Here is a 57671-nt window from a genome sequence, read left to right as displayed (position 1 = left end):
GAGGGACGGCGCTCTCCTTCCCGAGGACGTAGCACTTCTCCCATCCCAGGCCGGGCCGGCCCACTGGCCCCGGCCGGAGATGTACGTCCGAGAAGGAGGAAACTCATGGAGTCCCAGGCTCGTGGCGGGACCAGGTGGAAGCGGTTCGCCGTTGTCATGGTGCCGAGTGTCGCCGCCACCGCGGTGGTCGGTGTGGCCCTGTCCCAGGGTGCTCTCGCGGCGTCGTTCAGCGTGTCCGGCCAGCAGTTCAAGGTCGCCGCTGAGCGGCTCGAGGGCAACGGCTTCGTCCAGTACGGGGCCTATGACACGCAGGTCGGCAACAAGAACGTCCCGGTGGCGGTCTCCGCGTTCAAGACCGCGAAGATCAACAAGATGTGCCAGTCCGTGGTCACGCCGGACATCCCGCTCGTCGGGACGGTCACGCTCCAGCTGAACGCCGGTGGCAAGGATCCGGTCACGGCCGAGAACCTGTACATCGACGTGGCCCAGCTGAACGCCAACGCCACGTTCAAGGACATCAACATCGGTGTCGCCGCCGGTGCCAGCACCAAGGGCCCCGGCATCAAGAAGGGCGACCACGCCAGCCCTGGCGGCTTCGCCCAGGAGGCCGACAGTGCCGTCCTCACCGATGTGAAGCAGACCGCGTGGGCGACCAGCGCCGGAACCTTCAAGCTGAGCGGGCTCAGCATGAAGCTTCACAAGGGTGTCAAGGAGTGCTACTAGGCACTCGCCGGGCGGGCGGGGAGCGTTCCGTTCCCCGCCCGCCCCCCACCACTTCTCGAACAACGCCGGTCCCAGGGAGCTGTTTTCCATGAGCGCCGAGTCACCAGGGCTGCGTGACCGAAACAACAACTGGCGGCTTCGCTTTCGTGGTTGGCGCGGCAGCCGGCCCTTCTGGGCGGGCCTGCTGACGATGCTGGGCGGAGTGCCGATCGCCTATCTTCCGTACGCACATCTCAAGGTCGGCCAGCTGACCGTGCGGATGGCCACCACTGCCGGGGCGGGCTCGCTGATCATCGGCGTCCTGCTGATCACCCTCGGTCTGACGATGTGGTTCCACCAGATCGTCCGGGTTTTCGCGGGTGTGGCCACGATCCTGCTGGCCCTTGTCTCGATCCCGGTGTCCAACCTCGGCGGCTTCATGGTGGGCTTCCTGCTGTCGCTGCTCGGCGGCGCGCTGTCCATCGCCTGGGCTCCTGGAGCCCCCGCGGAGGAACCCGCAGAACGGACGGAGGCCAAGCCCGGCACCGGGCCTGCCGGCAGCCCGTTCACGGGTGACAGCGGGAACACGGTCGACGTCGGCGGCGGGAGGCATCGTGCGTAGCGACGAGGTCTCCTTCGGCGCGGCCGGAGGGGACCGTACTACCCGTGCGAGAACGGGGCCGCGTCATGCGGCTCCCCGGAAGTCGCTGATCACCAAGTTGCAGATCCCGGCGAGCAAGGCGATTGCTCTGGCCGCCATGCCCACCGCCGTGTTCGTGGGCATGGGGCTCACCCCGAAGCTCGCCCAGGCGGACGAACTGCCCGGCAACCCCTTCGCGCCCGGCCCCTGTGTGACGCGGTCCGACGAGCCGTCGGACAAGGAGTCACCGTCGGAGTCGGCGTCGAAGAAGCCCGGGGCCGAGCCGTCCGCCGAGCCCAGCGGTGAGCCCTCGGCGAAGCCCAGCCCGTCCGGGGACGGTGGCGCGGAAGCGTCCGAGTCCCCGGAGGCGCCTTCCACGGGTGCCACCGGCTCCGGCGAGTCGGCCGACGAGGAGAAGGAGCCTTCGGCCGAGCCGTCACCGAGCGAGACCAGGAACCCGCTGGACCCGCTGGGCGTCGGGGACAAGATCAGGGACATCTTCGACGGGCCGGACGACGAGCCCTCGCCGACGGCGAGCAGCACGACGCCGGAACCGGAGCCGAGCACCAGCACGGCCGCTCCGGAGCCGGAGCCGAGCACCAGCACCAGCACGGCCGCTCCGGAGCCGGAGGCCTCCGAGAAGTCGGTCACGGACGGCGTCGAGGACACGGCGGGCAAGACCGAGGACGCCATCAGGGACGCGGCCGGCAAGGCCGGAGCCAAGGTCGAGGACGTCTCCCAGGACGTCAAGGACCGCGCCGAGGACGTCAAGGAGGCGGCCGGCGGCGTCAGGGACTCCGCGAAGGCCGACGGCTCCGGCAAGGAGCCGTTCCCCTGCCCGACCCACGACGAGAAGGCCCTGGCCGCCGCCGACCTGGAGGAGGGTATTCCGCTGCTGCCGGACGAGCCGTGGCGGCTGCAGAGTTCGAAGCTCACCCTGCGGGGCCTGGACTTCAAGGGCATCGTCGAGGTCAAGACGTACAGCGGCAAGGTCAAGAAGGTCCTCAAGTTCACCGCGAAGGAAACGGACATCAAGGACCTGCACCAGCTCGTGGTCGGGCCGAACGGCACCACCAGCCATGTCCAGGCCGGTGAGGGCACCACCTCGACGATCCGGAACGGCACGGTGACCATGTACACCGAGGAGCTGAAGGGCAAGCTGTTCGGGCTGATCCCCATCACCTTCAGCCCCGACACCCCGCCCCCGCTGAACGTGCCCACGGCCGTCTTCACCGACGTACAGGTGAAGCAGGCCGGCCAGTTCGGCGGCACCCTCACCGTCCCGGGTATGCATCTCTTCAACTCACCAGGCTGAACTTTTCCGGGAGCCGCAAGAACGCCGAGGGCGCCCGTCCCCAACTGGGACGGGCGCCCTCGGCGCATGTTCACGCGGTGCGGGTCCGTGGCCGGGGGCCGGGGACCGCGGCCCGCATCAGTGGGACGCGCCTCCGAGGTGGTGCACACGGACCATGTTGGTGGTGCCCGGGACACCGGGCGGGGAGCCCGCCGTGATGATCATGGTGTCGCCCTCGTTGTAACGGCCCAGCTTCAGCAGCTCGGCGTCGACCAGGTCGACCATGGCGTCGGTGTTCTCCACATACGGCACCACGAAGGACTCCACGCCCCAGCTGAGCGTGAGCTGGTTGCGGGTGGCGACGTCGGTGGTGAAGGCCAGGATCGGCTGCTGGGCCCGGTAGCGGCTGAGCCGGCGCGCGGTGTCACCGGACTTGGTGAAGGCGACCAGCGACTTGGCGCCCAGGAAGTCGGCGATCTCGGCGGCCGCACGGGCGACCGAACCACCCTGCGTACGCGGCTTCTTGCCCGGCACCAGCGGCTGGAGCCCGCGGGAGAGGAGCTCCTCCTCGGCGGCCGAGACGATCCGCGACATCGTCTTGACCGTTTCGATCGGGTACTTGCCCACCGAGGACTCCGCGGAAAGCATCACCGCGTCGGCACCGTCCAGGATCGCGTTCGCCACGTCGGAGGCCTCGGCGCGGGTCGGCCGCGAGGAGTTGATCATCGACTCCATCATCTGGGTCGCGACGATCACCGGCTTGGCGTTACGGCGGCACAGCTCGATCAGTTGCTTCTGGACCATGGGGACCCGCTCGAGCGGGTACTCGACGGCCAGGTCGCCGCGGGCGACCATGACGCTGTCGAAGGCCATCACGACCTCCTGCATGTTCTCCACGGCCTGCGGCTTCTCGACCTTGGCGATGACGGGCACCCGGCGGCCCACCTCGTCCATGATCCGGTGCACATCGCGTACGTCCCCCGCGTCCCGGACGAAGGACAGCGCCACCATGTCGCAGCCCAACGCCAGCGCGAACCGCAGATCCTCGATGTCCTTCTCGGACAGGGCGGGGACGTTCACGGCCACACCGGGCAGGTTGATGCCCTTGTGGTCGGAGACCACACCGCCCTCGATGACGATGGTGCGCACCCGCGGGCCCTCGACCTCGACGACCTGGAGCGCGACCGCGCCGTCGTTGATGAGGATCGTCTCGCCCTTCGAGACGTCCCCGGGCAGACCCTTGTAGGTGGTGCCGCAGATGTTCCTGTCGCCCGGCACATCGTCGGTGGTGATGGTGAACTCGTCACCGCGCACCAGCTCGACCGGGCCTTCGGCGAAGGTCTCCAGGCGGATCTTCGGGCCCTGGAGGTCGACGAGCACGCCGACCGCGCGGCCCGTCTCCTCGGAGGCCTTGCGGACGCGGTGATACCGCTCCTCGTGCTCGGCGTGGCTCCCGTGGCTCATGTTGAAACGGGCCACGTTCATACCGGCCTCGATCAGCGACTTCAGCTGGTCGTAGGAGTCGACGGCGGGGCCCAGGGTGCAGACGATTTTGGAACGGCGCATGAGGACGATCCTATCGGTTTGTTTCGGAGCGGAATATTGGCGCTGTGCGAAGGCCCGAGGTCTACCCCTGGACCAGGGCATATGCCTGTGTGGCGATCTCCAGTTCCTCGTCGGTCGGCACCACGGCGACCGCGACCCGGCTGCTCGGGCCGGAGATCAGCCGCGCCGAGGAGCCGCCTGGGGGCACCTCCCAGCGGTAGCCGGGGGAGTTGCGCACCGCGTCCACCTCGATGCCCAGGGCGCCCAGCCCGCTGAGCGCCGCACCGCGTACGGCCGGGGAGTTCTCGCCCACGCCCGCAGTGAACGCGATGGCATCCACCCGGCCGAGTACCGCGGTGTACGCGCCCACATACTTGCGGAGCCGGTGCACATAGATGTCGAAGGCCAGCTGGGCCGACTCGTCCCCCTCGCCCATCCGGCGGGCGATCTCGCGCATGTCGTTGTCGCCGCACAGCCCGAGAAGTCCGCTGCGCTTGTTCAGCAGCGCATCGATGTCGTCCGTGGACATCCCGCCGACCCGCGCCAGATGGAAGATCACCGCCGGGTCGATATCGCCCGAGCGCGTGCCCATGACCAGGCCCTCCAGCGGGGTCAGCCCCATCGAGGTGTCCACGCACACCCCGCCGCGGACGGCTGAGGCGCTGGCGCCGTTGCCCAGGTGCAGCACGATGACATTGACCTCGGAGGGGTCCTTGCCCAGCAGCTCGGCCGTGGCCCGCGAGACGTACGCGTGCGAGGTGCCGTGGAAGCCGTAGCGGCGTACGCCGTGCTCGTCCGCGGTGGCGGTGTCGATCGCGTAGCGGGCCGCCTCCTCCGGGATGGTGGAGTGGAAGGCGGTGTCGAAGACGGCGACCTGCGGGAGGTCGGGCCGCAGCTCGCGGGCGACCTTGATACCGGTGACATTCGCCGGATTGTGCAGCGGGGCGAGCGGGATCAGTTTCTCGATGGCCTCGACCACCTCGTCGTAGATCAGGGTCGGCTCGGTGAAGCGGGTGCCGCCATGGACCACCCGGTGGCCGACCGCCGCCAGCTCCGGGGAGTCCAGCCCGAGCCCCTGTGCGGCCAGCTCGTCCGCGACCTGCTTGAGCGCCGCGGAGTGGTCGGTGACCGGGCCCTCACCGATCCGCTCCACGATCCCGGAGGAGAGCCGCGAGCCGTCGGCCATGTCGAGCAGCTGGTACTTCACCGACGAGGAGCCGGAGTTGAGTACGAGGACGCGGGTGCCTCGGGTGTCGTTCACGCGGTCCGGTCCTTCTGTGTGCGGGGCTTGTGTGCCTGGGCCTGGATGGAGGTGATGGCCACGGTGTTGACGATGTCGGAGACCAGGGCGCCGCGCGAGAGATCGTTGACCGGCTTGCGCAGACCCTGCAGGACCGGGCCGACCGCGACCGCGCCCGCGGAGCGCTGGACCGCCTTGTAGGTGTTGTTGCCCGTATTGAGGTCGGGGAAGACCAGCACGGTCGCCTGACCCGCGACATCGGAGCCCGGCAGCTTGGTCGCGGCGACGGCGGCGTCCACCGCGGCGTCGTACTGGATCGGGCCCTCGGCCGGCAGGTCGGGGCGGCGCTCACGGACGATCTCCGTGGCCTTGCGCACCTTGTCGACCTCGGCGCCGGCGCCGGAGCTGCCGGTGGAGTACGACAGCATCGCAATCCGGGGCTCGACGCCGAACTGGGCGGCGGTGGCCGCCGACTGGATGGCGATGTCGGCGAGCTGCTCGGCGTCCGGGTCGGGGTTGACCGCGCAGTCGCCGTAGACGAGCACCCGGTCCGCCAGGCACATGAAGAAGACGGAGGAGACGATCTCCGCGTCGGGCGCGGTCTTGATGATCTCGAAGGCCGGGCGGATGGTCGCGGCGGTGGAGTGCACCGCACCGGAGACCATGCCGTCGGCCAGGCCCTCCTGGACCATCAGGGTGCCGAAGTACGAGACGTCGGCGACGACATCGTGGGCCAGCTCGAAGCCGACGCCCTTGTGGGCGCGGGCCTGGGCGTACAGCTCGGCGAAGCGCTCCCGCAGCGGGGAGGTCTGCGGGTCGATGAGCTGGGCGTCCGCGAGGTCGATCCCCAGCTCGGCCGCCCGCTTGCGGATCATCTCCTCGTCACCGAGCAGCGTCAGATCGCACACGTCGCGGCGCAGCAGGACGTCGGCGGCCCGCAGCACCCGCTCCTCGGTGCCCTCGGGGAGGACGACACGCCGCCGGTCCGAGCGGGACCGCTCGATCAGCTCGTGCTCGAACATCATCGGCGTCACGCGGGCGGAGCGCGCGAGGGAGATACGGGACGTCAGCGCCGCCGTGTCGATGTGGCGTTCGAAGAGCCCGAGCGCGGTCTCCGCCTTGCGCGGTGTGGCGGCGTTGAGCTTGCCCTCCAGCCCGAACAGCTCGGCCGCGGTGGGGAAGCTGCCGCCCGGCACCGAGACCACCGGTGTGCCGGGCGCGAGACGGGAGGCGAGCGCCAGGATGTCCGGGCCGGGCCGCTCGTCGAGGGTGAGCAGCACACCGGCGATCGGCGGGGCGCCGGCGGTGTGGGCGGCGAGCGCGCCGATGATCAGGTCCGCCCGGTCCCCGGTGGTGACCACCAGGGAGCCTTCCGTCAGCGCGCCCAGGAAGGTCGGGAGCATCGCTCCGCCGAAGACGAAGTCCCGTGCGTCGCGGGCGAGTCCGGCGGCGTCGCCGAGCAGCACCTCCGCGCCGAGGGCGTGCACGATCTGCTGGACGGTGGGCGCGGACAGCGACGCGTCCTCGGGGAGGGCGTAGCAGGGGACCGGCAGCCGCGCGGCGAGCCGCTCGGCTATGGACTCGCGGTCGCCGGGCGCCACCCGGTTGACGACCATGGCCGTGATGTCGCAGCCGAGCGCGTGGTAGGCGGCGTACGCGTTGCGCACCTCGGCGCGTACGGACTCGGCGGGCTGGTTCTGGCCGCCGACGACCGGGATCACCGAGGCGCCGAACTCGTTCGCCAGGCGGGCGTTGAGGTTGATCTCGGCGGGAAGGCTGGTGGCCGCGAAGTCGGTGCCCAGGACGAGGACGGCATCGTAGGTGCGCGCCACGCCGTGGAACCGTTCCACCAGTTGTGAGACCAGTTCGTCGGTGCCCCGCTCGGCCTGGAGGGCGCCGGCGTCCGTGTAGCCCATGCCGTAGACGGTGTCGGCGGGCTGGCTCAGCCGGTAGCGGGAGCGCAGGAGATCGTAGAGCCGGTCGGGACCGTCGTCGTGCACCAGCGGTCGGAACACCCCCACCCGGTCCACATGGCGGGTCAGGAGCTCCATCACCCCCAGCTCGATGACCTGACGTCCGTCGCCCCGGTCGATTCCGGTCACGTACACACTCCGCGTCACGCGTGCTCTCCGATCCGATGCTCGGTGCCTGATCTGCGAAAACTGCGAAAATCAGCCGACAGGACGGGCCTGTCCCCTTGACAATACTCGTCCGGATGGGTAAGCCGCCCGCCCAGGAGCCGCGGGCGCGAGCAGGGTGCGTGACGTGGAACAATCGAACTGGCTCACATGTATCACCCCCTCGGCACCGGCATGGGGAACCCCACGAGCAGGAGACACAGCACGATGCGTATCGGAGTTCTCACCGCAGGCGGCGACTGCCCCGGCCTGAACGCCGTGATCCGCTCGGTCGTGCACCGGGCCGTCGTCGGTCACGGTGACGAGGTCATCGGCTTCGAGGACGGTTTCAAGGGGCTGCTCGACCGCCGGTACCGCAAGCTCGACCTCGACGCGGTCAGCGGCATCCTCGCCCGCGGCGGCACCATCCTGGGCTCGTCCCGGCTGGAGCGCGCCCGGCTCAGCGAGGCCACCGACAACGCCGAGGAGCTGTGCCGTGAGCTGAGCCTCGATGTGCTCATACCGATCGGGGGCGAGGGCACCCTGACCGCCGCCCGGATGCTCTCCGACGCCGGTATGCCGGTGGTCGGTGTGCCCAAGACGATCGACAACGACATCTCCTCCACGGACCGCACCTTCGGCTTCGACACCGCTGTCGGGGTCGCCACCGAGGCCATCGACCGGCTGAAGACCACCGCGGAATCCCATCAGCGCGTCATGGTCGTCGAGGTCATGGGGCGGCACGCGGGCTGGATCGCGCTGGAGTCCGGAATGGCCGGCGGTGCGCACGGAATCTGCCTGCCGGAGCGGAAGTTCAACGTCGACGACCTCTGCACGATGGTGGAGGAGCGCTTCGCCCGCGGCAAGAAGTTCGCGGTCATCTGTGTTGCCGAGGGGGCCCACCCGGTCGAGGGCTCGATGCCGTACGAGAAGGGCGCGATCGACCAGTACGGCCATGAGCGTTTCGCGGGGATCGGCAACCGCCTCGCCGCCGAGCTGGAGCGCAGGCTGGGTACGGAGGCCCGGCCGGTCATCCTCGGCCATGTCCAGCGCGGCGGCACCCCCACCGCCTACGACCGCGTCCTCGCCACCCGCTTCGGTTGGCACGCGGTCGAGGCCGCCCACCGGGCCGAGTTCGGCATGATGACGGCCCTCCGGGGCACGGACATCCGCATGGTCCCGCTGGCCCGTGCCGTCACCGAGCTCAAGACGGTCCCCGACCACCGGATGCGGGAGGCCGAGTCGGTCTTCTGACCCTCGGCGGTCCGGCCTGCGACGTCACTGCTCCTTGACGCGCGCACCACGGCGCGGCGCTGCCGGGCGCGTACCACCCGTGCGGCGGTGCCTTGCGCGTACGGCGGTCCGGTACGGGTGCGGCCGAGCGGCCCTGTGCGGGTACCGCCGCTCGTCGGCGCGGCCCGTCCTGCCGGCCCGGTTACGCGTACAGCCGCTCCCAGAACAACTCCAGCACCTCGTCGAGGAAGGCCCGCCCCTCGTCGCCCGGCTGGACGGAGCTTCCGCCCACGCCCCAGTTGACGGTGGAGAGCATACGTGTCTGGTACTCGGCGTGGAGAAACTGCAGCACCTCCCCGACCCGCTGCCGGGGAAGCGGAACCAGCTGGGTGACCGGTTTGACGTAGGCCTGCCAGCGTGTGGTGACCGCGTTGCGGAGCAGCTCGGCCAGCGCTCCGGCCCGGTCCGTCACCTCGATGAAGGCAGGCAGGGGCAGCGCGAGTGCCTCGCCGAGGGCGGTGGCCTGGCGGTCGTTGCCGGTCCAGTGGCCCGTCTGCTCGATCAGCTCGTACGCCGTCGGCTCCATGCCGATCCGCAGCGCCAGATCGGTGACAGTCATCCCGCGGGCCAGGCGGTGCTCCCGAAGAGTGCTCGGTGCCCCCAGCAGATCGCCGGGGGAGCACCACAGGGCCCCGGCCAGTGCCGTCAGCTCCGTCTCGGTCGGTGATTCCTCGCCGAGCTCCCAGGCGGCGACGGTTCCCGGGCTGACATCCAGGCCGTACGCCGCCCAGATGCCGTAGGAGACGTGGGTGTGTGCCATACCCAGGGCCTGGCGCAGCCGGCGCGCGGACGTGGCGTCGAAGGGCGGTTTGTGGGAAGGGCGGTGTGAGGAGGTGTACACCCGCACACCCTAGGGGGGTACTCATCGGTACAACACGATGTGTTCGCCCAAGGCCATGGCTCTGTCGACATATACGGCGCGGATATACGGCGCGGGCAGCCGCGGGGTCCGGCGAAAGGGCGTGCTCGAAGGGCTCGCCGGACCGAGCGCTCGCGGGCACGGCGGGCGGGGTGCTCCGTCGGACCGAGGCTTCGGCGGACCGAGCGCTTCCTGCGTACGCCGGACGGACGGAGGGCTCGGAGGGCAGAGTGGCCTCTCAGCCCTTCACGCCGCCGCCGAGCGCGAAGCCGTCGCCGAGGCGGCCTGCTATCAGCACGTACAGCAGCACCACCGGGGTCGAGTACAGGATCGAGAAGGCCGCCAACTGCCCGTAGACCACCGCGCCATGATTGCCGAAGAAGGTGAAGATACTGACGGAGGCGGGCAGTTGCTCCGGTGTGAGCAGCAGCATGAAGGGGACGAAGAAATTGCCCCACATCATGAGGAAGCTGTAGATAATCACCACAGTCACGCCCGGGCTCATCAGGGGCAGGACGACCCGTATGAGGGTCTGGAGCGCGGAGGCGCCATCGGTCCAGGCGGCCTCCTCCAGAACAGTGGGGACGCCGTCCATGAAGTTCTTCATCAGCCATATGGCAAAGGGCAGTTGGGAGGCAGCGAGGAACAGGGCCGTGCCGTGCAGCGTGTCGATCAGGTCCACCTGCACGAACAGCCCGTAGACCGGAACCATGATCGCGGTGATGGGCAGAGAGGTGGCGAAGAGGACCGTCAGCAGATACGGGCGGTTGAGGCGTGAGGGGAACCGGGAGAGCGGGTACGCCGCCAGGGCCGCGCAGACGATCGTGAGCGCGGTCGCGCCCCCGCACAGCAGCAGGCTGTTGAGCATCGGACGGTAGGTGATCTCCGGGTCCAGCACCGCGGAGAAGTTGTCCAGTGTCACCGGGGAGGGGGAAGCGACCCGTAAGCCGGCGTCCGCGTCGAGAGAGGCCAGGACCAGCCAGGCCAGCGGCAGGACGAAGGCGGCGGCCACGGCGAGCAGCGCAGCGTCCACCGCCAGCCGGTGCCTGGTGGCTCGCGTCATGGTCACACCTCCGTACGCATCAGTCGTAGATGGACCACCGAGAACAGCGCCCCGACCAGGAGGAGCAGCAGCGCCACCGCCGTGCCGTAGCCGATCAGGGACTTCAGGAACGCCTGGTCGTACATGAACACCGGGAGTGTCTGGCTGCGATGGCCGGGGCCGCCCCGGGTCATGGCCCAGATCAACCCGAAGACCGAGAGGGTCTGGAGGGTGTTGAGCATCAGATTGGTGCCGATGGAGCGGCGGATCATCGGCAGCGTGATGCGCCAGAGCCGCTGCCATCCCCGCGCGCCGTCGACCTGGGCCGCCTCGCTGATCTCCTGCGGTATCCCGGAGAGCGCGGCGGAGTAGACCAGCATCGAGAACGCCGTGCCGCGCCAGACATTCGCGAAGGACACGGCGAGGATGGGCAGGGTGAACAGCCAGTTCTGGACGGGCAGATGCAGCCAGTCCAGGACCGCGTTGAGCGTGCCCTCGCGGCGGAAGAAGGCGTACAGCAGAAAGCCCGCGACGATTTCGGGCAGGACCCATGCGGCGATGACGACCGAGCCGGTGACGGCGCGGACCGGTGCGGAGGCCCGCCGCATCAGGCCGGCGAGCACCAGCCCCAGGGTGTTCTGTCCGAGGAACGACGAGAGCAGGGTGAAGACGAGCGTCAGCACGACGGCGTTGCGGAAAGCCTCGTCGGCGAAGGCGCGCCGGAAGTTCTCCAGGCCGACGAACTCGGTGGTGGACGCTCCGGTCAGCCGCATGTCGGTGAAGGCGATCCAGACGCAGTACCCGATCGGGCCGCCGAGGAAGAGCAGCAGGAGGAGCGTGGCGGGGGTGAGCGGGAGCAGGCGCGGCGCCCGGTGGCGGCGGCGCGGGCCCGGGGCCGCCACCGCACCAGGGCCGGCCGCCGCCTTCGCGGTCGCGGTGCTCATCCGGTCCTGCTGACCACAGCGCCGTCGGTGATCGACCGCAATTGCTCGTCGTAGGCCTCCGCTGCCTCCGCCGGAGAGGCGTCACCGGTCGTCACGGACTCCATCGCCTCGCCGATCGCCGTGGAGACCTGCGGATAGACGGGGAGGGCCGGGCGGTAGTGAGTGACGTCGACCAGTCGGGTGAAGAAGTCGATGCCGGGCATGGACTTCAGATACCGCGGGTCCTCCGCGACGTCCTCCCGGACGGCGATCTGTGCGCCGACCACCGCGTACTCGACCGCGTTCTCCTTTGTCTGAAGCGTTCTGACGAACTCCCAGGCGAGGTCGGGGTTCCGGGACTTGGCCGGGATCGCCCAGGTCCAGCCCCCCGACATACTGACGCTGCCGGGTGCCTGGCCGTGCTGGGTGGGCATCGGCGCCTGGCCGAGCACCGTGGACCACTCCGGCCACGGCTTGCCGCCGGACTTCAGCCAGTGCTGGCCCATCCAGGAGCCGTCGAGGCCGATCGCGAGCTTGCCCCCGGGCAGCAGGTCCGTGGCGACATGCGTGGTGACATTGGGGTCGAGGGCGTCGGACGGATCCGGGCCGAGCTTCTCGGCGTACACGGTCCGTAAGAAACCGAGGGCATCCCGGAAGCCCTTGCCGCCGGCCACCCATTTCTTGGCACCGGGGTCGTAGAGCGGGTCCTTGCCCGTGCCGTACACCAGCATCTCGAAGCCCTGCATGACGGCCGCCTCGCCGGGCGCCTTGCCCGTGTAGACGTTCAGCGGGATGACGCCGGGGACCTTCTTCCTGACCGTGCGGGCGGCGTCGAGGATGTCCTCCCAGGTCCTCGGCCGCCAGTCGGAGGGCAGCCCGGCCTTGGCGAAGAGCTCCTTGTTGAACCACAGCCCGCGGGTGTCGGTACCGTCCGGGACGCCGTACGTCTTCCCGTCCTCGGCTCTGGCCGCCGTCTTCGCCGTGTCGATGTACCTGTCCCAGGAGTCCCAGGTTTTGAGGTAGTCGTCGAGCGGGCGCAGATAGCCCGCCGTGATGTCGGAGTTGATGAGAAAGGTGTCCTCGTAGACCAGATCGGGCGCCGTCCTGGGGGAGCGCATCATCTGCTGCGTCTTGGCCGCGTATTCGTTGTCGGGCGCCTGGATCGGGATCAGCCGGACCTTCTTGCCGGGGTGCGCCTTCTCGAACTGCTTCTTCACGGCCGCCAGATAGGCGTCCTTGAACCGGATCGTGTTGTCGGTGTTGCGGTTGTAGGCGACCTTGACGGTGTCCGGGTCGCTGCCCGGGCCGCCACCGCAGGCGGTGAGCGCGGTCGCGGCCAGGACCGCTGTGAGGATCAGTGGGACGGTGGGGCGCACGGATACGACCTCCTCCTAGCCCCGGCGGGCTGCTCGCTGAACGTACGAGTCCGGGAAAGGGCGGTCAATGCCTGTGGATAACCCCTCGTCAGGTCCGTGACAACGTTGTTATCCGGGCCCCAATCGTCGTATTTCTCCGCATGTTTGGCAGACGCCGGTGTCCCGGCGGACCCGCTCCGCGTACGGCTGGAGGGTTGCCGTGGGATCGTCCGTGCGGATCGCCTCCCGGACCGACGGGGAGTCGGCGACGGCCCGCGCCGCGGCGGTCGTCCGGTGCCGCGCCGCGTCCTCGGCCTGGCGCCGGGCCGTGAGGTACGAGAAGATCGCGCATCCGGTCACCACGAGCGCCACCAGGACGACCTGCATCGCGAAGAGCCGGCCTGCCAGGCTGCGGGGGCGGGGTATGCGTATGCAGCCAGTCTGCCCCGGCGGCCGGCGGCCGGCGTTCGTCGGGAGCCGCTCCTCGGGGTGAGCGTTCTGTGAACGATATGAACGCAAGGGCGACCGCTGTCACACCGCCGTTGGATATTCAGCGCGACCGTCCAGAACGTGAGCCGCACGTACTGCGCCAGGACAAGGAGACCACCGTGGCTGCGCAGACCTTGCCGCAGGAACCGACACCGGCACAGCCGGGCCAGGCCCGGAAGCGGGACCGGACCCACTACCTCTACGTCGCCGTGATCGGCGCGGTGCTCCTCGGCATCGCGGTCGGGTTCGCCGCACCCGGGGTGGCTGTCGAGCTCAAGCCGCTGGGCACCGGCTTTGTGAACCTGATCAAGATGATGATCTCGCCGGTCATCTTCTGCACGATCGTGCTGGGCGTCGGCTCGGTGCGGAAGGCCGCCAAGGTCGGCGCCGTGGGCGGGCTCGCACTGGGCTATTTCATGGTGATGTCCACCGTCGCGCTGGCGATCGGCCTGGTGGTGGGCAACATCCTCGAGCCGGGCTCCGGGCTCCATCTCACCGAGGCCGCGCGGAGCGCGGGCGAGGCCCAGGCCGAGGGCGCCAGTGACTCCACCGCCGACTTCCTCCTCGGCATCATCCCGACCACCCTGGTCTCCGCCTTCACCGGTGGTGAGGTGCTCCAGACGCTGCTGGTCGCCCTGCTCACCGGCTTCGCGCTCCAGGCCATGGGGCCGGCCGGCGAGCCGGTCCTCAGAGGAATCGGACACCTCCAGCGGCTGGTCTTCCGGGTCCTGGCCATGATCATGTGGGCGGCTCCGGTCGGTGCCTTCGGGGCGATCGCCGCGGTGGTCGGGGAGACGGGTCTCGACGCGCTGAAGTCCCTTGCCATCATCATGATCGGCTTCTATGTCACCTGCCTGCTGTTCGTGGTGGTCGTGCTGGGCACGCTGCTGCGGCTGGTCGCCGGGATCGGCCTTTTCACGCTGCTCAAGTACCTGGCGCGGGAGTTCCTGCTGATCCTGTCCACCTCCTCGTCGGAGTCGGCGCTGCCGCGGCTCATCGCGAAGATGGAGCACCTGGGGGTCAGCAAGCCGGTCGTCGGCATCACCGTGCCGACCGGCTACTCCTTCAACCTCGACGGCACCGCCATCTACCTGACCATGGCCTCGCTGTTCGTCGCCGAGGCGATGGGCGACCCGCTCTCGCTCGGCCAGCAGATCTCGCTGCTCATCTTCATGATCATCGCTTCCAAGGGTGCCGCGGGCGTCACGGGCGCGGGGCTGGCCACTCTGGCGGGCGGACTGCAGTCGCACCGGCCGGAGCTGCTGGACGGTGTCGGGCTGATCGTCGGTATCGACCGCTTCATGAGCGAGGCGCGGGCGCTGACCAACTTCGCGGGCAACGCGGTGGCGACCGTACTGGTGGGGACCTGGACCAAGGAGATCGACAAGGAGCGGATGGCCGAGGTGCTGTCCGGGAAGCGGCCGTTCGACGAGCGGACGCTCCAGGACGACGCCTCCGCCGCGGCCGCCGGGGTGCCGGACCAGCGTGACGGCGGCACGAAGGAATCGGTGAAGGTGTAGCCGCCCGGTGCGGGGGCTGTTTCCTCGTGGCCGAGGACTCCGGCGGCTTCTTCGCCTGCGGTCGCTGACCTCCCGGGCGGAGCAGGACACGTGTCCGCCCCCGCAGGGCCCCACCTCCGCCCCCGCGGGGCCCCGCCTCCGCTCCCGCAAGGCTCCCGCCTCGGCACGGAGCCCCGTCCGCCCAAAAGAAATCCCCCGGCGAATTGACAGCCGGGGGATTTCTTTGCGTATATTGAATCTTTCGCGACTTTTGATGAATGTGTCGCGGAGAAGTAACTGGACACAGCATATCCGGGTGGGAGTGGAATTGTCAAATACGGAATCTCCTGACGAGGAATTGCGTCATGAGCAGGAATTCATCGACCGTCTCCACCGGCGCGTCGATGTCCTGCGCGGTGGTGTCGAGGCCTCCGTCGCCGGCGCGCTGGAGCCCGTGGGCAACGGGCGCCAGGCGCGGGTCGAACGCGAGGTCCTGGTCGCCGAGCGGTCCGGGCTGCTGGCCGCATTGAACGCCGTGGAGGGCTCCCTGTGCTTCGGGCGCATCGATCTCGCGGCGGATTCCGTGGCGGGCGGTGGCGTCGGCACCACGTACCACATCGGCCGTATCGGAATCCGTGAGGACGACGCCGATCACACCCCGGTCCTCATCGACTGGCGCGCCCCGGTCGCCCGCCCCTTCTATCTCGCCACCGGCCACACCCCCATGGGACTGCGCCGCCGTCGGCACATCACCACCGAGGGCCGCACCGTGACCGCCCTGCACGACGAGATCCTGGATCTCGGCGACCCCACCCGCACCGGCCACGAGGACCCGTCCGGCGACGCCGTCCTGCTCGCCGCGCTGAACTCGGCGCGCACCGGCCGGATGAGCGACATCGTGCGGACCATCCAGGCGGAGCAGGACCGCATCATCCGCGCACCGCACCGCGGAGTCCTCGTCGTCGAGGGCGGCCCCGGCACCGGCAAGACCGCGGTGGCGCTGCACCGGGCGGCGTATCTGTTGTACGAGCACCGGGAGCTGCTGGCCAGGCGGGCCGTGCTCATCGTCGGGCCCAACCCGTCGTTCCTCCGCTACATCGGCGACGTGCTGCCCTCGCTCGGTGAGACGGGGGTGCTGTTGGCGACCCCCGGCGAGCTGTACCCGGGCGTACGCGTCACCGCCACCGACACCCCACACGCCGCGGCCGTCAAGGGCCGGGCGGACATGGCGGACGTCCTCGCCGCCGTCGTACGCGACCGGCAGGCGCTGCCCGACCCGGTGCTCGCGGTCATCCACGACCGGGAGGCGCTGCTGCTCGACGCCGACCTGGTGCGGGTCTGCCGCGACCGCGCCCGGGAGACCCGGCTCCCGCACAACGCGGCCCGCGAGTACTTCGAGGGCTACGTCCTCAACGAGCTGACCGACATGCTCGCCGAGCGCATCGGCACGGACCCCTACGACGGCACGAGCCTTCTCGACGCGAGCGACATCGCCCTGCTACGGGAGGAGCTCGACGCCAACCCGGACGTGCACGCCGCCGTCGAGCAGCTGTGGCCGCGTCTCACGCCCCAGCGTCTGGTCGCCGACTTCCTCGCGGACCCCACCCATCTGCCCGCCGAGGACGCGGCCGTCATCTGCCGTACGACACGGGGGGCGTGGACCGAGGCCGACATCCCGCTGCTGGACGAGGCCGCGGAACTCCTCGGCGACGACGACCGGGCCGCCCGCGCCGCCGCAGAGCGGGAGCGCCGCGAGCAGATCGCCTACGCCCAGGGCGTCCTGGAGGTCTCGTACGCCTCCCGGACCTACGAGTTCGAGGACCGGGACGACGAGGACTCCGAGGTGCTGGGCGCCCACGACATCATCGACGCCCAGCGGATGGCCGAACGCCACGAGGAGGCCGACCACCGCAGCGCCGCCGAGCGGGCCGCGGCCGACCGCACATGGGCGTTCGGCCACATCATCGTGGACGAGGCACAGGAGCTGTCGCCGATGGCGTGGCGGCTGCTGATGCGGCGCTGTCCCACCCGCTCGCTGACCCTCGTCGGCGACCCGGCGCAGACCGCGGAGGAGTCCGGTGCCGGGTCGTGGGACAGGATCCTCCGGCCGTACGTCGACGACCGCTGGGAGCACATCCGGCTGGCGGTCAACTACCGCACGCCCTCGGAGATCATGGACGTCGCGGCCGCCGTGCTCAGGACCGAGCACCCGGACTTCGAACCGCCCAGCTCGGTGCGGTCGACCGGTACGGGGCCCTGGGTACGCGAGACCGCCCGGGACGGCCTCGCGCCCACGGTGGCCGAGAAGGTCGCGGACGCCGTTCCGGCCGAGGGCCGCCTCGCGGTGATCGCCCCGGGTGAGCTGCACACCGAACTGGCGGCGTGGCTCCCCGGCGTCACGGCGGGGGCCGAGCCGGACCTCACCCGGCCGGTGGTCCTCATCGAACCCCGTCAGGCGAAGGGGCTGGAGTTCGACACGGTCCTCGTCGTCGAGCCGTCGCGGTTCGGCACCAGCGACCTGTACGTGGCCCTGACGCGGGCGACCCAGACGCTGGGGATCGTGCACACCGGGCAGCTGCCGAAGGGGCTGGAGAGGGCTGTGACCGGCTGACGGCGTACCGCTGACCGAGCCCACGGACGCCGGAACGACCGGCCCCGGACAGCACGTCACCGCGGTAGCGGTCACCACCGCACAGGTCACAACGGCAGTTGGTGGCAACAGCACGGAGCCCGCGGTCCTCTTCACCCGAGGACCGCGGGCTCACCCCGGGAAGCGCGGGGTTCACCTCGACAACCGTGGGCGCCCCCGCCCCGTCACGCCGGGCGGAACCAGACGGTCGCCAGGGGCGGAAGCACCGCGACGACGCTCCTCGCGCGACCCTGCCACGGCGTCGCCTCCGCCTTCAGCACATCGGGGTGGGTGACCCCGCTGCCCCCGTACCGCGCCGCGTCCGTGTTGAGGATCTCCTGCCATCCCGCGTCGTGGTCCGGCACGCCGATGCGGTAGTCGTGGCGGACCACCGGGGAGAAATTGCTGACGCACAGCAGCGGGTTGCCGAAGGCGTCGTGGCGGAGGAAGGCGAAGACGTTGTCCTCCGCCGCGTCCCCCTCGACCCAGGCGAAGCCGGAGGGGTCGGTGTCGCGCTCCCACAGGGCCGGCTGGCCCGCGTAGACCCGGTTGAGGTCGCGGACGAGGTCGCGTACGCCGCGGTGGTCGCCCGCGGAGTGGTACGTGTCGTCCATCAGCCACCACTCGGGACCGTGCTCCTCCGACCACTCCGCGCCCTGGGCGAACTCCTGTCCCATGAACAGCAGTTGCTTGCCCGGGTGTGCCCACATGAAGCCCAGGTAGGCACGGTGGTTGGCGCGCCGCTGCCACCAGTCGCCCGGCATCTTCGTCACCAGTGACCGCTTGCCGTGCACGACCTCGTCGTGGGAGATGGGCAGCACATAGTTCTCGCTGTAGGCGTACACCATCGAGAAGGTCATCTCATGGTGGTGGTACTTGCGGTGGACCGGATCGTGCTGCATATAACCGAGCGAGTCATGCATCCAGCCCATGTTCCACTTCAGGCCGAAGCCCAGCCCGCCGAAGCCGCCCGGTCCCGTGTGGTGGGTCGCTCGGGTGACGCCGTCCCAGGCCGTGGACTCCTCGGCGATCGTGACCACACCGGGGCAGCGCCGGTAGACGGTGGCGTTCATCTCCTGGAGGAAGGCGACGGCGTCGAGGTTCTCGCGGCCGCCGTACTCGTTCGGCGACCACTGGCCGTCCTCGCGCGAGTAGTCGAGGTAGAGCATCGAGGCGACGGCGTCGACCCGCAGCCCGTCGATATGGAACTCCTCGCACCAGTAGACGGCGTTCGCGACGAGGAAGTTACGGACCTCCCGGCGGCCGTAGTCGAACTCGAGCGTGCCCCAGTCCGGGTGCTCGGCGCGAGCCGGGTCAGCGGGCTCGTACAGCGGAGTCCCGTCGAACCGGGCCAGCGCCCATTCGTCCTTCGGGAAGTGCGCCGGGACCCAGTCGACGAGCACCCCGATACCGGCCCGGTGCAGAGCGTCGACGAGGTACTTGAAGTCGTCGGGGGTGCCCAGACGGGAGGTCGGCGCGTAGTAGGAGGTGACCTGGTACCCCCACGAGCCGCCGAAGGGGTGCTCGGCCACCGGCATCAGCTCCACATGCGTGAAGCCGAGCTCCTTGACATAGGCGGGGAGCTGCTCAGCCAGTTGACGATACGTCAGGCCAAGCCGCCACGACGGCAGATGGACCTCGTAGACGGAGAAGGGCGACTGGTCGACGCGACGGTCGGCACGGTGCTCCATCCAGTCCTGGTCGTCCCAACTGTGGTGGGAGGCGGTGACGACCGAGGCCGTGCACGGCGGGCACTCGGTGCGGCGGGCCATCGGATCCGCGCGGAGGGTCCGGGAGCCGTCGGGCCGGGTGATCTCGAACTTGTAGAGCGTGCCCTCGCCGATTCCGGGCAGGAACAGCTCCCACACGCCGGAGGAGCCGAGGGACCGCATCGGGAACCCGGTGCCGTCCCAGCAGTTGAAGTCACCGACCACGCGTACGCCCCGGGCGTTCGGCGCCCAGACGGTGAAGCGGGTCCCGGCGACGCCCTGATGGGTCATCGGATGCGCGCCCAGCGCGTGCCAGAGCTGCTCATGGCGCCCCTCGCCGATCAGGTACAGATCGAGGTCGCCGAGGGCGGGCAGGAAGCGGTACGGGTCGTGGAGCGTCGTCGTGTCACCGTCGCCCTCCCCGTACGTCACCGCGAGCCGGTAGTCGGGCATCTCGCTCAGCGGCAGAAAGCCCGCGAAGAGACCGTCGGCCTCGGAGATCAGCTCGGCCCGCAGGCCGTCCGCGACGACGGCGACGGAGCGGGCGAAGGGACGCAGTGTGCGGAAGAGGACCCCACCGGGGGCGGGGTGGGCGCCGAGCAGACCGTGCGGATCGTGGTGGGAGCCGCTGAGCAGACGGTGGCGCTCACCGGGGTCCGGCGGCGCCGCGTCCCGCACGCCCGCGTGGGCCGTCGCCTCGCTCCTGCCGTCCTCCGCCCCTCCTGCCGCACCCGGTCCGCCCGCTGCGACCGTCGGGGTCCGCGCGTCCGTCGGGGTCCGGGCAACCGTGCCGGTCTCCGCGGCTGTCCGGGCGCCCGGGGCCGGGGCCTCCCGTGGTCCGGCGCTCCGCGCCGCGGGGGTCGCCTCGGGGCGTGCCGTCCCCCCCTTGGCTCGTCCCGGGCCGGCCGCGGCCGGCCCGGCGCCCCGCTGTTCCTGCCGGTCCCCGGTGGCCTCCCGTCCCCCGGCGGGGGGCGTGGCGTCCGGGGCACTCTTGCGCTGACGGCGTCCGGCACGCCGCGTTGACGGAGCGTCAGGTGCGTCGCGCCGGATCTCCTCGTCTCCCGACGGGCGGGCGGCGGGCGGACGCGGAGCAGCGGACGGACGCGGAGCGGCGGACGGACGGGGGTCGGACGAGGGGCGACGGGGGGTCACGAGTGGGTCCTCCTCGGAGGGGCGAGCCGGGCGGGTACGCCTCGCGGCGGCGGGGCCGTGCTCCCCGGCACGGGAGCTGGGCATCGGACGGAGGTCCGGGCCGCCACCCCGCTGGGCGACGAGTAACCCGGAGTCGTGCGGGTCATGCGGGCGGCGCGGGGGGAACTCCCGGACCCGGCCGCTTTCCTCGTGCGCGCTGCGCCGTCTGAGGGGTACGGGCCTCCTGCGACGTACGGGCTTCCGGGGCGCGCCGGACCACCGGGGCCGGCCGGTCCTCCGGCGCGGGCCGTACGACCGGCCCGCGGCGCGCGCCCGGCGCCGGGTCCACGTCCCTCACGCCCGCGAGACGGTGGATCGCCGCCATCGGCACCGGGAGCCAGTCCGGCCGGTGCCGAGCCTCGTACAGCACCTCGTACACGGCCTTGTCCGTCTCGTACGCCCGCATCAGCTCGGGCTCGTCGCGTGGATCGACCCCTGCCGCCTCGGCGTAGCCGTCGCAGTAGGCGGCACGATTCTGCTTCGCCCATGCGTGTGACCAGGCGGATGTGTCCGGCGCGGGATGGTGTGTACGGGCGGCGTAGTCGAAGGACCGGAGCATGCCGGCGATGTCGCGGGCCACCGGCTGGAGACGGCGGCGCTCGGCGATGGGCCGGGCCGGTTCTCCCTCGAAGTCGATCAGGGCCCAGCGGCCGTCGTGGGCGGTGCGCAGCGTCTGGCCGAGGTGCAGATCACCGTGTATGCGCTGGGCGGGCCAGGTGCGGCCGCGCCGCCCCAGCTCGGCGAACTCCTCGAAGGCGGCGCGCAGCGGATCGCGGTAGGGGCGCAGGGCGGGGACGGCCGCGGCGGCCGCATCCAGACGCTCCGTCATCCCCGATGCGAGCAGCTCGATCTGCTGCCGCCTCAGGACGGAGGTGGGGAGCGCCGAGGCCAGAGCGGTGTGCACCTCGGCCGTGGCCCGGCCGAGCGCTCGCGCCGCACCGGTGAAGTCGGCCCGTACGGCCAGGGAGTTCAGGGCGAGCTGCCAGCCGTCGGCCGAACCGGGAAGGAAGGGCTGCAGGATGCCCAGCGTCATCGGTTCCGGGCCCGGCCGGCCGCCCACTGCGTACGCGTCGGCGGGGGACGTACCGGGGGGCGGCTCGGGCGGGAGGTCGGGCGAGGTCTCGAACCAGGCCGTCGGGTGCGGCACCCGGCCGCACCCGGCCCGTGCGAGCGCGAGCGGCAGCTCCAGATCGGGGTTGGTGCCCGCGCCCACGCGCCGGAACACCTTGAGGATGTACGCGTCGCCGTACACCACCGAGGAGTTGGACTGCTCGGCGGTGATCGTGCGAGGGGTGAGCCCCGAGGGGATGGAGGTGGACGGGGCGCGGGTGAAGCAGAGCGCGCCGAGTCGTCCCGGCACCCGGAGCCGTTCCAGCAGCAGCCCGGCCAGCTTCGGGTCCTGCAGGGCCTCGTAGACCGTACGGCCGTGCAGCGGTCCGCCGGTGGGCCGGCCGATCAGCGCATGGGCCAGCTGCGGCGGCAGGGCGGAGCGGATGCCGAGGAGCAGCTGATAGCAGTCCGCCGGTCCGGGCTGCGTCCGCTGCGGGCCGGACTGCTGGGCCCGTACGAGCAGATGGAGCAGCCCCGGCGCGGCGCCGCCCGCCCCGCAGGGCAGCAGCTCGGTGGCGGAGACGAGGGAGAAGCCCGTGATCGGCCGGCCCTTTCCCGCGAACCATCGCTGCCGTGGGAGCCATTCGCGCAACAGCGGTACGAGCGAGGGGAGCAGCGCCCGGGGAGGCCCGACGGACGGGCCCGCGGGGGCGGGGGAGGCCGCACGGGCGGGGTTGGCGCGGGTCGAGCCTTCCGACATGGCGTCGCGTCCTTTCCCCGGGTACACCACAGAGGCGCTAAGTGCCCCGGATTGCGTGGGGGCACCCCCATGCTGAGAGCAATGGGGGAGGCTGTCCGGCGGTGCGGGACGTGTCGGGTGAGGATCGTCCATACAGGTAAGGCGATTGGCCTATTCGCTGCGCGGTACTCAGAGAGAGTGCCCCTGGCGGGACGGCGGAAACCGGATTCGGGCCGATACGGACCGGATCGCGGAGATCGATCGCCGACCGGGTGAGCTGCCCCGCCACGGGCGGTCCGTCACTCGCCGGTGTTTCCGCCGGATGTCGTGGAGCCGCTTCCCGGCCGGCGCAGCCGGAACCAGTAGAAGCCGTGTCCCGCAAGGGTGAGCAGATAGGGCAGTTCGCCGATGGCGGGGAATCGCACCCCACCGATCAGCTCGACGGGGTGCCGCCCGTTGAACGCCTGGAGGTCCAGCTCGGTCGGCTGGGCGAAGCGGGAGAAGTTGTTGACGCAGAGCACCAGGTCGTCTCCGCCCTCGCCGGGCAGGCGGACTTCGCGCAGGAACGCGAGGACGGCCGGGTTGCTGGACGGCAGTTCGGTGAACGATCCGAGGCCGAACGCCGGGTTCTGCTTACGGATCTCGATCATTCTGCGCGTCCAGTGCAGCAGCGACGACGGGCTGCTCATGGACGCTTCCACATTGGTGACCTGGTAGCCGTAGACCGGGTCCATGATGGTCGGCAGGAACAGCCGTCCGGGGTCGCAGGAGGAGAACCCCGCGTTGCGGTCGGGCGTCCACTGCATCGGGGTGCGGACCGCGTCCCGGTCGCCGAGCCAGATGTTGTCGCCCATGCCGATCTCGTCGCCGTAGTAGAGGATCGGCGAGCCGGGCAGGGACAGCAGCAGGGCGGTGAAGAGCTCGATCTGGTTGCGGTCGTTGTCGAGCAGGGGCGCGAGACGGCGCCGGATGCCGATGTTGGCGCGCATCCGTGGGTCCTTGGCGTACTCCGCGTACATGTAGTCGCGCTCTTCGTCCGTGACCATTTCGAGGGTCAGCTCGTCATGGTTGCGGAGGAAGACGCCCCACTGGCAGCCCGACGGAATGGCCGGGGTCTTGGAGAGGATTTCGGAGACGGGATAGCGGGACTCCCGCCGTACGGCCATGAAGATCCGTGGCATGACCGGGAAGTGGAAGGCCATATGGCACTCGTCGCCGCCCTTGCCGAAGTCGCCGAAGTAGTCGACGACGTCCTCCGGCCACTGGTTGGCCTCGGCGAGCAGCACGGTGTCCGGATAGTGGGCGTCGATCTCGGCCCGGACCCGCTTCAGCAGCTCATGGGTGCGGGGAAGGTTCTCGCAGTTGGTGCCCTCCTCGGCGTAGAGGTAGGGCACGGCGTCCAGCCGGAAGCCGTCGATGCCGAGGTCCAGCCAGAAGCGCAGCGCCGAGATGATCTCCTCCTGCACCGCCGGGTTCTCGAAGTTGAGGTCCGGCTGGTGGGAGAAGAAGCGGTGCCAGTAGTACTGCTTGCGCACCGGGTCGAAGGTCCAGTTGGACGCCTCGGTGTCGACGAAGATGATCCGGGCGTCCTGGTACTGCTTGTCGTCGTCGGCCCAGACGTAGTAGTCGCCGTACGGCCCCTCGGGGTCGGCCCTCGACTGCTGGAACCACTCGTGCTGGTCGCTGGTGTGGTTCATGACGAAGTCGATGATGACCCGCATACCGCGCTGGTGCGCGGCGTCGACGAATTCCACGAAGTCGGCGAGGTCACCGAAGTCGGGGAGGACGGCGGTGTAGTCGGACACGTCGTAGCCGCCGTCGCGCAGCGGCGATTCGAAGAACGGCGGCAGCCAGAGGCAGTCCACCCCCAGCCATTGCAGATAGTCCAGCTTGGCGGTGATGCCCTTGAGGTCGCCGATGCCGTCGCCGTTGCTGTCCTGGAAGGAGCGCACCAGGACTTCGTAGAAGACGGCGCGTTTGAACCAGTCGGGATCGCGGTCCTTGGCCGGAGTGTCCTCGAAGGTGTCCTGGACGGGCTCGTTGACGATCATGTTGTGGGTGACCCTCCGATCGGTGAGGACGGTCGCAGGGTCAGTACGTGCGCGGGCGTGGTGCCCGGCTCGAGGCGCACGTAGTCGGCCCTGCCCCAGTGGTAGGTCTCACCGGTGAGCTCGTCGCGCACCGGGACGGACTCGTGCCAGTCGAGGCCGAGTTCCGGCATGTCCAACGAGACCGTCGCCTCCTGGGTGTGGTGGGGGTCGAGGTTGACGACGGTGAGCACGCAGTCGTTCCCCGCGCGCTTGGAGTAGGCGATCACCGCGTCGTTGTCGACCGCGTGGAAGTGCAGAGAGCGCAGCTGCTGGAGCGCCGGATGGCGGCGCCGGATCCGGTTGAGCGCGGTGATGAGCGGGGCGATCGTACGGTTCTCGCGCTCGGCTCCCTCCCAGTCGCGCGGGCGCAGCTGGTACTTCTCGGAGTCGAGGTACTCCTCGCTGCCCGCGCGCACCGGCCTGTTCTCGCACAGCTCGTACCCGGCGTAGACCCCCCAGGTGGGGGAGAGGGTGGCGGCGAGGACGGCGCGGACCTCGAACGCGGGCCGCCCGCCGTCCTGGAGATAGGCATGCAGGATATCGGGGGTGTTCACGAAGAAATTCGGTCGCATGTACGAGGCCGCTTCGCCGGACAGCTCGGTGAGGTACTCGGTCAGCTCCTGTTTGCCGTTGCGCCAGGTGAAGTACGTGTACGACTGCTGGAAGCCGATGGCGGCGAGCGTGTGCATCATCGCGGGGCGGGTGAAGGCCTCGGCGAGGAAGATGACGTCCGGGTCGGTGCGGTTGATCTCGCCGATGACCTTCTCCCAGAAGACCACCGGTTTGGTGTGCGGATTGTCGACCCGGAAGATCCGTACGCCGTGGCCCATCCAGAACCGCAGGACCCGCAGGGTCTCGGCGACGATCCCGCCCATATCGGTGTCGAAGGCGACGGGGTAGATGTCCTGGTACTTCTTCGGGGGGTTCTCGGCGTACGCGATGGTGCCGTCGGCCCGGTGGTGGAACCATTCGGGGTGTTTCCGCACCCACGGGTGGTCCGGCGAGCACTGGAGCGCGAAGTCGAGGGCCACCTCCATCCGCAGGTCGGCCGCCTTCTTCACAAAGAGGTCGAAGTCCTCCAGGGTGCCGAGGTCGGGGTGGAGGGCGTCATGGCCGCCGTCGGGGGAGCCGATGGCCCAGGGGGAGCCGACGTCGTACCGCCCCGCCGAGAGGCTGTTGTTGGGGCCCTTGCGGTAGGCGGTGCCGATCGGGTGGACCGGGGGGAGATAGACGACGTCGAAGCCCATGGCGGCGACGGCGGGCAGCCGTTCGGCGGCCGTACGGAACGTGCCGCTGACGGGCGGGCGCCCCTCCTTCACCACAGCGCCCTCGGAGCGCGGGAAGAGTTCGTACCACGACCCGTACAGTGCGCGCCGGCGCTCGACCTGGAGGGGGAGCGGACGGGAGGCCGTGACCAGCTCGCGCACCGGATGCCGGTCCAGGGTGGCGACGACATCGGGGGCGAGGGCGGCGGCGAGGCGCGCCGCGGCCGGTCTGCTCTCGTCCCGCAGCGCGTCCACGGCGAGCAGCACGGACTCGCGGCCCTCGCTCTTGGGCACCCCGGCGGCCGCCTCCTCGTGCAGCGCGGCCCCTTCGGCGAGGACGAGGCCGGTGTCGATCCCGGCGGGGATCTTGATCTGTGCGTGGTGCCGCCAGGTCGCGACGGGATCGCTCCAGGCCTCGACGGTGTAGGTCCAGCGGCCCTCGGCATCGGGAGTGACCTCGGCGCCCCAGCGGTCGGTGCCGGGGGTGAGTTCACGCAGGGGTGTCCAGGGACCCGCGCGGCCGGCCGGATCCCTGAGGACCACGTTCGCGGCGACCGCGTCGTGGCCTTCACGGAAGACGGTGGCGGTGACGTGGAAACTCTCGCCGACGACCGCCTTGGCCGGGCGGCGCCCGCAGTCGACGAGCGGGCGGATGTCCAGTACGGGAATGCGTCCGATCACGGGATCACCTGGAGGTGTTGCGGTTTCAGCCCGTTTATGGGCCTTTGTCCTTACTATCTGCTCCGTTGACGGTGTGCTGGCTGCGGGCATGGCCGCTCCTGTCCGCGTTCACTCAGGTGGGCGACTGCGTCCTACGGGGCTGTTCCGGGGTGTTCCTGTGGTGCGAATCTCGTTTACCGGTGGAGCCTGCCCACGAGGGACGGGCGGGCAATCCGTCCACGGGTGTGCTACCGGGGCGTAACGGTAAAAAGACGGACCGGCCCCGCGCCGAGGGCGGCGGGACCGGTCCGGGACCTTCGGTCTCCTGGTGTCAGTCGGTCAGTTGTTCACCTGCAGCAGCAGGTTGGGCGACAGCAGGCCCGGGCTCTGGATCTTGTCGGGGGCCGCCTTGGCCACCAGTCCCTTGGCGACGGCGCCCGGGGTCGCCGCCGGGTGGTCGCCGAGGTAGAGCGCCGCCGCACCGGCTGTGTGCGGTGCCGCCATCGAGGTGCCCGAGAGGGTCTTCGACGCCGTGTCGGACGTGTTCCACGCCGAGGTGATGTCCACACCCGGGGCGAACAGATCCAGCCTGCTGCCCCAGTTGGAGAAGGACGCCTTGTTGTCGTTGATGTCGGATGCCCCGACGGTGATGGCCTCGCTCACCCGGGCGGGTGAGGCGAGATCGGCGGGAAGGCCGTCGTTGCCCGCCGCGACCGTGAACGTCACCCCGGCCGCGACGGCGTTGCGGACGGCGGCGTCCAGCTGGGGGTTGGCGGGGCCGCCGAGGCTCATATTGGCCACGGCGGGCTTCTGGGCGTGCTTGGTGACCCAGTCGATTCCGGCGATCACCTGGGCGGTCGTGCCGGACCCATCGGCGCCCAGTACCCGGACGGCGACGATGCCGGCCTCCTTCGCCACGCCGTGGGAGGCGCCGGCGATGGTGGCGGCGACATGGGTGCCGTGGCCATGGCCGTCCTGGGCGGTCGCATCGTTGCCGATGAAGTCCCAGCCGCTGGTCGCCCGGCCTCCGAAGTCCTGGTGCGAGGTGCGCACACCGGTGTCGATGACGTACGCCTTCACCCCCGCGCCCGCGCTGTCCGGCGAGCTGTAGGACTTGTCCAGGGGAAGGCTGGGCTGGTCGATCCTGTCCAGGCCCCAGGAGGGCGGGCTCGTCTGCGTCCGGTCGATGCTCACCCTCGTGTTCTGCGTGACGGAGGCCACATCCGGATCGGCCGCGAGCAGCTTGGCCTGAGCCTCGCCGAGCTCCATCGCGAAGCCGTTGAGGGCCGTGCCGTATGTATGACGTATCTCCGCGCCGTACTTCCGGGCGAGGTCCTTGCCCACCGTGATGGGGGTATCCGCTCCCGAACCGGACTTCAGGGTGACGATGTAGCTGTTGTTGATGGCGCCGGGGGAGTCGGCGCCCAATATCCGCCCTTCATCCGGGGCGGCCTGTGCGGGCAGGGTGATGGCCGAAAATACGGCTGCCGTGGCCACCGCTGTCGCGGTGCCCGTCAGCCGCAGACGGCGGTGTCGCTCCATTGCCATGTGGTGTTTCCCATCCTCGACCGCAACTCGACACAGGTCAGCGTCTCGTCAACTACCGACCAGTACAAGACTGTGAACGTGAGTGGAATCGACGGCATCCAAGGAGGGCGTGTAAAGGTTGCGGTGATTTCCGGCCGAACCGGAGCAGTGCGACCGTTCGGGCGCATGGGAGCGTTGCGGGCCGTGCGCCGTGGCTGCGGGCGGCAGGCCGCGGCTACCGTCGAAGGGTGAAGGCTGCTTGCACTTTGGTGTGCGTCCCAGAGGTCTTGCGGGCGCCCTGCGAAGGTGGAGAACTGTGAAGGCCATTCGTCGATTCAGCGTGCGCCCCGTCCTTCCGGAACCCCTACGACCGCTCAGCGAACTGGCGCGCAATCTGCGCTGGTCCTGGCATTCCGAAACCCGCGAGCTGTTCCAGGCCGTCGACCCCGACGGCTGGGAGGCAGCCGGGGGAGACCCCGTGCGGCTGCTCGGCTCCGTGTCCGCCGCCCGCCTCACCGACCTCGCCGAGGACCGCAGATTCCTCCGCCGGCTCACCGCCGCGGCCGACGATCTGGACGACTACCTCGGCAATCCCCGCTGGTACCAGACCGCCGACCCCGAGCTGCCCGCCGCCATTGCCTACTTTTCCCCCGAATTCGGTATCACCGCAGCCCTCCCGCAGTACTCGGGCGGCCTCGGCATCCTCGCCGGGGACCATCTCAAGGCCGCCAGCGACCTCGGCGCGCCCCTCATCGGCGTCGGACTGCTCTACCGGCACGGCTACTTCCGGCAGTCCCTCTCCCGGGACGGCTGGCAGCAGGAGCAGTACCCGGTCCTCGACCCCAACGAGCTCCCGCTCGACATGCTCCGCGAGGCCGACGGCCGGCCCAGCCAGGTCGCCCTCGACCTGCCCGGCGGCCGGTCCCTGCGCGCGTACATCTGGCAGGCCCGGGTCGGCCGGGTGCCGCTGCTGCTCCTGGACTCGGATGTGGAGGAGAACGGGCCCGGCGAGCGTGATGTCACCGACCGGCTCTACGGCGGCGGCAGCGAGCACCGGCTCCTCCAGGAGATGCTGCTCGGCATCGGCGGCGTCCGCGCCGTCCGTGCGTACTGCCGGCTCACCGGCCACCCCGAGCCCGAGGTCTTCCACACCAACGAAGGCCACGCGGGCTTCCTCGGCCTGGAGCGCATCCGCGAGCTGGGCGAGCAGGGCCTGGGCTTCGACGCCGCGCTGGAGGCCGTCCGCGCCGGTACCGTGTTCACCACCCATACGCCCGTTCCGGCCGGAATCGACCGCTTCGACCGCGAGCTGGTCGCCCGTCACTTCGGCGAGGGCGGCGAGCTGCCCGGCGTCGACGTCGGACGCATCCTCCAGCTCGGGATGGAGACCTACCCGGGCGGCGAGGCCAACCTCTTCAACATGGCCGTGATGGGCCTGCGCCTCGCCCAGCGGGCCAACGGCGTCTCCACCCTGCACGGCAGGGTCAGCCGGGAGATGTTCGCCGGACTGTGGCCCGGCTTCGACCCCGAGGAGGTGCCCATCACCTCCGTCACCAACGGAGTGCACGCACCCACCTGGGTCGCCCCGGAGGTCTTCCGGCTCGGCGCCCGGCAGATCGGCGTCGGACGGGCCGAGGACGCCCTCTCCACCGGCGGCGCACCCCGCTGGGACGCCCTTGCCGACATCCCCGACGACGACATCTGGGAGCTCCGCCGGGTCCTGCGCGAACAGCTGGTGGAGGAGGTGCGCGAGCGGCTGTACGCCTCCTGGCGGCAACGAGGCGCCGGGACCGCCGAACTCGGCTGGATCGACGGCGTCCTGGACCCCGAGGTGCTCACCATCGGTTTCGCCCGCCGCGTCCCCTCCTACAAGCGGCTCACCCTCATGCTGCGCGACCGCGAGCGGCTGATGCGGCTGCTGCTCGACCCGGAGCGCCCCGTCCAGATCGTCGTCGCGGGCAAGGCACACCCCGCCGACGACAGCGGCAAGCGGCTCGTCCAGGAGCTGGTGAAGTTCTCCGACGACCCCCGCGTGCGCCACCGCCTGGTGTTCCTGCCCGACTACGGCATGGGGATGGCCCGGAAGCTCTACCCCGGGTGCGACGTCTGGCTCAACAACCCGCTGCGCCCCCTGGAGGCGTGCGGCACCTCGGGCATGAAGTCCGCGCTCAACGGCGGTCTCAACCTTTCGGTGCTGGACGGCTGGTGGGACGAGTGGTTCGAGCCCGACTTCGGCTGGGCGATCCCCACGGCCGACGGTGCCGCCACCACCACCGAGGAGCGGCGCGACGATCTGGAGGCCGACGCTCTCTACAAGCTCGTGGAGGAGCGGGTCGCGCCGTGCTTCTACGACCGCGGCCGCGGCGGCCTGCCCGACCGCTGGATCGAGATGGTCCGGCAGACGTTCGTCTCGCTGGGCCCCAAGGTCCTGGCCGGACGGATGGTCCGTGAGTACGTGGAGCGGCTGTACGCCCCCGCTGCCCTCGCCCACCGTACGCTCGACGCGGCCGGGGCCAGGCAGCTGGCCGACTGGAAGGCCCGGGTCCGGTCCTGCTGGCCGCGGGTCGCCGTCGACCATGTGGAGACCGGTACGGCCGCCGAGGTCAACGGCAGTGCCGAGCTGGGGTCGACGCTGTCGCTGCGGGTCCGGATCGCGCTGGACGAACTGACCCCCGACGATGTCGAGGTGCAGGCCGTCGCCGGGCGCGTCGACGGCGAGGACCGGATCAGGGACGGGGCGGCGGTGGCGCTCAAGCCCTCCGGAGGGCGCGACACCGAGGGCCGGTGGCTGTACGAGGGACCGCTCGCCCTGAACCGTACCGGCCCCTTCGGTTACACGGTCCGGATCCTGCCCGCTCACCCGCTGCTGGCGAGCAGCGCCGAACTGGGCCTGGTGACCGTGCCGTCGGAGACGACCGCGGAGGCGGCCGGAGTGCTGATGCGTTAGGGAGCGTGTTTCACAAGTCCCTCCCCCGGACTCCGTCCGGGAGGTGCCTCCAGGTCCGCGATGCATGGGGGCCCCGGCCGGGGAGTGCCGACGCCGCGGGCTGATCCTCGAAGATCGCCCGGACGGGACCTGCGCCCGGCCCAGAGGGGTCCGCTCCGGTTCCGGGCACGGCCCGGCTCGTTCCCGTCACCGGTCACCCGGAGCCCGGGCTCACCGGGCGACGGGAGACGGGGATCACTTGACGTTGACGCCCGCCCAGGCACTGCCGACGCCCTTGGCCTCGGCGCTGTCGGCCCCGTAGAGGTCGGTCGCGGCCTTCAGGGTCGCCTCACGCGCGGCCTTGTAGTCGGTGTTCGAGGTCATGTAGGTGGTGAGGGCCTTGAACCAGATCTTCTCGGCCTTGTCCCGGCCGATGCCCTCGACCTTCGAGCCGTCGGCGGTCGGGCTGTCGTACTTCACGCCGTTGATCTCCTTCGCGCCGCTGCCCTCGGACAGCAGGTAGAAGAAGTGGTTCGCGACACCGGAGGAGTGGTGCACGTCCTCGTTGCCGACGCCGTCGTACCAGGCGTCCTTGGACTTGCCGTCCTTGCTGGGCTTGTCCATATAGCGCAGCGGCTTGCCGTCGCCCGCGATGTCGATCTTCTCGCCGACGAGGTAGTCGCCCACGTCCTCCTTGTTCCCCGCCTTGAACTCGACGGCCGTGGCGAAGATGTCGGAGGTGGCCTCGTTGAGGCCGCCGGACTCGCCGCTGTACGTGAGGTCGGCGGTGGCGGAGGTGACGCCGTGCGTCATCTCGTGCGCGGCGACGTCGATGGAGGTGAGGGGCTTCTTGTCGCCCTCACCGTCGCCGTAGGTCATGCAGAAGCAGCTGTCCTCCCAGAAGGCGTTGACATACGCCTTGCCGTAGTGGACCCGGGAGCCGGCGCCCTTGCCGTCACCCTTGATGCCGTTGCGGCCGTGCACGCTCTTGTAGTAATCCCAGGTCAGGGCCGCGCCGTAGTGGGCGTCGACGGCGGCGGTCTGCGGCTCGTCGGCCTTGCCGTTGCCCCAGGTGTCGTCGGCGTCGGTGAAGACCTTGGCCTCGCCCGACTCGCCGTGGCCGAGGTCCCCGGTGGTGTGGCCGCCGCGGTCGCCGTCCTTGAGGGAGAACTCCGAGCCGGACTTGGTGGTGCTCAGCTCGACCTTGCCGCCGTACTGGCTCTCGCCGGAGCCGGTGTGGACGGCCTGGTACTCGTACAGCTTCTTGCCGGTCCGCGCGTCGCTGATGACATGCAGCTCGCTGGGCGTGCCGTCCTTCTGGAAGCCGCCGGTGACGGTCTCCCACGCCAGGACGGGCTTGCCGGAGGCGGCCCAGATCACCTTGCGGGGCTCGGCGCCCTTGGCCGCCTCGGCGCCCTCCGCCGCCCTGGCGGTCCTGAGCGCGCTTTTCCCGGCGGCCTCGGGGGAGACGGCGGCCTCGGTGCTCGCCACGCGGATCCCCGCCGTCGTGGCCTTGGTGACTCCCTGGCGCGTACCGCTCTTCGTCTCGTGGACGATGAGGTCGCCGCCGAGAACGGGGAGACCGGAGTAGGTGCGGTCGTAGCGCGTGTGGGTGGTGCCGTCGACGTCCTTGACGATGTCGCGGACGACCAGCCTCTCCTTCGCGCCGAGACCGAGCGACCGCGCGGTGGCGGCCCTGCTGGCGTCGGCCTCCCGCAGCAGTTCGGCGCGCTGGGAGGCGGAGAGCTTGGTGGGCTGGGCCTTCGGTGCGTCACCGGCGGAAGCGGCGTCGGCCGAGCCGGTCGCGAGACCGGCGGCCAGCAGACCGCCCGCGGCCAGCGCGCCCGCGGCCAGCCGTGCGCGGGACGTACGGGATATGTGGGGGGTGGCAGAGCTCACTCGAACTCCTCCTGGTGTGTGGGGGGTTAGGAGGTGCGGGTGGTGATGTGGTGCGAGGAGAGACTGCCACCGGTATGCGAACATGTCATCGGGCGTTCACCAGGTTGGCCGGAAATCGTCCGTTGCCCGACGACCGGGATCCGGAATACGGACACCGGCGGCGCCCGGGGGTTGCTCCCCGAGCGCCGTACCGTGGGCCGGTGGGCTCACCGTGACGGCGAGTCGGCCGGACGCCCCGTCAGAAGGTCAGCTTCCAGCTGTTGATGTGGCCGGTGTCCCGGGCGTACACATCCTGGACCTTGAGCTTCCAGGTGCCGCTCGCCGCCTCGGAGGAGGCGTTGACGGTGTAGGTCGTCTTCACTCCGGCCGCGGAGTCGAAGGCGCTGGAGCCCTTCAACCGGTAGGCGGTGCCGTCCGGGGCGACCAGGTCGATCACCAGGTCACCGCGGTAGCTGTGCACGATGTCGACATCGGCCTTGAGGGTGCTCGGTGCGGTGCCGCTGCGGCCGACGGCGAGCGGTGAGGTGACCGCGGGCCCCGCGTCCGGTATGGAGACGTCGTCGGTGTTCTCGAAGACGCTTCCACCGCTGTCGCCCGTGCTCACCGTCCAGGTGAAGGACGCCGTCCCGCTCCTGTCGGCCGAGTCCTTGACGGTGACCGTCACACTGCTGGTCCCCGCGGTCGTGGGCGTGCCGGAGACCAGGCCGGTCGAGGAGTTGATCGACAGACCGGCCGGGAGCCCGCTCGCGCTGTAGGACAGGGTGCCCGCGGTGCTGCTGCTCGCCCTGATCTGCAGGCCGGCGGGCTGTCCGACGGTGCTGGTCTGGTTGCCCGGGTCGGTGACCGTGACGCCGCCGGAGACCCGGGTGCCGACGTTCACCGCGGCCCAGGTGTTGGCCACCGTGTTGTACGTCGTGCTGCCCTGGCCGAACAGGTCGGCCGCCGCCTGGAGGGTGGCCGTACGGGCGCCCGCGTAGTTGGTGTTGGAGCTCATGCGTTCGGTCAGCGCCTTGAACCAGATCTTCTCGGCGTTCGCCCGGCCGATGCCGGGGACCGGGAGGTTGTCGTAGGTCGGGCTGTTGTACGAGACGCCGTTGACGACCTTCTGGCCGCTGCCCTCGGACAGCAGATAGAAGAAGTGGTTGGCGACACCCGAGGAGTAATGGACGTCGACATTGCCGATGCCGGAGTACCAGTTGTCCTTCGACGAGCCGTCCTTGCTGGGCTTGTCCATATAGCGCAGCGGAGTGCCGTCACCGTTGATGTCGATCTTCTCGCCGACGGTGTAGTCGCCGGGGTCCTTGGCGTTGTTGGCGTAGAACTCCACGGTGGCGGCGAAGATGTCGGAGGTCGCCTCGTTGAGCCCTCCGGACTCGCCGCTGTAGACCAGCTTCGCCGTCGCGGCGGTCACGCCGTGCGTCATCTCGTGTGCCGCGACGTCGATGGAGGTGAGCGGCTTGGAGTTGCCCGAGCCATCGCCGTAGGTCATGCAGAAACAGGAGTCCTGCCAGAAGGCGTTGACGTAGTTGTTGCCGTAGTGCACACGCGAGTAGGCGCCGACGCCGTCGCCGCGGATGCCGCTGCGGCCGTGCACGTTCTTGTAGTAGTCCCACGTCACGGCGGCGCCGTAGTGGGCGTCGACGCCCGCGGTCTGCGCGTTGGACGGCGTGCCGTCACCCCAGACGTCGTCCGGATCGGAGAAGAGCGTCCCCGTTCCGGAGGAGCCGCGGTTGAGGTTGTAGGTCCTGTGGCTGCCGCGGGCGGTGTCGGTCAGCGTGTACGAGGGCGCGGTGCCGATCGTCACCTGCCCGCTGTACTGGCTGTTGCCGGTGCCGTTCGCGACCGCCTGGTACTGGTGCAGCGTTCCGCCGGACGTCGCGTCGGTCACCACATGCAGCTCGTTGGGCGTGCCGTCGTGCTGGAGCCCGCCGACGACGGTCTCCCAGGCCAGGACAGGCTTGCCGGCGGCCACCCAGACGACCTTCCGGGGCGCCCGGTCCGGCGCGGTCCTTCTCGAGCCCTCCGCCTCCGCGGCCTTCACGGCCTTCCGCTCGGCGGCCGCGGCGGTGACGTCGGGGGTGGTGTCCGGCACCGCGATGCGGGACGCGACGGCCTTGGTGACGCCCTCGACCGTGCCGCCCTCCGCCTCGTGGACGATGAGGTCGCCACCGAGGACGGGCAGGCCGGCGTAGGTGCGCTCGTACCGCGTGTGCGTCGTCCCGTCGACGTTCCTGACGATGTCCCGGACGACCAGCTTCTCCTGACGGCCGAGCCCGAGGGACGTGGCGGTGGCGGCCTTGCCGGCATCGGCCGCGCGCAGCAGCTCGGCCCGCCGGGCGGGGGAGAGCTGGGCGGGCAGCGCGCCGGGGTCGGGCTTCGCGTGGACCGTGGCGGGGCGTGCGTCGCCGTCCGGACGGGCGGTGGCGGTGCCGGCCTGGAGGCCGACGCCGAGCATCGCGGTGACGGCGACCAGCGCCCCGGCGGCCCTGGTGCGCCGTCCGGTGGGCGACGTACCACCCGTGGCCGCGGCGCGGCGGGGTGGCGAATGGGGGGTGCGTCTCATGCGGACTCCTTCTGCTGCGGCCGCGCCGGGGATGCGCGGCCAGGGGGTACCGGACGGCAAGGGGGTGCCGCCGGGCAGAACAAGCAGTTCGCAGAACAGGTGGAACCTGGCAGAACAGGTGGAACCTGGGGGGGAGACGTGCCAAGGATCGGACCGGGGCGCAGCGCTGGGTCTGTGGGGGAGCTGTGCGGCGGTCGAGGGAAGAGTCCCACCGCTGACCCGAGGATGTCAGGAGCGCGTCAATAACTTGGCCGGAATACGTCCGTTGGGCATGGAGCGGTGCCCGGATAGCGAACGAAGGACTGGCCCGGCATCCGGTGGGGCAGTCTTTCCCCGGCGTGTACGCGGCCGGTGACGGGTGTTCGGCGGACGGGAGGGCGGACGGATGACTCGGGTGGTGCGTTTGGAGCTCGACGACGGTGGGTCGGTGCTCGTGGAGGTGCCGGACGACGGACCGGCCGTCGAACCGGCCGGTCGGCCCGGCCGGGTGGTGGACACCGCCAACCCGGCACAGACCGCCACCGAGACGCTCCAGGCCGCGCTGGGGCGGATCCGCCCGGCGATCGAGGCGGTGGTCGGCCAGGTACGGGGCCTGGGCTCACCGCCGGACAAGGTGAGCGTCCAGTTCGGCATCAAGATCACGGCGGAGGCGGGGGCGGTCATCGCCAAGGCCTCCACCGAGGCGAACTTCACCGTGTCGGCGGAGTGGACGCGCGCCGCGCCGCCGCCCTCCCCGCCCCGGCTCACGCCCCCGGCGCCCCGCTCCGCCTCCGACGGCTCGTAACCGCCCGGGCGGCGCGGATGGTGCGACGCCCCCGCCTGCCGTCCCTGTGCCCCGCCGGACGGCAGGCGTCAGCGTCGGACGAGGCTGTCACGCCATGCCTGATGGAGGGAGGCGAAGGCGCCGCGGTCCCGGACGAGTTCGTCCGGAGTGCCGTCCTCGACGATCCTGCCCCCCGACATCACCAGCACCCGGTCGGCGATCTCGACCGTCGAGAGACGGTGGGCGATGACCACGGCCGTGCGACCGCGCAGCACCGTGCGCATCGCGCGCTGTACGGCCTGCTCGCCGGGGATGTCCAGCGAGGAGGTCGCCTCGTCGAGAATCAGCACGCCCGGGTCGGCGAGCAGCGCGCGGGCGAAGGCCACGAGCTGCCGCTGTCCCGCCGAGATGCGCCCGCCCCGCTTGCGTACGTCCGTGTCGTAGCCGTCCGGGAGAGCGGTGATGAAGTCGTGCGCGCCGATCGCCTCGGCCGCCCGCTCGATGTCCTCGCGGGTCGCGTCGGGGCGGCCGATCGCGATGTTCTCCGCGACGGTGCCCGAGAAGAGGAAGGCCTCCTGCGTCACCATCACCACCCCGCGGCGCAGCTCCGGAGCGGCCAGCTCCCGCAGGTCCACCCCGTCGAGCAGGATGCGGCCCTCGGTGGGGTCGTAGAGGCGGGCGAGAAGCTTCGCGAGGGTGGACTTGCCCGCCCCCGTGGAGCCCACGACCGCCACGGTCCGTCCGGCGGCGAGCGTGAGCCCGAACCGCGGCAGCACCTCGCCGCCCGTACGGTAGGCGAAGCGCACGCCCTCGAAGACCACCTCGCGGCCGGGGGCGTCCGGTGACCTGCCCGGGAGGGAGCACGGGACGTCCGGCTCGGGTACGGAGGGCCGCTGGGCGAGCAGACCCGCGATCTTCTCCAGTGACGCGGCCGCCGACTGGTAGGAGTTGAGGAACATCCCCAGCCGGTCGATGGGGTCGTACAGCCGCCGCAGATAGAGCACGGACGCGGCGAGCACGCCCAGCTCGAGACCGCCGGAGGCGACCCGGTACGCACCCCACAGGACGATCGCGGCGACAGCGGCGTTGGCGACGAGCCGGGAGCAGACCACGTAACGGGCCATCTCCAGGATCGCGTCCCCGTTGGCCCGCTGGTGCCGGTGGTTGAGCTTCCCGAACTCCTCGTCGTTGGCGTGCTCGCGCCGGAACGCCTGCACCGGACGGATGCCGTTCATCGTCTCCGCGAACTTCACGATGACCGCCGCGATGGCGGTGGACCGCTTCCGGTAGACGAGCATCGACCGCCGCTGGAAGGAGCGTACGAGCAGATACAGCGGGCCGAAGGAGAGCACCGCGGCCGTGCCGAGGCCCCAGTCGAGATAGAGCAGCAGCCCCGAGATGTAGACCACCGACAGGCCCACTCCGAGCAGCTCCTCCAGACCCTCGTTGAGCAGCTCGCGCAGCGATTCGACGTCGCTGGTGGCGCGGGAGATGAGCCGCCCGGAGGTGTAGCGCTCGTGGAAGTCCACGCTCAGGGCCTGGGCGTGACGGAAGATCCGGCCCCGGAGGTCGAGCAGCACCTCCTGGCTGACCCGTGCGGAGGCGCGGACGAAGGCGTACTGGAGCACGCCGGAGGCGAGCGAGGCGAGGAGATACGCGGCAGCGACCGCGGTCAGCGGCCCGTAGTCGTCCCGTCGGAGCGCCGGTACGGCCCGGTCGATGGCGACCGCCACCAGCAGCGGACCGGCCTGGACCATGGCCTGCTGCAGCAGGAGGAGCAGTGCGGCGGCCCGGACCCGCCCGCGGTGGGGACGCAGCAGGGAGAGCAGCAGGGAGCGGGGCGCGCCCCGGGGCGCGGGCAGAACGTCGCGGTCGAACGGGTCTTCCCGGGGTGGATCGCCCCCCAGTGGATCGCTGTGCGGCGGTCCGTCCCGCGGCGGATCGGTCTGCGGCGGGCCGTCCCGGTGCGGGCCGTCCTCGTGCGGGCCCCGGCTGTCCGCGGGGCGGCCCCGGTCGTCCTCTCCGCGCGGCCGGTCCGAAGCCGTGGTCGTCATCGCGGGGAACTCCCTTCGGTCGCGGGCCGGCCGGGGGCGGTGCGGTGCTCCGGGGCAGGACCCGGCGCGGATGGCGTGGCGTCCGGGGCAGCGGCGGGCTCGTCGCCCGACATCAGCGCCCGGTAATCCGCGTTGGCGTGCAGCAGTTCGTGATGGGTGCCGACGGCGGTGATCCGGCCGTCCGACAGCAGCGCCACCCGGTCGGCGAGCAGCACGGTGGAGGGGCGGTGCGCGACGACGAGCGCGGTGGTCGTCGCCAGCACCTGCCGCAGAGCCGCCTCCACCAGCGCTTCCGTATGCACATCCAGCGCGGACAGCGGGTCGTCGAGAATGAGGAAGCGCGGTCGCCCGACCACCGCCCGGGCGAGGGCCAGACGTTGGCGCTGCCCGCCGGACAGGCTCAGGCCCTGCTCGCCGACCTGGGTGTGCACACCCTGGGGGAGGCCGTGGACGAAGTCCGCCTGGGAGATCTCCAGAGCCCGCAGCAGGTCCGTCTCCCCGGCGGCGCCGGCTCCCATGGCGACGTTCTCCCCGGCGGTCGCGGAGAAGAGGGTCGGCTCCTCGAAGGCCACGCTGACCAGCTCGCGCAGCCGGGCGCGGGGCATCGCGGCGATGTCGTCGCCGTCCAGGGTGATCCGCCCGCCCGTCAGTTCGTGGAGCCGGGGTACGAGCGCGGTAAGGGTGGTCTTGCCGGAGCCGGTGCCGCCGACCAGGGCCATGGTCTCCCCGGACCGGATGTGCAGATCGACCCCGCGCAGGGTGGGTGCGGCGTCCGGGGGAGCGTCGGGATAGCGGAACTCGACGCCCTCGAAGCGCAGGCCGCCCTCCGCGTCCGCGTCCGCGTCGCCCTGGCCGTAACCCCGGTCATCCGTGTCCGTGGCGCCCCGGCTGTAACCCCGGTTCGTGTCCGTGGTGCCCCGGCCGTAACCCCGGTCCGGGGCCTGGGCGGACGCGGGCGGATCCCGCTGCTCCGGGGCGTCCAGGACCTCGAAGAAACGCTGGGTCGCCGTTGCGGAATCCTGGCTCATCGCGATGAGGAAGCCCATCGACTCCACCGGCCAGCGCAGCGCCAGCGCCGTGGACAGGAACGCCACCAGCGTCCCGGCCGACAGCGCCCCGTCCGCGACCCGGACGGTGCCCAGCACCAGCGCCGTGCCGATCGCGACCTCCGGTAGCGTCAGAATGAGCGCCCACAGCGCGGCGAGCAGCCGCGCCTTGTGCAGCTCCGTCTCCCGCAGCTCCCGGGAGAGCGACCGGAAGGCGCGCGCCTGGCTCCGGTGGCGGCCGAAGCCCTTGATGATCCGGATGCCGAGCACGCCCTCCTCGACGACCGTGGTCAGATCACCCACCTGGTCCTGGGCGGTGCGCGCGGCGACCGAGTAGCGCGCCTCGAACCAGGAACACAGGATCAGCAGCGGCACGACCGGGGCGAGCAGCACCAGCCCGAGCGTCCAATCCTGGTCGAGCAGGATCGCGAACCCCACCAGGATCGTGGTGGTGTTGACGAGCAGAAAGGTCAGGGGGAAGGCCAGGAACATCCGCAGCAGCTGGAGGTCCGTGGTGGCCCGGGAGAGCAGTTGGCCCGAGGGCCAGCGGTCGTGGAAGGCGACCGGCAGCCGCTGGAGATGCCGGTACAGGGCGGCGCGCATGGTGGCCTCGACCGAGGCGAGCGGGCGCGCCACCAGCCACCGGCGCAGCCCGAAGAGACCGGCCTCCGCGATCCCGAGCAGCAGGAGATACGCGCCCGCGAGCCAGACCCCGCCCGGCTCCCGCGCCGCCACCGGTCCGTCCACCATCCACTTCAGGACCAGCGGAATGACCAGCCCGATGCAGGAGGCGACGATCGCCACGAAGGCCGCCGTGAACAGCCGCACCCGTACGGGGCGTACGAACGGCCAGAGCCGTAAGAGCGAGCGGACGGCGGAGCGTTCCACGCCGGCGCCGGCGCCCGGTGCGGACGCCGGCTCGTCTCCCGACTCGGGGGTCGCGGTGCTCGTGGCAGTCATCACGAGTGAGACTACGGTTCGGCACTGACATCCTTCATCCGGTTTCTGAGCCGGACGGCGGTCCGCCCGACGGGTGGTGCACGACCCGGAACAGGACCACGGACCGCGCGGGCAGCAGGAACGGGGACCCCGCCGCATGCCTGGTCCCCGGCGGCTCCGACTGGTCCTCCCGCGCGGTGTCCACCAGCAGTTCGTACGCCGCGGCCCACGGCGGTCCCGGCAGCGGGAAGCGCCCCGGCTCGGGATCCGCGTGCAGCACGGCCAGAAAGCTGTCGTCCGTGACCGGTGAGCCCCGCTCGTCCCGTTGCGGGAGATCACGGCCCGAGAGGTACATGCCGAGAGTCGCGGTCGGGGCGTACCAGTCGGACTCGGTCATCTCCCGGCCGTCCGCAGTGAACCACGCCAGGTCCCGCAGCCCGTCCGGCCCCTGCGGCCGGCCCGAGAAGAAGGCGCGGCGCCGCAGCACCGGATGGGCGTGGCGCAGCGCGATCAGCCGGGAGCACAGCTCGGTGAGGGCCCGCCAGCCGGGATCCGCCGGCAGCGACCAGTCCACCCACCCGGTCTCGTTGTCCTGGCAGTACGCGTTGTTGTTGCCGCCCTGCGTCCGGCCCAGCTCGTCGCCCGCCACCAGCATGGGCACGCCGGTGGACAGCAGCAGGGTGGTGAGCAGATTGCGCAGCTGGCGGCGGCGCAGGGCGAGCACCGCGGGATCGTCCGTGGGGCCCTCCGCACCGCAGTTCCAGGCCCGGTTGTCATCCGTGCCGTCGCGGTTGCCCTCGCCGTTCGCCTCGTTGTGCTTGCGTTCGTAACTCACCAGGTCGCGCAGGGTGAAGCCGTCATGGGCGGTGACGAAGTTGACGGAGGCGTACGGGCGGCGGCCGCCCCAGGCGTACAGGTCGCTGGAGCCGGCCAGCCGGTAGCCGAGGTCGCGTACGTCCGGGAGCGCGCCGCGCCAGAAGTCGCGCACCGCGTCGCGGTAGCGGTCGTTCCACTCCGTCCACAGCGGGGGGAACGCCCCGACCTGGTAGCCGCCGGAGCCGACGTCCCACGGCTCGGCGATCAGTTTGACCCGGCGCAGGACGGGGTCCTGGGCGATCACGGCGAGGAAGGGGGAGAGCATGTCCACGTCGTGCATCGAACGGGCGAGCGCGGCGGCCAGGTCGAAGCGGAAGCCGTCGACGCCCATCTCGGTCACCCAGTAGCGCAGCGAGTCGGTGATCAGCCGCAGCACGTTGGGCTGCACGACATGGAGGGTGTTGCCGCAGCCGGTGTAGTCGGCGTAACGGCGCGGGTCCTGCTGCAGCCGGTAGTAGCCGCGGTTGTCGACACCGCGCAGGGAGAGGGTGGGGCCCAGCTCACCGGCCTCGGCCGTGTGGTTGTAGACGACGTCCAGGATCACCTCGATCCCGGCCGCGTGCAGCGCCCGCACCATCCGTTTGAACTCCCCGACCTGCTGGCCGCCCGTCCCGGAGGCGGAGTACGCCGCGTGCGGGGCGAAGTAGCCGATGGAGTTGTAGCCCCAGTAGTTGCGCAGACCCCGGCGCAGCAGATGGTCCTCGTGTGCGAACTGCTGCACCGGCAGCAGCTCCACGGCCGTGACCCCGAGCCGGGTCAGATGCCCGATCGCGGCCGGGTGCGCGAGACCGGCATAGGTGCCGCGCAGCCGCTCCGGAATGCCGGGGTGGCGCATGGTGAAGCCGCGGACGTGCAGCTCGTAGATGACCGAGTCGGCCCAGGGGATCTTGGGCCGGTGGTCGTCGGACCAGTCGTCGTCGTCGCACACGACGACGCCCTTGGGCACATACGGAGCCGAGTCGCGGTCGTCGCGCACGGTGTCCGCGACATGCTGCTGCGGCCAGTCCCGTACGTGCCCGTACACCTCGGGCGGGAGCGCGCCCCAACTGGGCTCCTCGTCCCCGCGGCCGTCGCTCCGGGGGGCGGTCCGGCTGCCTCCGAAGTCCCCGTCGACGGCCCGGGCGTAGGGGTCGAGCAGCAGTTTGGCGGGATTCCAGCGGGCGCCGGTCCACGGGTCCCAGCGGCCGTGCACCCGGAAGCCGTACCGCTGCCCGGGGTGCACGCCGGGCACGAAGCCGTGCCAGATCTCATGGGTGAGCTCGCCCAGCGGACAGCGTGTCTCGGTGCCGTCCGCGTCGAAGAGACACAGGTCCACGGCCTCGGCCCCGCCTGCCCACAGCGCGAAGTTCGTCCCCGCCGTACCGTCGGAGGCGACCCGGAACCGCGCGCCGAGCGGTTGCGGACTGCCCGGCCGGACCGGCCGGGGAGGTGCCGCGCCGTCACGGGCGGGCCGTCCGGTGGCCGGCGCGGTTCTCCGTATGTCCGTGCGGACGCCGTTCGCCTCCGTACTGGCGGCGGCCTCGTCCCGTACGTCCTCCTGCTCGGGTGCGCTCACGTGGCAGCCTCCCGCGGCTCGTCGGCCGATCGGCCCGGCGGTCCCGCGGTGTCCCTTCCGGGGGCCTCCGGCCTCTGGTCCTGCCCCTGTTCTGCCCGCTGGGAGCCCCGCCCTCACGTTTCCCTCGCGGGGGTGTGATCGTTGGGTTCCGCGTGAGAGTGCAGTTGATGCGTGTACGGCGCGCAGGGGCAGGACTCGCCATGGCGGCGACGCTGGCCGCGATGGCCGGTTGCGGCATGTCCGGGACCGCGCTCAGGGGACGGCCGCTGCCGCCGGAGCGTGCCCTCATCAGCGTGACCCCGTTGGACGGCTCCCGTGGTGTACGGCCCGCCTCCCCGCTCCGGGTGTCGGTGTCCGAGGGCCGGCTGGAGCGGGTCCGGGTCGTCCGGGTGGGGGACGCCCGCGACCGGCCGGTCGCGGGGCGCATCAGCCAGGACGGGCTGCGCTGGCGGCCGTTGGACGGCAGGCTCCGGCTGCGGGGCAGATACACCGTGGACGCGGTGGCGGTCGACGGCCACGGCCGCCGCACCGCGCGGCACACGACCTTCACCACATTCGTGCCCCGGCACCGCTTCATCGGCTACTACCGGCCCGAGCACCGCTCCCTCGTCGGCACCGGCATGATCGTCTCGTTCGAGTTCAACCGGCCCATCGTCCACCGGGCGGCCGTCGAACGCGGCATCCGGGTCACCGCCCGCCCGCGGGTGCCGGTCGCCGCGCACTGGTTCGGGAACCAGCGCCTCGACTTCCGGCCCCGTACGTACTGGAAGCCGGGCACCGAGGTCTCGGTACGGATGCGGCTGCGCGATGTGCAGGGCGGCCCCGGGGTGTTCGGGGTCCAGCACAAGACGATGCGCTTCACCGTGGCGCGAAGTCAGCTCAGCATCCTGGACGCCGCCGCCCACACGCTGACGGTGTGGCGCGACGGCAGGCGCTGGGCGACGCTGCCGGCCACCGCGGGCGAGCCGAGCAGTCCCACCTACAACGGAAAGATGGTGGTGATGGAACGGCACGAGGTGACCCGGATGAACGGGGACACGGTCGGCTTCGGCGGCGAGTACGACATCGAGGACGTGCCGCACGCGATGCGGCTGACCACCTCGGGGACGTTTCTGCACGGCAACTACTGGGCCCCGCCGAACACCTTCGGGGTGGCCAACACCAGCCACGGCTGCATCGCGCTGCGCGATGTACGGGGCGGCCGGGCCCCGACGCCCGCGCGCTGGTTCTACGAGAACTCCCTGATCGGCGATGTCGTGGAGGTGGTGCGCAGCACCGACCGCACGGTGGCGCCGGACAACGGCCTCGGCGGCTGGAACATGTCCTGGGGCCAGTGGCGGGCGGGCTCCGCCCTGCGCTGACCCACCCGCCGATCCACCCGGCCGCACCGGTCCCGGCCCCGTCCGGCCGCACCGTGTCCGCGCTCCGGTTCCCCTGACGTACTTGGGACTGATCCGTGACGTTCAGGGGGAGTTCTCTCCTACAGCGGTGTGGTTATCTATCGGCGTGCGCGCTGGTGTTCGCGCGCCGGGGGAAGCGGCCGGGCCGTGCGGGCGGACCGGCGAGGGGAGATCCATGTGAACGTACAGCCGATATCGGGGGCGCCGCGGGGACGGCGGATTCGGCAGGGGGGCAAGGCTCTGCTCGCTGCGGTGAGCGGGGCCTTGCTGCTGACGGTCACCGCGTGCGGCGGGGGCGGGGGCTCCGGTGCCGGTGACGGCAAGAGCGATGGGGGCACAGGGGGCGGGGTCGACACCAAGGCGTCCCGGGCCGTCGTCGAGGTCACCCCGAAGGACGGCGCCGACGACGTCGTGACCACCGGTGCCCTCGAGGTGACCGCCGACAAGGGCAGACTCACCTCCGTCAAGGTCCAGGACGACAAGGGCAACACGGTGGCCGGGAAGATCACCGAGGGCGGTGCCCTCTGGAAACCGGCCGGGCACCTGGCCGCCTCCACCACGTACACGGTGGACGCGGTCGCCCAGGACTCCGAGGGCCGGGAGTCCGCCAAGCACACCAGCTTCACCACGCTGGTGCCGAAGAACACCTTCGTGGGCCACTTCACCCCGGAGAACGGCGCCGAGGTCGGGGTGGGCATGCCGGTGTCGATCCGCTTCAGCCGGGGCATCACCGACCCCGGCGCCGTCGAGAGGGCCATCAAGGTCACGGCCTCGCCGGCGGTGCCGATCGAGGGGCACTGGTTCGGCAACGACCGCCTGGACTTCCGGCCCGAGAAGTACTGGGCGGCGGGCACCGAGGTGAAGCTCAGCCTGAACCTCGACGGGGTCGAGGGCCGCCCCGGCGTGTACGGCAAGCAGGTGAAGGACGTGAGGTTCACCGTGGGCCGCAGCCAGGTGAGCACCGTCGACGCCAAGAAGAAGACGATGACCGTCGAGCGTGACGGCAAGGTCGTCAAGACCGTTCCGATCACCGCCGGCGCCCCGGCCACCACCACGTACAACGGCCAGATGGTGATCAGCGAGAAGTACCAGGTGACCCGGATGAACGGGGACACCGTGGGCTTCGGTGACGACTACGACATCAAGGACGTGCCGCACGCGATGCGGCTGAGCACCTCGGGCACCTTCATCCATGGCAACTACTGGGCGGGGAAGTCGACGTTCGGCAGTGTCAACGCCAGCCATGGCTGTGTCGGTCTGTTCGATGTGCGGGGCGGGGGCGACAACAAGACCCCGGCCGCCTGGTTCTTCAAGAACTCGCTCCTCGGCGATGTCGTGATCGTGAAGAACTCGCACGACAAGCAGATCCAGCCGGACAACGGACTCAACGGCTGGAACATGGACTGGGACGAGTGGAAGGCGGAGCAGTAGCCGCCACGACGCGGTGACCCGGCCCGGCGCCGTTGTGACGAACGGCACCGGGTCCGGCGTCACCTCGGCCTTTCCGGGGGGAGACCCCTGGATGTCCGGCGACTAACCTGCGGGCATGACTGTGCATCTCGAGGTCGCCGACGGCGTCGGCACCATCCGTCTCGACCGCCCGCCGATGAACGCGCTGGACATCGCGACCCAGGACCGGCTGCGTGAGCTCGCCGGGGAGGCGACCCGCCGCGACGACGTCCGCGCCGTGGTCCTGTGGGGCGGCGAGAAGGTGTTCGCGGCCGGCGCGGACATCAAGGAGATGCAGGCCATGGACCACGCCGCCATGGTGGCCCGGTCCCGTGACCTGCAGGACTCCTTCACCGCCGTCGCGCGCATCCCCAAGCCCGTGGTGGCCGCGGTCACCGGCTACGCCCTGGGCGGCGGCTGTGAGTTGGCGCTCTGCGCCGACATCCGGATCGCCGCGGAGAACGCCAAGCTCGGCCAGCCGGAGATCCTGCTCGGGCTGATCCCGGGCGCGGGCGGCACCCAGCGGCTGTCCCGGCTCGTCGGCCCGTCCAAGGCCAAGGACCTCATCTTCACCGGCCGCCAGGTGAAGGCCGACGAGGCGCTGGCCATCGGCCTGGTGGACCGGGTGGTGCCGGCCGCCGAGGTGTACGAGCAGGCGCACGCCTGGGCCGCGAGGCTCGCGCAGGGGCCGGCCATCGCGCTGCGGGCCGCGAAGGAGTCGATCGACGTCGGGCTGGAGACGGATATCGACTCCGGGCTGGCCGTCGAACGGAGCTGGTTCGCGGGACTGTTCGCCACCGAGGACCGGGAGACCGGCATGCGCAGCTTCGTCGAGGAGGGTCCGGGGAAGGCCAAGTTCCGCTGAAGTGCGGCTGGTTCCAGGGGAGTTGGGTCTCCCGCCCGGTGTCGCCGGTTGACCCGTGCGGGGGAATCTGCCAAACCTTAAATCAGTCTTAAGCATGCCGGTGCCGAAACACGTGGCGATCACTTGTGTGCGCTGTGTCATCGCAGGTCGAACGGGCGACGGGCGCCGTCTGCTGCCATTGGCATATGACGTCGGCGGCCTGCGGAGCCAGGGGTTCCACCGAACGTAATCCCCTGGTTCCGCCACGTGAGGCTGTGCGGGCGGCCATGATGGTGGGCATGGCGGGCCTCGAGGGAGTAGATCAGCCGCGGCGGCGCACCAGCACGGCCGCCGGGCGGTGGGTGCCGTCCGTCGAGGACGAACAGGCGCTCAGAGTGCTCGAACTCTTCGGCGATCCGGCTGTCGAGGAAGTGCGGCTCCCCTCGCGTCCCGAATCCGCCGGTACGGCCCGCCGGCTGGCCCAGTCGGTCGTGCTGCGCCAGTGGGGGCTCTCCGCCCAGCTCGCCGAACATGTCGTGCTGCTCGTCTCCGAGCTGGTCGGCAACGCCGTCCGCCACACCGGGGCCCGTACGTTCGGGCTGCGGATGCTGCGCCGCCGCGGCTGGATCCGGGTCGAGGTCCGTGACCCCTCGCGCGCCCTGCCCTGTCTGATGCCGGTTCACGAACTCGACACCAGCGGCCGCGGCCTGTTCCTCGTGGACAAGCTCTCCGAGCGGTGGGGGGTCGACCTGCTGCCCCGGGGCAAGACGACCTGGTTCGAGATGCGGGTCACCGACCGCTGACCGTCCGCCGCTTCCGTGGGGAGTGCATAAGGACATAAGAGAGGTCCCCACTCGTCGTCGTGTGACGAAGCCGGGGACCTCCGGGTTCCCGCCGCGGAGCGTGTGGCCGCGGGGGCGAACGACCTGACCCGGGTCGGTGGGGGCCGCGTCGCTGATGACTATGGCAGACAGGGTGCCGCCCAACCAAAGGGGCATATCCGTGCATCAACCGTCGTAAGCCATAGCATCCCCATTGATCCTCAGTGAGCTGTGTCACCTGCCTCGTAAACGCCGGGCAAACGGTGGGCAGTTCGCTGGATTCCTTGATCGCTCAGGGTGGGGCGGCCGAGACACGTGCGTACGTCCAATCCGGTCAATAGCGGGCTTAACGCATCGTCTGGCCTTCAATGGCCCGGTGAGATCCACTACCGCCCGCGCCGTCGCGCTGCTCGCCGCCGCTCTCCTCGCCGCCGCCTCCGGCTGCTCCTCGGGTTCCTCCGACCGCACCGAGGTCGACGGCACCCACGGCACCCACCTCCGGCCGCCGGGCGGCTCCCCCCGCGCCGTCCCGGCCGGTCTGCCCGGTATGCCGCCGGTGCTCGACCCCAAGGACGTCTACGCGGCCGACCGCCCGGGCCGGCTGTCCCCGGTCGTGAAGGACTTCCCGTCGCGGGTGTACGTGCCGAACACCAACTCCGACACGGTCTCGGTCATCGACCCCAGGACGTACAAGGTCATCGACACCATCGACGTCGGCGTCCAGCCGCAGCATGTCGTCCCGTCCTGGGATCTGAAGACGCTGTGGGTCAACAACAACCGCGGCCACACGCTGACCCCCATCGACCCGGCCACAGGCAAGGCGGGCAAGCCGGTCAAGGTCCACGACCCGTACAACCTCTACTTCACGCCCGACGGCAAGTACGCCGTCGTGATGGCCTCCCTCGACCGCGAGCTGGTCTTCCGCGACCCGCACACCATGGCCGTCAAGAAGACCGTCCCGGTCTCCTGCTACGGCGTCAACCACGCCGACTTCTCGGCCGACGGGCGCTACTTCATCGTGTCCTGTGAGTTCTCCGGTGAACTTCTCAAGGTCGACACCGAGAAGATGAAGGTCATCGGCCAGCAGAGACTCCCCTTCAAGGGCGCCATGCCGCAGGACGTCAAGATCTCACCGGACGGCAGGACCTGGTACATCGCCGACATGATGGCTCATGGCGTATGGGTCCTCGACGGCGACCGGTTCACCACCCCGAAGCTGCTGCGCACGGGCGAGGGGGCACACGGCCTCTATGTGAGCCGGGATTCCCGGTCGATGTACATCTCCAACCGCGACGAGGGCACCATCTCCCTCCTCGACTTCCCCAGCGGCAAGCTGACGAAGAAGTGGGAACTGCCGGACGGCGGAAGCCCGGACATGGGCGGAGTCTCGGCCGACGGCAAGGTGCTGTGGCTCTCGGGCCGTTACGACGACGAGGTGTACGCGATCGACACCCGGACCGGAAAGCAGCTCGCCCGCGTCCCGGTGGGCGGCGGACCGCACGGCCTCGCGGTGTATCCGCAGCCGGGCCGCTACTCCCTGGGCCACACGGGGATCTTCCGCTGATCCACCGTCCCAAGCCGAGCCCGGTCCTGAGTCACCGTCCGGGCCGGGCCCGTCCTGAGTCATCGTCCCAAGCCGGGCCCGGTCCTGAGTCACCGTGGGCCGGAGCCTGGCTGCCCGGGCGGCAGCAGCCGCGCCTCGGCGCCGACCGGGCGGTAACCGGCAGCCTGGAACGCCCGTACGCGCGCGGCGTTCCCGGGCGCATGCCGGCCCGCCCAGGCGAGGGCCGGACACCGGAGTGTCCTTCACGACAGGGACGACAGCTCTCGGGGTCCCCGTGAACCAAGCCGATAATGTGTGCGCATCAAGCAGGCAACACCGAAGGGGTGGACCAGTGGCGGACATCGAGGCGGCGCGGCGCGCGTTCGAGCGGTACGACCTCAACAAGGACGGGCTGATCTCGGCCGCCGAGTACAAGAGCGTGATGGCCCAGCTGGGTGACCCGTTCGTCACCGAGACCGTGGCCCAGGCCGTGATCAACAGCGCGGACGGCGACGGCGACGGTCTGCTCTCCTTCGATGAGTTCTGGGCCATCCAGCAGGCCTGACCCGGCAGGCCCGACCCGGCAGGACCCGGCATGACCCGGCAGGCCCGACCCCCGGCCCGGCACGGGACGGCCCGGTCAGTGCAGCCCGTGCCGCCGCGTACTCGCCCGCCGTCTGCGGTCGTTGCACAGCAGGCAGGCGCCGTAGCCCGGCGGCAACGGGTCCTCCGGGTCCTCGAACAGCGGATCCACGGCGCCACGCGGGTGCTCGGAGCACCCCGTGGCGCCGTGGTCCTCCGACAGGGAACCGGCGGCGGCCAGCGCCTGCCGGAGGGCGGCCACGAGCCGGCCGGCCTCCGGGCCGGACGGAGTGGTCCCCAGGCCGGATGCGATGTCCGACGCGGCGCCGAGTGCGGTACGGAGTTCGCGCAGGGCTGCGTAGCTCATGGTCCGGAGCGTAGGCGGGGCCACTGACATTGATATGGGTAGGCAGGTTCTGGTGGTCGTGGCTCTGCCTCAGTGCGGGTCCGCCGGACAGGAGGGACCCGGTTGCCCTTGCGGGCCCACGTGCCCTTGCGGGCCCGTGTGCCGATGTGGGGCCACCGACAGTCCGCCCCCACCCCCTCAGGGCGTGGAGCGCTCCACGCTCGCGGCGACCTCCGCGAGATCCTTCTCGATCGACTGGCGTACCGTCTTGGCGCCCAGCCCGCCGAAGACCTTGGCGAGCATCCCCGCGACGCCGCTGTACGGGGTGGCCGTGAACGCCATCCGTACGGTCGTCGCGTCCTGATCCTCGGGTGTCAGCGTGAAGTCCGACACGTAGTGCGCCCCGCGGGAGTCGGCCTCGACCACGAAGTGCTCGGGCTCCTCGCACGCGGTGACGAGCATCTCCTCGGTGGCCTCCTTCCCGAGCATCCGCCGCGTCTCGCGCCACCGGGTGCCTTCCGTGAAGGGTCCGGGAGTGAGCACCTCCACCCGCTCCACACCGCTGAGGATGCTCGGTGCCGACTCGAGGTCGGTGAGCGCCTCCCACACCCGTGCGACGGGCGCCGCGACCCGCCGCTCGACGACGACCTCCGTAGCAGCCATGGACCTCTCCTGACGCCGACCTCCCGCATCACCACCCTGGCACCGGGCCGGGGGCTCCGCTACTCGACCGGCTCCCCGGAGGGGGAACCAGGCTCGTCGCGGAGGCTGCCGGCGCCGCCGGAGGAGGCGACTCCGGAAAATACTTTCTATTTGACAACTGTGCCCGGAAGACAACAATCTTGTTTCCCGTCCGACGTCATCCCGGGATGCTTGCTCCCGCGTCGGTACGACGCCGACCGAGAAGCGATCGAGAGGTGGAGGCGGTGACAGGCCAGCCGAGTCCACGGTCGTACCGGTCCATGGACCGCGGCGGTCAGGCCGACCGCGCGTCGTTGTCCGTCCTCCCGCCGCCCTGGGCGGACGAGGTCTCCTCGATCGCTGTCCGGAACCCCGCCAGCCCCTCGACCAGTGCCTTCCGGGCGCCCGGGGACATGTCCGCGATGGCGGTGAGCAACGCGTCCTCGCGGCGTGTCCGGAGGTCACGGAGATACGCCTTTCCCCTGCCGGTCAGCCACAGTTCGAGCTCTCGCCGGCTCACCGGGCTCGGGGACCGCTCGACGAATCCCAGCGCTTGGAGCCGGTCGCAGAGGCGGCTCACGGAGGACGGCGCCGAGCCCAGCACCTCCCCGAGCGTACGGAGGTTGATGCCCTCGTCGCGGTCCAGGATGTACAGCACCCGCAGCTGCGAGGACGAGACGGGGCCGGCGGACGCCGCATCACGGCCCCGTTCCCACAGGACCTCGAGCAGCTCGATCACCTCACCGGCGGCGTGAGCGGCATCGCGAGCTCGTCGTGGCGGTGGTGCGGGATTCACGCCCTTCACTCTGGCACTCCGGGACAGCCTTGTCAGCCGTCGGGGAGCCGAGCCGGGTCCGCCCCCGCCGCACGGTGCTCCCGAGAGAGCGGTCGCCGCACGGCGGACAGCCGCGCGGCCGCGCAGCGCGCTCCGCGCGGCGCCGCAGGCCATGGGCCCCGGGACGTGTCCTCCACCACACCGCGGAAGCGCCGCGCGGCGCCGGTTGCGGGGCCCGGCGCCGCGGGCCCGCCCGGCGACCGGTGCGGCGGGCCGTGAGACCGGAACAGCCGCACTCGGAGCGGCGCGCGACATGGATAGTGTGGCGCACGGACAACGGGCCGCGCTCCGGTGCGCCGGGCGTCGGTCCGCTGTCCGCGCGCCCTGTCGTGGAGGGACATCGGTGGTCGACGGGCTCCGCCGGGAGACCCCGCGACAGAGTGTGGGGGTGGTGACGGCATGGCCGAGCTGACAGTCCACGTCCCGGGCGAGGAGCCCGCGGCGGACAACCACGGCGAGCTGGTGGTGCTGCTGGTCGAGGACGATCCGGGCGACGCGCTGCTGGTGGAGGAGCTCCTGGCCGACAGCGCTCTCCCGGCCCGGCTGCAGTGGGTCCAGTCCATCGGCGACGCATGCGGGGCGCTCAAGGCCGGCCGACCCCACTGCGTACTGCTGGACCTGCATCTGCCGGACGCCCAGGGCCTCGCCGGACTCGCACGTGTCCTGCGGACCTCGCCTCACACTCCCGTGGTGGTCCTGACCGGGCTGGCCGAGGAGGACTCGGGACTGGCGGCCGTCGCCGCGGGGGCGCAGGACTACCTGGTCAAGGGCAGGGTGGAACCTGATCTGTTCGGGCGTACGCTCCGGTACTCGATCCAGCGGAAGCAGGCCGAGCGGGCGGCCGCGGCGCTGCGGGAGGAGCGGCTACGGGCGCAGGAGAACGCCCGGCTGGAGCGCGGACTGCTGCCCTCACCGCTGCTGGCGGACACCGATGTCGAGGTGGTGGCCCGGTACCGGCCCGGCCGCGCCCAGGCGCTGCTCGGCGGGGACTTCTACGACGTGGTGCAGGCCGGTGACGGTGTCGTGCACGCGGTGATAGGCGATGTCTCCGGCCATGGCCCGGACGAGGCCGCGCTCGGGGTGTGCCTGCGCATCGCCTGGCGCACCCTGGTGCTCTCGGGTGTGACCGGCCCGGAGCTGCTGCGGCAGCTGGAGCGGATTCTGACGGCCGAACGGTCGCATCCCGAGCTGTTCGCCACCGTGAGCACCCTGGCCCTGGAACCGGTGCGGCGCCGGGTCCAGGTGATGCGCGCCGGCCATCCGGGTCTGCTGCTGCGCAGCATGTCGGGCGCGCGCGGATCCGAGCCGCTCGTCGACCTGGTGGAGCCCGCGTTCGGGCCCGCGCTGGGGCTGCTCCCGGGGGTGGCCGACTGGTCGGAGGAGGAGCTGAGGCTGCCCGGGACCGGAGCTCTGGTGCTGTTCACCGACGGGCTGTTCGAGGGCCGTACCGCCGCGACCGGCTCGGCGCGCCTGGGGGAGGACGGGCTGACCGCTCTGGCCCGCACCCATGCCCATCTGCCCGGTCCGCGCTTCGTGGACGCCGTGATCTCCGGCGTCGAATCGATAGCCGCCCCGGGCGGTGGTCTCGCCGACGACGTCGCCGTCGTGCACCTGGAATGGGGCGAGGCACGATGAGCGCTCAGGAACCGGTCCCCGCCGGCCCGGCCACCCGTCCTCGGCACAACCCGCGCCGGCTGCACCAGCGGCTCACGGTGCAGCGGTGGATCCATCTCCTCGTCGCGGCCATGGCCGTGCTCGTCCTCTGCTGCGCCGGTGCGGGCGCCGCGCTGATGAACCGGACGAGCGACGCGACCGACCGGCTGGTCGACCGGGTCACGCCCGCGCGGGCGCAGACCCTCCGTCTGCAGGCCGCGCTGCTGGACCAGGAGACCGGGGTCCGCGGCTATCTGCTCACCCGTGACCGGCAGTTCCTGCTCCCCTACGAGCGCGGCAGGGCGGCCGAACGGACGACGGCCGAGGAGGTCCGGTCGCTGATCGCCGGAGAGCCCCGGCTCAGCCGTGACCTGGCCGCCGTCCGCGCGGCGGCGCGCGACTGGCGTCAGGACCAGGCCGAGCCGCTCATCGCCGCCGTCGACGGGAAGAACCCGCCGGACCGCGACCGGTTCGAGGAGAGCAAGAAGGACTTCGACCGGATCCGCGCCCTCTTCACCATCCAGAACCGGCACCTGGACCAGGAGCGGGCGGCCACGAGAGCCGAGGTCGAGCGGGCCCGGACGGTACGCGACTACGCGTTCGTCGCCATGCTCGCCGTGTTCCTGCTGTGCGGGGTGGCCCTGGCCGTGCTGATGCACTTCGCTGTCGCCCGGCCCCTGAGCGCGCTGCGCGCCGCCTCCCGCCGGGTGTCGGACGGTGACTTCGACCACCGCATCCCCGCCCAGGGCCCACGGGACATCAACGAGGTCGGCCAGGTCGTCGAGGAGATGCGCCGACGCGTCGTCGAGGAGCTGGCGACCTCGCGCGCACAGCAGAAGCAGCTGGCCCGCCAGGCCGCGGACCTGGACGCACAGACGGTCGAACTGCGCCGTTCGAACGCCGAGCTCGAGCAGTTCGCCTATGTCGCCTCCCACGACCTGCAGGAGCCGCTGCGGAAGGTCGCCTCCTTCTGTCAGCTGATAGAGAAGCGCTACGGCGACAAGCTGGACGAGCGGGGTGGCCAGTACATCGCCTTCGCCGTCGACGGCGCCAAGCGCATGCAGATCCTCATCAACGATCTGCTCACCTTCTCCCGCGTGGGGCGGCTCAACGACGCCCGCGAGACCCTGGGGCTGGACGCGGCCCTGGATGAGGGCCTGGCCAACATCTCCGCCTCCGTGGAGGAGTCCGGCGCGGCCGTCGAGCGGCCCGGCACACTCCCGGAGCTGACGGGTGACCCCACCCTGCTGGCCATGCTGTGGCAGAACCTGGTCGGCAATGCGATCAAGTTCCGCCATCCGGACCGGGCCCCCCGGGTGCGCATCACCTGCGAGCCCGGTGAGAAGGACGGCACCTGGCAGTTCGCGGTCGCCGACAACGGCATCGGCATCCCGGAGGAGTTCGCGGAGAAGGTGTTCGTGATCTTCCAGCGGCTGCATGGCCGGGACACCTACAGCGGGACCGGCATCGGCCTCGCCCTGTGCAAGAAGATCGTCGAGTACCACGGCGGTCACATCTGGGTCGACACCAGCGCCGACCAGGGCACTCGCGTCTGCTTCACCCTCTCGGCCCCCGTCGCCGCACCTGCGTCGGCCTCGGACGCGGCCTCGGCCGCCGCCGGTGAGCCGGCCGGCTCCGCCCCGCCTCCGGAAGGAACCCGTCCATGACTCCCGCCCCCGCCCAGCCGATCGAAGTCCTGCTCGTGGAGGACGACCCCGGCGACGAGTTGATGACCCGCGAGGCCTTCGCGGACAACAAGATCGGCAATACCCTGCATGTGGTGCGCGACGGTCTGGAAGCGCTGGACTTCCTCTACCAACGGGGGGAGTACGCCGACGCACCCCGCCCCGATCTGATCCTGCTGGACCTGAACCTGCCCAAGTACGACGGCCGGCAGGTCCTGGAGCGCATCAAGTCCGACGCCGAGCTGAGCCATGTCCCCGTGGTGGTCCTGACCACCTCCTCGGCCGAGGAGGACATTCTGCGCAGCTACAAGCTCCACGCCAACGCCTATGTCACCAAGCCCGTCGATCTCGACCAGTTCATTGCCGCGATCCGGCAGATCGACAAGTTCTTCGTCACCGTCGTCAAGCTGCCCAGCCGCTGAGGCGCTGCCCCTGAGGCGGAGCCCGGGGGCCGTACCCCGGCGGCACCGGGAGAGGAGGCGGCGCCCGTGCCGGGGCCGTCCCACGGGCCCCGTGAGCTGGGCAGACCGGGGCCGGGCCGACGGCGCAGCGGGGGAAGAAACCGGCCGGTCCTCCTACGATGGGCCTTCTCCCACCCCTGACGGGAAGCAGGATGACGTGGACCGACTCACGGCCCTCGAACGCGAGCTGCGCACCGCCTCCCCGCACACGCTGCCCGATGTCGTCGCGGCGGCCCTGCGGGACCGCTGCGCCGCGACACAGGTCGAGCTGCGCATGGCGGACTACAGCCTGACCACGCTCCAGGCCGTCGAACGCGTACCGCTCACCACCGAACCGGTGCCCGTCCACGACAGTCCTCAGGGGCGCGCCTTCGGGGCCCAGGAACCGTACGTCACCTCGGACCCGGGCCCCGGCACGGTGACGGTCCACCTCCCGGTCACCGTCCGGGGGGACCGTACGGGTGTGCTGTCCGTGACCCTGCCCGAGGACCGGTACACCCAGGGGCTGCTGCCCGAGATGCAGTACCTCTGCGAGGCCCTCGGGCACGAGATCCTTGTCGCCGACCGCGACACGGACCTCTACCTGCTGGCACGCCGCGCCGCGCGGCTCACCCTCGCCGCGGAGATGCAGTGGCAGCTGCTGCCCGGCCACTCCTGCTCACGCCCGGAGTTCTCCCTCGGGGCCCATCTGGAACCCGCGTACGCGATCTTCGGTGACAACTACGACTGGTCCGCCTCCGCCGACCATCTGACCCTGACCCTCCTCAATGGCATGGGGGAGGGCAGTGAGGCCGCACTGCTGACCAACCTCACCGTCAACGCGCTGCGCAATGCCCGGCGCGCGGGCCTGGGCATCGCGGACCAGGCAGCTCTGGCCGACCAGGCGGTGTACGCCCATTACCGGGGCGACGCCCATGTGTCGGTCCTCCTGCTGCGCTTCGCTCTCGCCACCGGTGCCGTGGAGGTCGTGGACGCCGGCTCCCCGCACCTGTGGCGGCTGCGGAACGGCAGCGTCGAGGCTGTCACCTTCGACGCCCAGCTTCCCCTCGGCATGTTCGAGGACACCGTGTACACCGCCGAGCCCTTCCGGGTACGCCCCGGCGACCGCCTCCTGTTCGGCAGCGACGGCGTCTACGACACCCTCTCCCCGGCCGGTGAGCACTACGGCGAACGGGCCCTGGCGCGTTCCCTCGCCGCCAACAGGCTCCTGCCACCGCCGCAGGTGCCCCGGGCCGTACTGCGCGAGCTCGCCGGCTACCGGGCCGACACCCCGCTGGAGGACGACGCCCTGGTGGTCTGCCTGGACTGGTACGGGCGCGCGGGCTCATGAGGGGACGCCGCGCGGGAAGAAGGACCACGACAGCGGAAGAGCGGGTGAGCGGCAATGGGCAGGGACGACAGCCGAACGGGCCTGAACCGGGCGCGACGTGAGCGGTGACCGGGGGACCGTGGCGGACGACCGGGAGGCCCCCGCACCGGCCCCGGACCCGCACGGTCTGCCCGCTTACGGGGACTGTCTGACCGCGCTGCGCCGGACGCCGGTGTCGGTCTGGAACGAGGACGTGACCGACTGGGCGGCCGCGCTCACCTACTACGCGGTCCTCGCCGTCTTCCCCACGCTGCTCGTCACCGTCTCGCTCATCGGGATCGCGGACACCTCGGCGACCCAGGACCTCATCGGCAGTGTGGCCGCCGTTGTCCCGGGCGAGTCGCGCGCCGTCATCCAGCACACCCTGCAGGACATGGCGGCCCAGAGCTCCGCCGCCTGGCTGCTGATCGTCTTCGGGACGATCGGTGCGCTGTGGTCCGCGTCCAGCTATCTCGCCGTCTTCCGCCGCGCCCTGCACGCCATGCACGGTGTGGAGGACCACCGTCCGGTGTGGCGGACGGCGCCGCGGATCGTGATCACCGCGCTCGTGCTGCTGGCCCTCCTCGTCTCCAGCGTGCTCGTGCTGGTGCTCACCGGGGAGGCGGCCCGTCCCGTCGGGGATTTCCTGGGGATGGACGGGGCGGCCGTCACCGCGTGGAACGCGGTGAAGTGGCCGCTGCTGGTGTGCCTGGTGGCCGTACTCGTGCTGGTGCTGTTCCGCTCGGGCCCCGCCGAGACGCGCGGCGTGCGGCGCAGGGCACTCGGCGGCATGCTCGCCGTGCTCCTGTGGGTCCTGGCCTCGGCGGGATTCGCCCTTTACTCCTCGCACGTCGGTACGTACAGCCGGCTGTACGGCTCGCTGGCCGGGATCGTCGTCTTCCTGGTGTGGCTGTGGGTCTCGCATCTGGCGCTGCTGACAGGTGCCCAGTTCAACGCGGAGCTGGCCAAACTCCACCGCCGCTGAGCGGCTCCGCTCCGCCCGGTGGGGAAGACGCACCGGCACATGCCGCGCCGCCCCGCCTGTCGCGCCGCTGTGTCTGCCGCGCCACCGGTCCGCCGGTACCTGGCAGGCGGGTCCCGGTGCCGGCCTTCCCGCGGAGGCCGGCACCGGGCGCGAGCACCGTACGCGGTTGTTCTATGTCCGTCCCGCGGGGAGACACGGTGCGAGTTCGGTGACCGCACACCGGTCCCGGCTCACGACGGGACCGGCGGAGGAGGACGAGGAGAACGAGGAGGACGAGGAACCGGCAAGACCGGACCTATGGGCGAACACGACGGCCTGCACACGATCGCGGAGTTCGAGCTTCTGCAACATGTGCGAGATGTGGGACTTCACCGTGGCGGAACTGACGGTGAGTGAGGCAGCCATGTCCGCGGTGGTCAGACCCTGGGCTAACCTCGCGCTTTCATGAGCGTGCTCGTCCATGCCTTGATCAAATAAGCGGAGAGTGCTCCTGACCTGCAACGATGGGACTTGTCTAGGGTCCTGTTGGCTGCACGGAAAGAAGCACTCTCCAGGTGAG

The 57671-nt window shown here is 70.9% G+C and carries 40 protein-coding genes and 2 pseudogenes; 19 read left to right on the top strand and 23 right to left on the bottom strand.

The window, feature by feature from the left end; translation table 11 throughout:
* The first annotated feature begins 105 nt into the window (after positions 1-105).
* The 3 genes from ACTWQE_RS09215 to ACTWQE_RS09205 all read left to right on the top strand — a co-directional run bounded on the left by ACTWQE_RS09215 (position 106) and on the right by ACTWQE_RS09205 (position 2657).
* Positions 106-723, top strand: a complete 618-nt coding sequence (locus ACTWQE_RS09215) for a DUF6230 family protein (protein WP_443328348.1) — start codon at positions 106-108, stop codon at positions 721-723.
* An 88-nt stretch (positions 724-811) separates the two neighbouring features.
* A complete protein-coding gene (locus ACTWQE_RS09210; RefSeq protein WP_443328347.1) occupies positions 812-1324 on the top strand; it encodes a DUF6114 domain-containing protein in 513 nt (170 codons plus the stop codon).
* Complete coding sequence (locus tag ACTWQE_RS09205) at positions 1317-2657, top strand: hypothetical protein (protein ID WP_443328346.1); 1341 nt, start codon at positions 1317-1319, stop codon at positions 2655-2657. The genes ACTWQE_RS09210 and ACTWQE_RS09205 overlap by 8 nt, the downstream gene beginning before the upstream one ends.
* Positions 2658-2774: 117 nt before the next feature.
* Here ACTWQE_RS09205 and pyk read toward each other — a convergent pair whose 3' ends face one another.
* From pyk to pta, 3 genes are all read right to left on the bottom strand, one after another.
* Positions 2775-4202: a pyruvate kinase gene (pyk, locus tag ACTWQE_RS09200; RefSeq protein WP_443328345.1), complete on the bottom strand. Its 1428-nt coding sequence runs from the start codon at positions 4200-4202 to the stop codon at positions 2775-2777.
* Between the two features lie 61 nt (positions 4203-4263).
* Positions 4264-5442, bottom strand: a complete 1179-nt coding sequence (locus ACTWQE_RS09195; protein WP_443328344.1) for an acetate kinase — start codon at positions 5440-5442, stop codon at positions 4264-4266.
* Positions 5439-7541, bottom strand: coding sequence for a phosphate acetyltransferase (pta, locus tag ACTWQE_RS09190; RefSeq protein ID WP_443328343.1), 2103 nt, complete (start codon positions 7539-7541; stop codon positions 5439-5441). Before pta ends, ACTWQE_RS09195 begins: the two co-directional genes overlap by 4 nt.
* A 225-nt stretch (positions 7542-7766) precedes the next feature.
* Here pta and ACTWQE_RS09185 point away from each other — a divergent pair, with 225 nt between their 5' ends.
* Positions 7767-8792 (top strand): 6-phosphofructokinase, encoded by a 1026-nt coding sequence (locus ACTWQE_RS09185; RefSeq protein ID WP_443328342.1) that lies wholly within the window; start codon positions 7767-7769, stop codon positions 8790-8792.
* 181 nt (positions 8793-8973) lie between these two features.
* Here ACTWQE_RS09185 and ACTWQE_RS09180 read toward each other — a convergent pair whose 3' ends face one another.
* The 5 genes and pseudogenes from ACTWQE_RS09180 to ACTWQE_RS09160 all read right to left on the bottom strand — a co-directional run.
* Complete coding sequence (locus ACTWQE_RS09180) at positions 8974-9672, bottom strand: XRE family transcriptional regulator (RefSeq protein ID WP_443328341.1); 699 nt, start codon at positions 9670-9672, stop codon at positions 8974-8976.
* Positions 9673-9928: 256 nt separating this feature from the next.
* A complete protein-coding gene (locus ACTWQE_RS09175; RefSeq protein WP_443328340.1) occupies positions 9929-10753 on the bottom strand; it encodes a carbohydrate ABC transporter permease in 825 nt (274 codons plus the stop codon).
* 2 nt (positions 10754-10755) lie between these two features.
* On the bottom strand, positions 10756-11676 hold the full coding sequence (locus ACTWQE_RS09170) for a carbohydrate ABC transporter permease (RefSeq protein ID WP_443328339.1): 921 nt from the start codon (positions 11674-11676) through the stop codon (positions 10756-10758).
* Positions 11673-13031, bottom strand: a complete 1359-nt coding sequence (locus ACTWQE_RS09165; protein WP_443328338.1) for an ABC transporter substrate-binding protein — start codon at positions 13029-13031, stop codon at positions 11673-11675. The genes ACTWQE_RS09170 and ACTWQE_RS09165 overlap by 4 nt, the downstream gene beginning before the upstream one ends.
* Positions 13032-13181: 150 nt before the next feature.
* Positions 13182-13442 (bottom strand): annotated as a pseudogene (locus ACTWQE_RS09160) (histidine kinase); the annotation flags it as partial.
* 176 nt (positions 13443-13618) lie between these two features.
* Between ACTWQE_RS09160 and ACTWQE_RS09155 the strand changes: the two are divergent.
* Together ACTWQE_RS09155 and ACTWQE_RS09150 are read left to right on the top strand one after the other, a co-directional pair.
* Entirely contained in the window at positions 13619-15019 is a 1401-nt protein-coding gene (locus tag ACTWQE_RS09155) for a cation:dicarboxylate symporter family transporter (protein ID WP_443328337.1), read from the top strand.
* A 253-nt stretch (positions 15020-15272) separates the two neighbouring features.
* Positions 15273-17609 (top strand): HelD family protein, encoded by a 2337-nt coding sequence (locus ACTWQE_RS09150; RefSeq protein ID WP_443328336.1) that lies wholly within the window; start codon positions 15273-15275, stop codon positions 17607-17609.
* Between the two features lie 203 nt (positions 17610-17812).
* Here ACTWQE_RS09150 and glgB read toward each other — a convergent pair whose 3' ends face one another.
* From glgB to ACTWQE_RS09125, 5 genes are all read right to left on the bottom strand, one after another.
* Positions 17813-20014: a 1,4-alpha-glucan branching enzyme gene (gene glgB, locus ACTWQE_RS09145; protein WP_443328335.1), complete on the bottom strand. Its 2202-nt coding sequence runs from the start codon at positions 20012-20014 to the stop codon at positions 17813-17815.
* Positions 20015-20630: 616 nt separating this feature from the next.
* The gene (locus ACTWQE_RS09140; RefSeq protein ID WP_443328334.1) at positions 20631-22337 is read right to left on the bottom strand and encodes a maltokinase N-terminal cap-like domain-containing protein; all 1707 of its coding nucleotides are present in this window, start codon (positions 22335-22337) and stop codon (positions 20631-20633) included.
* A gap of 278 nt (positions 22338-22615) precedes the next feature.
* Positions 22616-24367, bottom strand: a complete 1752-nt coding sequence (treS, locus tag ACTWQE_RS09135) for a maltose alpha-D-glucosyltransferase (RefSeq protein WP_443328333.1) — start codon at positions 24365-24367, stop codon at positions 22616-22618.
* Positions 24364-26352 carry an alpha-1,4-glucan--maltose-1-phosphate maltosyltransferase gene (locus ACTWQE_RS09130; protein ID WP_443328332.1) on the bottom strand — a complete coding sequence of 663 codons (1989 nt, stop codon included), beginning with the start codon at positions 26350-26352 and terminating at the stop codon, positions 24364-24366. Before ACTWQE_RS09130 ends, treS begins: the two co-directional genes overlap by 4 nt.
* 318 nt (positions 26353-26670) lie before the next feature.
* Positions 26671-27879 (bottom strand): S8 family peptidase, encoded by a 1209-nt coding sequence (locus ACTWQE_RS09125; protein WP_443328331.1) that lies wholly within the window; start codon positions 27877-27879, stop codon positions 26671-26673.
* Between the two features lie 295 nt (positions 27880-28174).
* Here ACTWQE_RS09125 and glgP point away from each other — a divergent pair, with 295 nt between their 5' ends.
* Positions 28175-30805, top strand: a complete 2631-nt coding sequence (gene glgP / locus ACTWQE_RS09120; protein ID WP_443328330.1) for an alpha-glucan family phosphorylase — start codon at positions 28175-28177, stop codon at positions 30803-30805.
* Positions 30806-31039: 234 nt separating this feature from the next.
* Here glgP and ACTWQE_RS09115 read toward each other — a convergent pair whose 3' ends face one another.
* Together ACTWQE_RS09115 and ACTWQE_RS09110 are read right to left on the bottom strand one after the other, a co-directional pair.
* Positions 31040-32767: a M4 family metallopeptidase gene (locus ACTWQE_RS09115; protein ID WP_443328329.1), complete on the bottom strand. Its 1728-nt coding sequence runs from the start codon at positions 32765-32767 to the stop codon at positions 31040-31042.
* Positions 32768-32921: 154 nt separating this feature from the next.
* Positions 32922-35246 carry a M4 family metallopeptidase gene (locus tag ACTWQE_RS09110; RefSeq protein WP_443328328.1) on the bottom strand — a complete coding sequence of 775 codons (2325 nt, stop codon included), beginning with the start codon at positions 35244-35246 and terminating at the stop codon, positions 32922-32924.
* A 394-nt stretch (positions 35247-35640) separates the two neighbouring features.
* On the opposite strand from ACTWQE_RS09110, the gene ACTWQE_RS09105 reads away from it, so the two are divergent.
* The gene (locus ACTWQE_RS09105) at positions 35641-36030 is read left to right on the top strand and encodes a CU044_2847 family protein (RefSeq protein ID WP_443328327.1); all 390 of its coding nucleotides are present in this window, start codon (positions 35641-35643) and stop codon (positions 36028-36030) included.
* Positions 36031-36098: 68 nt separating this feature from the next.
* Here ACTWQE_RS09105 and ACTWQE_RS09100 read toward each other — a convergent pair whose 3' ends face one another.
* The 3 genes from ACTWQE_RS09100 to glgX are packed head-to-tail and all read right to left on the bottom strand — an operon-like array spanning position 36099 to position 42404.
* Positions 36099-38063 (bottom strand): ABC transporter ATP-binding protein, encoded by a 1965-nt coding sequence (locus ACTWQE_RS09100; protein ID WP_443328326.1) that lies wholly within the window; start codon positions 38061-38063, stop codon positions 36099-36101.
* Entirely contained in the window at positions 38060-40069 is a 2010-nt protein-coding gene (locus tag ACTWQE_RS09095) for an ABC transporter ATP-binding protein (protein ID WP_443328325.1), read from the bottom strand. The genes ACTWQE_RS09100 and ACTWQE_RS09095 overlap by 4 nt, the downstream gene beginning before the upstream one ends.
* 34 nt (positions 40070-40103) lie before the next feature.
* On the bottom strand, positions 40104-42404 hold the full coding sequence (gene glgX, locus ACTWQE_RS09090) for a glycogen debranching protein GlgX (protein WP_443328380.1): 2301 nt from the start codon (positions 42402-42404) through the stop codon (positions 40104-40106).
* A 242-nt stretch (positions 42405-42646) separates the two neighbouring features.
* Between glgX and ACTWQE_RS09085 the strand changes: the two genes are divergently transcribed.
* The 5 genes from ACTWQE_RS09085 (at position 42647) to ACTWQE_RS09065 (ending at position 48557) form a co-directional block, all read left to right on the top strand.
* Positions 42647-43840 carry an Ig-like domain-containing protein gene (locus ACTWQE_RS09085; RefSeq protein ID WP_443328324.1) on the top strand — a complete coding sequence of 398 codons (1194 nt, stop codon included), beginning with the start codon at positions 42647-42649 and terminating at the stop codon, positions 43838-43840.
* 216 nt (positions 43841-44056) lie between these two features.
* Positions 44057-45310: a L,D-transpeptidase gene (locus ACTWQE_RS09080; protein ID WP_443328323.1), complete on the top strand. Its 1254-nt coding sequence runs from the start codon at positions 44057-44059 to the stop codon at positions 45308-45310.
* A gap of 115 nt (positions 45311-45425) precedes the next feature.
* On the top strand, positions 45426-46193 hold the full coding sequence (locus ACTWQE_RS09075) for an enoyl-CoA hydratase/isomerase family protein (RefSeq protein ID WP_443328322.1): 768 nt from the start codon (positions 45426-45428) through the stop codon (positions 46191-46193).
* Positions 46194-46471: 278 nt separating this feature from the next.
* Positions 46472-46975 carry an ATP-binding protein gene (locus ACTWQE_RS09070; RefSeq protein WP_443328321.1) on the top strand — a complete coding sequence of 168 codons (504 nt, stop codon included), beginning with the start codon at positions 46472-46474 and terminating at the stop codon, positions 46973-46975.
* A 394-nt stretch (positions 46976-47369) separates the two neighbouring features.
* Positions 47370-48557, top strand: coding sequence for a YncE family protein (locus ACTWQE_RS09065; RefSeq protein WP_443328320.1), 1188 nt, complete (start codon positions 47370-47372; stop codon positions 48555-48557).
* An 89-nt stretch (positions 48558-48646) separates the two neighbouring features.
* On the opposite strand, the pseudogene ACTWQE_RS09060 reads toward ACTWQE_RS09065, so the two are convergent.
* A pseudogene (locus tag ACTWQE_RS09060) lies at positions 48647-48763 on the bottom strand (GNAT family N-acetyltransferase); the annotation flags it as partial.
* 125 nt (positions 48764-48888) lie between these two features.
* On the opposite strand from ACTWQE_RS09060, the gene ACTWQE_RS09055 reads away from it, so the two are divergent.
* Positions 48889-49101, top strand: coding sequence for an EF-hand domain-containing protein (locus ACTWQE_RS09055; RefSeq protein ID WP_443328319.1), 213 nt, complete (start codon positions 48889-48891; stop codon positions 49099-49101).
* A gap of 75 nt (positions 49102-49176) precedes the next feature.
* Here the strand turns inward: ACTWQE_RS09055 and ACTWQE_RS09050 are convergent, their stop codons facing one another.
* From ACTWQE_RS09050 to ACTWQE_RS09040, 3 genes are all read right to left on the bottom strand, one after another.
* Positions 49177-49485, bottom strand: a complete 309-nt coding sequence (locus tag ACTWQE_RS09050) for a hypothetical protein (RefSeq protein ID WP_443328318.1) — start codon at positions 49483-49485, stop codon at positions 49177-49179.
* A 177-nt stretch (positions 49486-49662) separates the two neighbouring features.
* Entirely contained in the window at positions 49663-50127 is a 465-nt protein-coding gene (locus tag ACTWQE_RS09045; protein WP_443328317.1) for an SRPBCC family protein, read from the bottom strand.
* Positions 50128-50440: 313 nt separating this feature from the next.
* Entirely contained in the window at positions 50441-50950 is a 510-nt protein-coding gene (locus tag ACTWQE_RS09040) for a MarR family winged helix-turn-helix transcriptional regulator (RefSeq protein ID WP_443328316.1), read from the bottom strand.
* Between the two features lie 429 nt (positions 50951-51379).
* Here ACTWQE_RS09040 and ACTWQE_RS09035 point away from each other — a divergent pair, with 429 nt between their 5' ends.
* The 5 genes from ACTWQE_RS09035 (at position 51380) to ACTWQE_RS09015 (ending at position 57112) form a co-directional block, all read left to right on the top strand.
* Positions 51380-52615 carry a PP2C family protein-serine/threonine phosphatase gene (locus ACTWQE_RS09035; RefSeq protein WP_443328315.1) on the top strand — a complete coding sequence of 412 codons (1236 nt, stop codon included), beginning with the start codon at positions 51380-51382 and terminating at the stop codon, positions 52613-52615.
* A complete protein-coding gene (locus ACTWQE_RS09030; RefSeq protein WP_443328314.1) occupies positions 52612-54300 on the top strand; it encodes a sensor histidine kinase in 1689 nt (562 codons plus the stop codon). Before ACTWQE_RS09035 ends, ACTWQE_RS09030 begins: the two co-directional genes overlap by 4 nt.
* Positions 54297-54740 carry a response regulator gene (locus tag ACTWQE_RS09025; RefSeq protein WP_443328313.1) on the top strand — a complete coding sequence of 148 codons (444 nt, stop codon included), beginning with the start codon at positions 54297-54299 and terminating at the stop codon, positions 54738-54740. Before ACTWQE_RS09030 ends, ACTWQE_RS09025 begins: the two co-directional genes overlap by 4 nt.
* Positions 54741-54936: 196 nt before the next feature.
* On the top strand, positions 54937-56109 hold the full coding sequence (locus tag ACTWQE_RS09020; protein ID WP_443328312.1) for a PP2C family protein-serine/threonine phosphatase: 1173 nt from the start codon (positions 54937-54939) through the stop codon (positions 56107-56109).
* Between the two features lie 97 nt (positions 56110-56206).
* On the top strand, positions 56207-57112 hold the full coding sequence (locus ACTWQE_RS09015; protein WP_443328311.1) for a YihY/virulence factor BrkB family protein: 906 nt from the start codon (positions 56207-56209) through the stop codon (positions 57110-57112).
* A 171-nt stretch (positions 57113-57283) separates the two neighbouring features.
* On the opposite strand, the gene ACTWQE_RS09010 is transcribed toward ACTWQE_RS09015, so the two are convergent.
* Complete coding sequence (locus ACTWQE_RS09010; RefSeq protein ID WP_443328310.1) at positions 57284-57574, bottom strand: response regulator transcription factor; 291 nt, start codon at positions 57572-57574, stop codon at positions 57284-57286.
* Positions 57575-57671 lie beyond the last annotated feature (97 nt).

The sequence above is a fragment of the Streptomyces sp. 8N706 genome, assembly GCF_052245415.1.
In the GTDB taxonomy this organism is placed as follows: Bacteria; Actinomycetota; Actinomycetes; order Streptomycetales; family Streptomycetaceae; genus Streptomyces.
The sequence above is the reverse complement of the archived record's forward strand: the minus strand, read 5'-3'. Positions and strand labels throughout refer to the sequence as shown.

Excerpts from the sequence above, each read along its gene's own strand:
- ACTWQE_RS09215 (WP_443328348.1), top strand. The coding sequence starts at position 106 with ATGGAGTCCCAGGCTCGTGGCGGGACCAGGTGGAAGCGGTTCGCCGTT.
- ACTWQE_RS09210 (WP_443328347.1), top strand. The coding sequence starts at position 812 with ATGAGCGCCGAGTCACCAGGGCTGCGTGACCGAAACAACAACTGGCGG.
- pyk (WP_443328345.1), bottom strand. The coding sequence starts at position 4,202 with ATGCGCCGTTCCAAAATCGTCTGCACCCTGGGCCCCGCCGTCGACTCC.
- ACTWQE_RS09185 (WP_443328342.1), top strand. The coding sequence starts at position 7,767 with ATGCGTATCGGAGTTCTCACCGCAGGCGGCGACTGCCCCGGCCTGAAC.
- ACTWQE_RS09175 (WP_443328340.1), bottom strand. The coding sequence starts at position 10,753 with ATGACGCGAGCCACCAGGCACCGGCTGGCGGTGGACGCTGCGCTGCTC.
- ACTWQE_RS09170 (WP_443328339.1), bottom strand. The coding sequence starts at position 11,676 with ATGAGCACCGCGACCGCGAAGGCGGCGGCCGGCCCTGGTGCGGTGGCG.
- ACTWQE_RS09150 (WP_443328336.1), top strand. The coding sequence starts at position 15,273 with ATGAATGTGTCGCGGAGAAGTAACTGGACACAGCATATCCGGGTGGGA.
- ACTWQE_RS09140 (WP_443328334.1), bottom strand. The coding sequence starts at position 22,337 with ATGTCGGAAGGCTCGACCCGCGCCAACCCCGCCCGTGCGGCCTCCCCC.
- treS (WP_443328333.1), bottom strand. The coding sequence starts at position 24,367 with ATGATCGTCAACGAGCCCGTCCAGGACACCTTCGAGGACACTCCGGCC.
- ACTWQE_RS09125 (WP_443328331.1), bottom strand. The coding sequence starts at position 27,879 with ATGGCAATGGAGCGACACCGCCGTCTGCGGCTGACGGGCACCGCGACA.
- ACTWQE_RS09115 (WP_443328329.1), bottom strand. The coding sequence starts at position 32,767 with ATGTTCGCATACCGGTGGCAGTCTCTCCTCGCACCACATCACCACCCG.
- ACTWQE_RS09110 (WP_443328328.1), bottom strand. The coding sequence starts at position 35,246 with ATGAGACGCACCCCCCATTCGCCACCCCGCCGCGCCGCGGCCACGGGT.
- ACTWQE_RS09100 (WP_443328326.1), bottom strand. The coding sequence starts at position 38,063 with ATGACGACCACGGCTTCGGACCGGCCGCGCGGAGAGGACGACCGGGGC.
- ACTWQE_RS09095 (WP_443328325.1), bottom strand. The coding sequence starts at position 40,069 with ATGACTGCCACGAGCACCGCGACCCCCGAGTCGGGAGACGAGCCGGCG.
- ACTWQE_RS09085 (WP_443328324.1), top strand. The coding sequence starts at position 42,647 with ATGCGTGTACGGCGCGCAGGGGCAGGACTCGCCATGGCGGCGACGCTG.
- ACTWQE_RS09075 (WP_443328322.1), top strand. The coding sequence starts at position 45,426 with ATGACTGTGCATCTCGAGGTCGCCGACGGCGTCGGCACCATCCGTCTC.
- ACTWQE_RS09070 (WP_443328321.1), top strand. The coding sequence starts at position 46,472 with ATGGCGGGCCTCGAGGGAGTAGATCAGCCGCGGCGGCGCACCAGCACG.
- ACTWQE_RS09050 (WP_443328318.1), bottom strand. The coding sequence starts at position 49,485 with ATGAGCTACGCAGCCCTGCGCGAACTCCGTACCGCACTCGGCGCCGCG.
- ACTWQE_RS09045 (WP_443328317.1), bottom strand. The coding sequence starts at position 50,127 with ATGGCTGCTACGGAGGTCGTCGTCGAGCGGCGGGTCGCGGCGCCCGTC.
- ACTWQE_RS09035 (WP_443328315.1), top strand. The coding sequence starts at position 51,380 with ATGGCCGAGCTGACAGTCCACGTCCCGGGCGAGGAGCCCGCGGCGGAC.
- ACTWQE_RS09030 (WP_443328314.1), top strand. The coding sequence starts at position 52,612 with ATGAGCGCTCAGGAACCGGTCCCCGCCGGCCCGGCCACCCGTCCTCGG.
- ACTWQE_RS09025 (WP_443328313.1), top strand. The coding sequence starts at position 54,297 with ATGACTCCCGCCCCCGCCCAGCCGATCGAAGTCCTGCTCGTGGAGGAC.
- ACTWQE_RS09010 (WP_443328310.1), bottom strand. The coding sequence starts at position 57,574 with ATGGACGAGCACGCTCATGAAAGCGCGAGGTTAGCCCAGGGTCTGACC.